At 70.6% G+C, this 57,093-nt stretch carries 50 protein-coding genes and 1 tRNA gene (1 of these 51 only partly in view); 27 read left to right on the top strand and 24 right to left on the bottom strand.

Features of this window, described 5'->3' with window-relative positions:
- Positions 1-182 precede the first annotated feature (182 nt).
- Both ACFWV8_RS20670 and ACFWV8_RS20675 read right to left on the bottom strand, forming a co-directional pair.
- A complete protein-coding gene (locus tag ACFWV8_RS20670) occupies positions 183-2,723 on the bottom strand; it encodes an MFS transporter (RefSeq protein WP_384204007.1) in 2,541 nt (846 codons plus the stop codon).
- Between the two features lie 16 nt (positions 2,724-2,739).
- Positions 2,740-3,294 (bottom strand): MarR family winged helix-turn-helix transcriptional regulator, encoded by a 555-nt coding sequence (locus ACFWV8_RS20675; protein WP_384204010.1) that lies wholly within the window; start codon positions 3,292-3,294, stop codon positions 2,740-2,742.
- A gap of 254 nt (positions 3,295-3,548) precedes the next feature.
- On the opposite strand from ACFWV8_RS20675, the gene ACFWV8_RS20680 reads away from it, so the two are divergent.
- Positions 3,549-3,755, top strand: a complete 207-nt coding sequence (locus ACFWV8_RS20680) for a hypothetical protein (RefSeq protein WP_329385359.1) — start codon at positions 3,549-3,551, stop codon at positions 3,753-3,755.
- A gap of 221 nt (positions 3,756-3,976) precedes the next feature.
- Here the strand turns inward: ACFWV8_RS20680 and ACFWV8_RS20685 are convergent, their stop codons facing one another.
- The 4 genes from ACFWV8_RS20685 to ACFWV8_RS20700 form a co-directional block, all read right to left on the bottom strand.
- Entirely contained in the window at positions 3,977-4,855 is an 879-nt protein-coding gene (locus ACFWV8_RS20685; RefSeq protein ID WP_384204014.1) for an RNA polymerase sigma factor SigF, read from the bottom strand.
- Between the two features lie 221 nt (positions 4,856-5,076).
- Entirely contained in the window at positions 5,077-6,027 is a 951-nt protein-coding gene (locus ACFWV8_RS20690; protein ID WP_384204017.1) for an RNA polymerase sigma factor SigF, read from the bottom strand.
- Between the two features lie 223 nt (positions 6,028-6,250).
- Positions 6,251-6,544 (bottom strand): Dabb family protein, encoded by a 294-nt coding sequence (locus tag ACFWV8_RS20695; RefSeq protein ID WP_384204020.1) that lies wholly within the window; start codon positions 6,542-6,544, stop codon positions 6,251-6,253.
- A 103-nt stretch (positions 6,545-6,647) separates the two neighbouring features.
- A complete protein-coding gene (locus tag ACFWV8_RS20700) occupies positions 6,648-6,812 on the bottom strand; it encodes a hypothetical protein (RefSeq protein ID WP_384204022.1) in 165 nt (54 codons plus the stop codon).
- A 520-nt stretch (positions 6,813-7,332) separates the two neighbouring features.
- Between ACFWV8_RS20700 and ACFWV8_RS20705 the strand changes: the two genes are divergently transcribed.
- Together ACFWV8_RS20705 and ACFWV8_RS20710 are read left to right on the top strand one after the other, a co-directional pair.
- On the top strand, positions 7,333-9,417 hold the full coding sequence (locus tag ACFWV8_RS20705) for a discoidin domain-containing protein (RefSeq protein WP_384204194.1): 2,085 nt from the start codon (positions 7,333-7,335) through the stop codon (positions 9,415-9,417).
- Positions 9,418-9,539: 122 nt separating this feature from the next.
- On the top strand, positions 9,540-10,424 hold the full coding sequence (locus ACFWV8_RS20710) for a TIGR03621 family F420-dependent LLM class oxidoreductase (protein WP_384204025.1): 885 nt from the start codon (positions 9,540-9,542) through the stop codon (positions 10,422-10,424).
- Between the two features lie 89 nt (positions 10,425-10,513).
- On the opposite strand, the gene ACFWV8_RS20715 is transcribed toward ACFWV8_RS20710, so the two are convergent.
- The 4 genes from ACFWV8_RS20715 to ACFWV8_RS20730 form a co-directional block, all read right to left on the bottom strand.
- Positions 10,514-10,598, bottom strand: a tRNA-Ser gene (locus tag ACFWV8_RS20715).
- Between the two features lie 31 nt (positions 10,599-10,629).
- Entirely contained in the window at positions 10,630-11,133 is a 504-nt protein-coding gene (tadA, locus tag ACFWV8_RS20720; protein ID WP_384204197.1) for a tRNA adenosine(34) deaminase TadA, read from the bottom strand.
- A 41-nt stretch (positions 11,134-11,174) separates the two neighbouring features.
- Positions 11,175-11,729, bottom strand: a complete 555-nt coding sequence (locus ACFWV8_RS20725) for a hypothetical protein (RefSeq protein WP_329385375.1) — start codon at positions 11,727-11,729, stop codon at positions 11,175-11,177.
- Between the two features lie 252 nt (positions 11,730-11,981).
- Positions 11,982-12,161: a hypothetical protein gene (locus ACFWV8_RS20730; RefSeq protein WP_329392354.1), complete on the bottom strand. Its 180-nt coding sequence runs from the start codon at positions 12,159-12,161 to the stop codon at positions 11,982-11,984.
- 309 nt (positions 12,162-12,470) lie between these two features.
- Here ACFWV8_RS20730 and upp point away from each other — a divergent pair, with 309 nt between their 5' ends.
- Positions 12,471-13,106 carry a uracil phosphoribosyltransferase gene (gene upp / locus ACFWV8_RS20735; protein ID WP_329385376.1) on the top strand — a complete coding sequence of 212 codons (636 nt, stop codon included), beginning with the start codon at positions 12,471-12,473 and terminating at the stop codon, positions 13,104-13,106.
- Positions 13,107-13,209: 103 nt separating this feature from the next.
- On the opposite strand, the gene ACFWV8_RS20740 is transcribed toward upp, so the two are convergent.
- From ACFWV8_RS20740 to ACFWV8_RS20755, 4 genes are all read right to left on the bottom strand, one after another.
- On the bottom strand, positions 13,210-13,845 hold the full coding sequence (locus ACFWV8_RS20740) for a LytR C-terminal domain-containing protein (protein ID WP_384204028.1): 636 nt from the start codon (positions 13,843-13,845) through the stop codon (positions 13,210-13,212).
- A gap of 161 nt (positions 13,846-14,006) precedes the next feature.
- Entirely contained in the window at positions 14,007-14,309 is a 303-nt protein-coding gene (locus tag ACFWV8_RS20745; RefSeq protein WP_023540426.1) for a type II toxin-antitoxin system VapB family antitoxin, read from the bottom strand.
- 291 nt (positions 14,310-14,600) lie between these two features.
- Positions 14,601-16,196 carry a M28 family metallopeptidase gene (locus tag ACFWV8_RS20750; RefSeq protein ID WP_384204030.1) on the bottom strand — a complete coding sequence of 532 codons (1,596 nt, stop codon included), beginning with the start codon at positions 16,194-16,196 and terminating at the stop codon, positions 14,601-14,603.
- 128 nt (positions 16,197-16,324) lie between these two features.
- The gene (locus ACFWV8_RS20755) at positions 16,325-16,927 is read right to left on the bottom strand and encodes an HhH-GPD-type base excision DNA repair protein (RefSeq protein ID WP_384204033.1); all 603 of its coding nucleotides are present in this window, start codon (positions 16,925-16,927) and stop codon (positions 16,325-16,327) included.
- Between the two features lie 165 nt (positions 16,928-17,092).
- Here ACFWV8_RS20755 and ACFWV8_RS20760 point away from each other — a divergent pair, with 165 nt between their 5' ends.
- The 4 genes from ACFWV8_RS20760 to ACFWV8_RS20775 all read left to right on the top strand — a co-directional run bounded on the left by ACFWV8_RS20760 (position 17,093) and on the right by ACFWV8_RS20775 (position 23,393).
- Complete coding sequence (locus tag ACFWV8_RS20760; RefSeq protein ID WP_384204035.1) at positions 17,093-19,390, top strand: germacradienol/geosmin synthase; 2,298 nt, start codon at positions 17,093-17,095, stop codon at positions 19,388-19,390.
- Between the two features lie 33 nt (positions 19,391-19,423).
- Positions 19,424-21,709, top strand: coding sequence for a protein kinase (locus ACFWV8_RS20765; RefSeq protein WP_384204037.1), 2,286 nt, complete (start codon positions 19,424-19,426; stop codon positions 21,707-21,709).
- 90 nt (positions 21,710-21,799) lie between these two features.
- Positions 21,800-22,441 carry a TetR/AcrR family transcriptional regulator gene (locus ACFWV8_RS20770; protein WP_384204040.1) on the top strand — a complete coding sequence of 214 codons (642 nt, stop codon included), beginning with the start codon at positions 21,800-21,802 and terminating at the stop codon, positions 22,439-22,441.
- 13 nt (positions 22,442-22,454) lie between these two features.
- Complete coding sequence (locus ACFWV8_RS20775) at positions 22,455-23,393, top strand: SDR family oxidoreductase (RefSeq protein ID WP_384204043.1); 939 nt, start codon at positions 22,455-22,457, stop codon at positions 23,391-23,393.
- A 16-nt stretch (positions 23,394-23,409) separates the two neighbouring features.
- On the opposite strand, the gene ACFWV8_RS20780 is transcribed toward ACFWV8_RS20775, so the two are convergent.
- Together ACFWV8_RS20780 and ACFWV8_RS20785 are read right to left on the bottom strand one after the other, a co-directional pair.
- Entirely contained in the window at positions 23,410-24,630 is a 1,221-nt protein-coding gene (locus ACFWV8_RS20780; RefSeq protein WP_384204200.1) for an RNA polymerase sigma factor, read from the bottom strand.
- A gap of 148 nt (positions 24,631-24,778) precedes the next feature.
- Positions 24,779-25,195: a YciI family protein gene (locus ACFWV8_RS20785; RefSeq protein WP_329385395.1), complete on the bottom strand. Its 417-nt coding sequence runs from the start codon at positions 25,193-25,195 to the stop codon at positions 24,779-24,781.
- Positions 25,196-25,546: 351 nt separating this feature from the next.
- Between ACFWV8_RS20785 and ACFWV8_RS20790 the strand changes: the two genes are divergently transcribed.
- A complete protein-coding gene (locus tag ACFWV8_RS20790; RefSeq protein ID WP_384204047.1) occupies positions 25,547-26,293 on the top strand; it encodes an SDR family oxidoreductase in 747 nt (248 codons plus the stop codon).
- 111 nt (positions 26,294-26,404) lie between these two features.
- Positions 26,405-27,178 carry a TetR/AcrR family transcriptional regulator gene (locus ACFWV8_RS20795; protein ID WP_384204050.1) on the top strand — a complete coding sequence of 258 codons (774 nt, stop codon included), beginning with the start codon at positions 26,405-26,407 and terminating at the stop codon, positions 27,176-27,178.
- A gap of 51 nt (positions 27,179-27,229) precedes the next feature.
- Here ACFWV8_RS20795 and ACFWV8_RS20800 read toward each other — a convergent pair whose 3' ends face one another.
- Positions 27,230-27,949 (bottom strand): hypothetical protein, encoded by a 720-nt coding sequence (locus tag ACFWV8_RS20800; protein WP_384204053.1) that lies wholly within the window; start codon positions 27,947-27,949, stop codon positions 27,230-27,232.
- A 71-nt stretch (positions 27,950-28,020) separates the two neighbouring features.
- Here ACFWV8_RS20800 and ACFWV8_RS20805 point away from each other — a divergent pair, with 71 nt between their 5' ends.
- From ACFWV8_RS20805 to ACFWV8_RS20840, 8 genes are all read left to right on the top strand, one after another.
- On the top strand, positions 28,021-29,127 hold the full coding sequence (locus ACFWV8_RS20805) for a hypothetical protein (protein ID WP_384204055.1): 1,107 nt from the start codon (positions 28,021-28,023) through the stop codon (positions 29,125-29,127).
- Positions 29,124-30,113: a hypothetical protein gene (locus ACFWV8_RS20810; RefSeq protein ID WP_384204058.1), complete on the top strand. Its 990-nt coding sequence runs from the start codon at positions 29,124-29,126 to the stop codon at positions 30,111-30,113. The genes ACFWV8_RS20805 and ACFWV8_RS20810 overlap by 4 nt, the downstream gene beginning before the upstream one ends.
- An 11-nt stretch (positions 30,114-30,124) precedes the next feature.
- Positions 30,125-30,634: a hypothetical protein gene (locus tag ACFWV8_RS20815; protein ID WP_384204061.1), complete on the top strand. Its 510-nt coding sequence runs from the start codon at positions 30,125-30,127 to the stop codon at positions 30,632-30,634.
- Positions 30,635-30,699: 65 nt separating this feature from the next.
- The gene (locus ACFWV8_RS20820) at positions 30,700-32,448 is read left to right on the top strand and encodes an asparagine synthetase B family protein (protein WP_384204064.1); all 1,749 of its coding nucleotides are present in this window, start codon (positions 30,700-30,702) and stop codon (positions 32,446-32,448) included.
- Between the two features lie 114 nt (positions 32,449-32,562).
- Positions 32,563-33,393, top strand: a complete 831-nt coding sequence (locus ACFWV8_RS20825) for a hypothetical protein (protein WP_384204066.1) — start codon at positions 32,563-32,565, stop codon at positions 33,391-33,393.
- On the top strand, positions 33,390-35,696 hold the full coding sequence (locus ACFWV8_RS20830; RefSeq protein ID WP_384204069.1) for a bifunctional serine/threonine-protein kinase/ABC transporter substrate-binding protein: 2,307 nt from the start codon (positions 33,390-33,392) through the stop codon (positions 35,694-35,696). Before ACFWV8_RS20825 ends, ACFWV8_RS20830 begins: the two co-directional genes overlap by 4 nt.
- A 3-nt stretch (positions 35,697-35,699) precedes the next feature.
- Complete coding sequence (locus ACFWV8_RS20835; RefSeq protein WP_384204072.1) at positions 35,700-37,931, top strand: bifunctional serine/threonine-protein kinase/ABC transporter substrate-binding protein; 2,232 nt, start codon at positions 35,700-35,702, stop codon at positions 37,929-37,931.
- Positions 37,932-38,004: 73 nt separating this feature from the next.
- Entirely contained in the window at positions 38,005-39,834 is a 1,830-nt protein-coding gene (locus ACFWV8_RS20840) for a leucine-rich repeat domain-containing protein (protein WP_384204074.1), read from the top strand.
- Between the two features lie 62 nt (positions 39,835-39,896).
- Here ACFWV8_RS20840 and ACFWV8_RS20845 read toward each other — a convergent pair whose 3' ends face one another.
- Positions 39,897-41,060 (bottom strand): NAD-dependent formate dehydrogenase, encoded by a 1,164-nt coding sequence (locus ACFWV8_RS20845; RefSeq protein WP_384204076.1) that lies wholly within the window; start codon positions 41,058-41,060, stop codon positions 39,897-39,899.
- Positions 41,061-41,174: 114 nt separating this feature from the next.
- Positions 41,175-42,167 (bottom strand): LysR substrate-binding domain-containing protein, encoded by a 993-nt coding sequence (locus tag ACFWV8_RS20850; RefSeq protein WP_384204078.1) that lies wholly within the window; start codon positions 42,165-42,167, stop codon positions 41,175-41,177.
- Positions 42,168-42,337: 170 nt separating this feature from the next.
- Here ACFWV8_RS20850 and ACFWV8_RS20855 point away from each other — a divergent pair, with 170 nt between their 5' ends.
- On the top strand, positions 42,338-45,061 hold the full coding sequence (locus ACFWV8_RS20855) for an NACHT domain-containing protein (RefSeq protein ID WP_384204081.1): 2,724 nt from the start codon (positions 42,338-42,340) through the stop codon (positions 45,059-45,061).
- A gap of 21 nt (positions 45,062-45,082) precedes the next feature.
- On the opposite strand, the gene ACFWV8_RS20860 is transcribed toward ACFWV8_RS20855, so the two are convergent.
- Positions 45,083-45,988 (bottom strand): LysR family transcriptional regulator, encoded by a 906-nt coding sequence (locus tag ACFWV8_RS20860; protein WP_384204084.1) that lies wholly within the window; start codon positions 45,986-45,988, stop codon positions 45,083-45,085.
- Between the two features lie 218 nt (positions 45,989-46,206).
- Between ACFWV8_RS20860 and ACFWV8_RS20865 the strand changes: the two genes are divergently transcribed.
- A complete protein-coding gene (locus tag ACFWV8_RS20865) occupies positions 46,207-47,619 on the top strand; it encodes an MFS transporter (RefSeq protein ID WP_384204203.1) in 1,413 nt (470 codons plus the stop codon).
- A 74-nt stretch (positions 47,620-47,693) separates the two neighbouring features.
- Here ACFWV8_RS20865 and ACFWV8_RS20870 read toward each other — a convergent pair whose 3' ends face one another.
- The 3 genes from ACFWV8_RS20870 to ACFWV8_RS20880 all read right to left on the bottom strand — a co-directional run bounded on the left by ACFWV8_RS20870 (position 47,694) and on the right by ACFWV8_RS20880 (position 49,195).
- Positions 47,694-48,116: a PIN domain nuclease gene (locus tag ACFWV8_RS20870; RefSeq protein ID WP_384204087.1), complete on the bottom strand. Its 423-nt coding sequence runs from the start codon at positions 48,114-48,116 to the stop codon at positions 47,694-47,696.
- Positions 48,113-48,328 carry a type II toxin-antitoxin system VapB family antitoxin gene (locus ACFWV8_RS20875; protein ID WP_384204090.1) on the bottom strand — a complete coding sequence of 72 codons (216 nt, stop codon included), beginning with the start codon at positions 48,326-48,328 and terminating at the stop codon, positions 48,113-48,115. Before ACFWV8_RS20875 ends, ACFWV8_RS20870 begins: the two co-directional genes overlap by 4 nt.
- An 81-nt stretch (positions 48,329-48,409) precedes the next feature.
- Complete coding sequence (locus ACFWV8_RS20880) at positions 48,410-49,195, bottom strand: class I SAM-dependent methyltransferase (protein ID WP_384204093.1); 786 nt, start codon at positions 49,193-49,195, stop codon at positions 48,410-48,412.
- 245 nt (positions 49,196-49,440) lie between these two features.
- Here ACFWV8_RS20880 and ACFWV8_RS20885 point away from each other — a divergent pair, with 245 nt between their 5' ends.
- The 3 genes from ACFWV8_RS20885 to ACFWV8_RS20895 all read left to right on the top strand — a co-directional run bounded on the left by ACFWV8_RS20885 (position 49,441) and on the right by ACFWV8_RS20895 (position 51,784).
- Complete coding sequence (locus ACFWV8_RS20885; protein WP_384204206.1) at positions 49,441-50,625, top strand: sensor histidine kinase; 1,185 nt, start codon at positions 49,441-49,443, stop codon at positions 50,623-50,625.
- Positions 50,622-51,269 carry a response regulator gene (locus tag ACFWV8_RS20890; RefSeq protein WP_384204096.1) on the top strand — a complete coding sequence of 216 codons (648 nt, stop codon included), beginning with the start codon at positions 50,622-50,624 and terminating at the stop codon, positions 51,267-51,269. The genes ACFWV8_RS20885 and ACFWV8_RS20890 overlap by 4 nt, the downstream gene beginning before the upstream one ends.
- 95 nt (positions 51,270-51,364) lie before the next feature.
- Positions 51,365-51,784, top strand: a complete 420-nt coding sequence (locus tag ACFWV8_RS20895; protein WP_384204098.1) for a CoA-binding protein — start codon at positions 51,365-51,367, stop codon at positions 51,782-51,784.
- 159 nt (positions 51,785-51,943) lie between these two features.
- On the opposite strand, the gene ACFWV8_RS20900 is transcribed toward ACFWV8_RS20895, so the two are convergent.
- Positions 51,944-52,378, bottom strand: coding sequence for a hypothetical protein (locus ACFWV8_RS20900; protein ID WP_384204100.1), 435 nt, complete (start codon positions 52,376-52,378; stop codon positions 51,944-51,946).
- 177 nt (positions 52,379-52,555) lie between these two features.
- Between ACFWV8_RS20900 and ACFWV8_RS20905 the strand changes: the two genes are divergently transcribed.
- The 4 genes in view from ACFWV8_RS20905 to ACFWV8_RS20920 are tightly spaced (at most 60 nt apart) and all read left to right on the top strand, a layout consistent with a single transcriptional unit that may run on beyond the window.
- Complete coding sequence (locus ACFWV8_RS20905) at positions 52,556-53,533, top strand: alpha/beta hydrolase (RefSeq protein ID WP_384204103.1); 978 nt, start codon at positions 52,556-52,558, stop codon at positions 53,531-53,533.
- Positions 53,530-54,741 (top strand): acyltransferase, encoded by a 1,212-nt coding sequence (locus tag ACFWV8_RS20910; protein ID WP_384204106.1) that lies wholly within the window; start codon positions 53,530-53,532, stop codon positions 54,739-54,741. The genes ACFWV8_RS20905 and ACFWV8_RS20910 overlap by 4 nt, the downstream gene beginning before the upstream one ends.
- Before the next feature lie 60 nt (positions 54,742-54,801).
- On the top strand, positions 54,802-55,851 hold the full coding sequence (locus ACFWV8_RS20915; RefSeq protein WP_384204109.1) for a fatty acid desaturase family protein: 1,050 nt from the start codon (positions 54,802-54,804) through the stop codon (positions 55,849-55,851).
- 10 nt (positions 55,852-55,861) lie between these two features.
- Positions 55,862-57,093: the 5' portion of a sensor histidine kinase gene (locus tag ACFWV8_RS20920; protein ID WP_384204112.1), read on the top strand. 55 nt of this gene lie beyond the right edge of the window; only the first 1,232 of its 1,287 coding nucleotides appear in the window; the start codon lies at positions 55,862-55,864; the stop codon falls past the right edge of the window.

Genomic DNA, 57,093 nt, shown 5'->3' on the forward strand with positions numbered 1-57,093 from the left:
GGCTCGCGGTCCCTGGCACGCACGCTCTCCCCCGTAGCCCCCGAGGGGGGCACGGGAGGTGCCCCCTCCGTTGTCGTCGGTCGCCGACGCTCCGCGTCGTCTCCCTCCTCCGCCTTGCGACCGCACGCACCAGACCCCGCTCCCTGATCCGGCCTGATCCAAAAGACACGCCCTAGCCCCGCTTATTCTCCGGGGTGCGCGAGCTCGATGTCATGGCCGTCGATTCCGCTTCCGGCCACGGTCAGGGTCCCGGCGGCCGGCGGGTAACCGGTCGCTATGACCGTGTACTCACCCGCGTCCAGGTCCGCGAAACCGTATGCACCGTCGTCACCGGTCGTCGCCGTGGCGACCACGTTCCCCGCCGCGTCGATCAGGGTGACGCGCGCGTCGGGCAGCGGACGCCGGTCGGCGCCGGCCCGGACGGTGCCCTGCACGAGCGCACCCGCCCGCAGGACGGCCTCGACACGAGTCACACCCTGGGCGCCGATCTCCACCGGGAGGGCCAGCGGCCGGAAACCGGTCGCGTTCACGGCCACGGTCACGGAGCCGGGCAGCAGCTCACCGAAGGCGAACTCGCCCTGGTCGGTGGACTTTCCGGTCGCCAGTACGTCGCCGCGTACGTCGGTCACGATGACCATCGCGCCTTCGACGGGCGTATCGCTCTCCTCGCTCCGTACGGAGCCGGTGAGCCCGCTCGTACCGGCGAGCAGGATGTCGTACGCCAGCGGCTCCGCGCCGACGGTCACCGTGACGGCCTGCGGCTGGAAACCGTCGGCCGAGGCGATCAGGACGTACGAGCCGGCCTCGGGCGCGTCCACGGTGTACCCGCCGTCGTCCCCGGCGACCGCGCGGCCCAACTGCCGCCCGCCCGGGGTGATGAGGGTGATCGCGGCCCGCGCCACGGCGCCGCCCTCGCTGCCGCGTACGAGGCCATGGACGGTGATGCCGCCGGAGCCCTGCGCGCCGCCCTGCGCGCCGTCTGGGGCGCTCCCCGGGGCCTCACCGGCGGTCGCCACGCCCGGCACGGGAGCCGGAGCCGTCGCTTCCACGGTGACGAGCGCCTCCACGCCCACGTCCATCGGCACCGCCGACCCGTCCGGCGCCTCCTCCGGGCTCTCCGCCGCGTCGTTCCCGGCACGCGTCTTCAGCGCGACCTCCTTGATGAACAGGGTGACGAAGAAGGCGAGCAGCGCGGCCGGAGCCGAGAAGAGGAAGACGTCGGCGACGCCGTGTCCGTACGCGGCCTCCACGACGGTCCGCATCGGACCGGGCAGCGTGTCCAGATTCGGGATGCCCCCGCCGCCCGTACCGGCGTGACCGGCCGCAGCCGCGTCTGGACCGAGGTCGGCGAGACCGTCCTTGACGTACGAGGTGACCCGGTGGCCCAGCACCGCGCCCAGCGCCGAGACGCCGATCGCACCGCCGAGCGAGCGGAAGAAGGTGACGACGGAACTCGCGGCGCCCAAGTCCTGGGGGGAGACCTGGTTCTGGGTGCACAGGACCAGGTTCTGCATCATCATGCCGATGCCGAGGCCCATGATCGCCATGAAGGCCGCGATGTGCCAGTACTCGGTGTCGTACCGGATGGTGCCCAGGAGTCCGAGGCCGGCCGTCACCAGCACACCACCGCTGACGAGCCACGCCTTCCAGCGTCCCGTCTTGGTGATGACGAGGCCTGAGACGGTCGAGGAGAGGAAGAGCCCGCCGATCATCGGGATGGTCATCACCCCGGACATCGTGGGTGACTTGTCGCGCGCCAGCTGGAAGTACTGGCTGAAGAAGACCGTGCCGGCGAACATCGCGATACCGACGAAGAGCGAGGCCAGCGACGCGAGGGTGATCGTGCGGTTGCGGAAGAGGCGCAGTGGGATGATCGGCTCGCTCGCCCGCGACTCGGTGTAGAGGAAGAGCGCGCCGAGCACGACCGTGCCGGCGAGCATCGCGTACGTCTGCCCGGAGATCCAGTCGTACTTGTCACCGGCGAAGGTGACCCAGAGCAGCAGCAGCGAGACGGCCGCGCTGATCAGGAACGCGCCGGTCCAGTCGATCTTGACCTTGCGCTTGACCACCGGGAGCTTGAGGGTCTTCTGCAGCACGATCAGCGCGATGACGGCGAAGGGGACGCCGACGTAGAAGCACCAGCGCCAGCCGAGCCAGGACGTGTCGGTGATGACACCGCCGATGAGCGGGCCGCCGACGGTGGCGACGGCGAAGGTCGCGCCGAGGTAGCCGCTGTAGCGTCCGCGCTCACGCGGGGCGATCATCGCGGCCATGATGATCTGCGCCAGGGCGGTGAGACCGCCGACGCCGATGCCCTGGATGACGCGGAAGACGATCAGCGTTCCCGCGCTCTGGGAGAGTCCGGCCGCCGCCGATGCGACCACATAGAGGGTCAGTGCTATCTGGACCAGCAGCTTCTTGCTGAAAAGGTCGGCGAGCTTGCCCCACAGGGGAGTGGTGGCCGTCATCGCCAGCAGCGAGGCGGTCACCACCCAGGTGTACGCGCTCTGTCCGCCGCCGAGGTCGGAGATGATCTCGGGCAGGGCGTTGGTGACGACCGTCGAGGAGAGGATCGCCACGAACATGCCGAGCAGCAGCCCGGAGAGCGCCTCCATGATCTGACGGTGAGTCATCGGTGTGCCGGGCGCGACGGGGGCGGGGGAGCCTCCGCCGTGCTTGGGGTGGCCGCCCCGTACACCCGTGGATGTGGTGGTCGTAGCCATTGAATTCCTTTGTCGTTCACGTCTGTTGTTGCCGCGCGGGCGAATCACGCTGTGCGGGTGCGGGTGCGGGTGCGGGTGCGGGGCCGGAGGCGGGTGTGGGGGCACGGGCAGAGGAGCCGGGGCTGTCGTCGTAACGGCCGGGCCGGCAATCACCGAAGTTCTCACGCAGGCGCGCCAGCATAGTGTTGAGCTGCCCCACCTCGTCGTCGGTCCAGTCGGAAAGAGCGCGGGCGAACATCTCGGTCGTGCGCCGTGAAAGTTCGTCGAGCAGTTCGCGGCCCGCCGGCGTGAGCCGCAGGATGCGGGACCGCCGGTCGGCGAGGTCGGGGGCGCGCTCGATCCAGCCGCGCTCGGCCGCGTGGGCCACATGCCTGCTGGTCACGGACATGTCCACGGCCAGCAATTCGGCGAGGCGGCTCATCCGCATCTCGCCGTGCTGCTCCAGCAGGGCCAGTACCGCGGCGGAGCCGCCCGGACAGTCGGGGGGCAGGACACGGGAGAGTCCCCGTTTCACGGCGCCGATGGCGCTGAGTTGGTGGGCCAGTTCCGCGTACTGACTCTTGGCGGCCATGACCCCTCCGTAGACCCCTCGCCCATGTTGTTGCTTAGGGCAACCATAGAAGCGTTTGGTTGCTGAAGGCAAACTAAAAATGGGCATCAGGAGTAAAGGAACCCAAAAGGCTCGGCATGGCAGGGGTCAATGAGGTAAAGGGGGCCGGGAGGGACGCGGGAGACGGGCGCGGGGGATGGCCGGCGCGACCCGTACGGCCTGGAAACGGCCCCGGGGGTTGGGCGCGGGTGCGGTGTTCGCTAGGGTCCTGGCTCATGGCACACAACCCCCATGCCCCGCAGGGCCCCGAGGGAAATCCCGACCCCGCGGGCAGCACCCAGATGTTCCGCGCCTTTGTCGACGACGGTGAGCCGCAGCGCCGGCAGGCGCCACAGCAGAGCGGATCGAAGACCGGACTGATCGTCGGCGTCGTGGCCGCGATCGTGATCCTGGGCGCGGTCGCCTGGCTTGCGCTCGGCTGACCGCAAGCCCGCCGACTTCGAGCCCTACTGATCGCCGGCCCACCGGGCGTAAGCCCCAGGTCTCACACCTGAGCCCAGGTCTCACTCCTGACGGTGGCGCTCCGCTCCCTGCGGGGCGCCACCGCGGTGACCGCACCCGGACCCGCTGCCGGCTCCGAGCGGTGGCTCGCGGGCCGTGTCGTGGCCCGGCGCGCCCGTCGTCCTCGCGGTGACGTCCCTCCTCAGTCCGAGATCAGCCCTTCCCGCAGCTGCGCCAGCGTGCGGGTCAGCAGGCGTGAGACATGCATCTGCGAGATGCCGACCTCCTCGCCGATCTGGGACTGCGTCATGTTCGCGAAGAAGCGCAGCATGATGATCTGCCGCTCGCGGGGCGGGAGTTTGGCCAGCAGCGGCTTCAGCGACTCGCGGTACTCCACGCCTTCCAGGGCCGTGTCCTCGTACCCCAGACGGTCCGCGAGCGATCCCTCGCCGCCGTCGTCCTCGGGGGACGGCGAGTCCAGCGAGGAGGCCGTGTACGCGTTCCCGACCGCGAGGCCGTCGACAACGTCCTCCTCCGACACGCCCAGTACCACGGCGAGTTCGGGAACGGTCGGCGAGCGGTCGAGCTTCTGGGCCAGCTCGTCGCTGGCCTTCGTCAGTGCCAGCCGCAGCTCCTGGAGCCGGCGGGGCACGCGCACGGACCACGACGTGTCGCGGAAGAAGCGCTTGATCTCGCCGACGACGGTCGGCATCGCGAACGTGGGGAATTCCACGCCCCGTTCGCAGTCGAACCGGTCGATCGCCTTGATGAGGCCGATCGTGCCGACCTGGACGATGTCCTCCATCGGCTCGTTGCGGCTGCGGAACCGGGCCGCCGCGTAACGCACCAGCGGCAGATTCAGCTCGATGAGGGTGTCACGTACGTAGGTCCGCTCCGGGCTGTCCTGGGCGAGCACGGCGAGCCGCAGGAACAGGGAGCGGGACAGAGTGCGGGTGTCGATGACTTCCGGCTGGGACGCGCGCGGTTCGGCCGCGCGGTCGAGAGCATCCGGCGCGTCGTTCGGTGCCTGGTCGCTCTTGTTGAGCGTGAGCACCTTCGAGCTGCCCTGTTCTACGGACATGCCACCCCCTTGAGGTCGCTGACGGTCGCGGTGGCCGCTCCCGTCGAAGGAACGCAGCCTCCACCTGAATACCGGCGGTGGGACTGCGGCAAACGCGGTTCCAGCAGAATGTCACATGTCGTCAACACGCTGTAGCGCCAAGTCGACATATCTGCACCGGAATGTGGGGGTATGCGAATTTGCAGCAGGTGGGGACGCTCCGGGGTTACTACCCGGAAGAGCTATGCCTCGATCCTGTTTGCGGATCGCAAACGCGCGAAGCTTCGCGCCAGGAGCCTTGACACATGCATCTGGGAGACGCCGAGTTCCTGACTGATCTGCGACTGCGTCAGGTTGTTGTAGTAGCGCAGCATCAGGATCCGCTGCTCCCGCTCGGGCAGCTGCACCAGCAGATGCCGGACCAGATCGCGGTGCTCGACGCCGGCGAGCGCGGGGTCCTCGTAGCCGAGCCGGTCGAGCAGTCCCGGCAGCCCGTCGCCCTCCTGGGCCGCCTCCAGGGACGTCGCGTGGTACGAGCGGCCCGCCTCGATGCACGCGAGGACCTCCTCCTCGGAGATCTTCAGCCGCGCGGCGATCTCGGTGGTGGTGGGCGAGCGGCCGTGAGCCGTCGTCAGGTCCTCCGTGGCGCCGGTGACCTGGACCCACAGCTCGTGCAGCCTGCGCGGTACGTGGACGGTCCGCACGTTGTCGCGGAAGTAGCGTTTGATCTCGCCGACGACGGTCGGCATCGCGAAGGTCGGGAACTGCACGCCGCGGTCCGGGTCGAACCGGTCGATCGCGTTGATCAGACCGATCGTGCCGACCTGGACGACGTCTTCCATCGGTTCGTTACGGCTCCGGAAGCGGGCGGCGGCGTAGCGCACGAGGGGCAGATTCGCCTCGATCAGCGCGCTGCGTACGCGGGTGTGCTCGGGGCTGCCGCGCTCCAGGTCCTTGATCTGCGAGAAGAGCAGCTGGGTGAGGGCCCTGGTGTCGGCGCCGCGGGTGCCCGGCGTGGAGGGCCGTGGCTCGTTCTCGCTCGGGGTCTCGACGAGGGGGGCGTCGGTCTGATCGTTGCTCTGGGCGTCGGTCCGAGTGCCGGTCCGAGTGCCGGCCTGGGCGTCCGACCGGTCGTCGTCGTCCCGGGTGTCCGACCGGTCGTCGTTCGACCGGGACTCGATCTGGGGCGGCATTTGAGGCGTTGTACTGGCCGGCACGGTCACGCCACCCCTTCACGGTCAACTACGGTCAACTCATCCGTCAAAAGCGGTCATAGCATCACAAGACTTGCCCACTGTGTGCAAGCACCAGAAAACTCCGTGTTGACGGAGAATCCCCTGTTCAAACTCGAAAAGCCCCACGCCGGTGAGGTGTGGGGCCAGGAGGGTCAAGGGCCGGAAAACCGGTCGGAACCGGTCAGAACTCGTAGTCGGCGATCACCCAGGTGGCGAATTCCCGCCACTGGGTGACGCCCGCCTGATGGTCGGGGTGCTCCAGATACCGGGTCAGGGCGCCCGCGTCGGCGACAGCCGCGTTGATGGCGAAGTCCTGGGCGACCGGCCGGTCGCTGGTGTTCCAGCCGCACTCCCAGAACTCAAGCTCCGGGATCTTGCCGCCGAGCTCCGCGAAGGCGCGTGCGCCCGCGATCACCCGGGGTTCGTCGCGCGAGACGCCCTCGTTGAGTTTGAAGAGGACCAGGTGCCGGATCAAGGGGATCTCCTAAGAAGGGCGCGGCGCGGGCCGGGGCGGAACACGGCGTCCGGGCGGGACCCGTCGTCAGGAGCTGCCGTCCTGGGCCGCCGTCCGGCCGTGGCTACTCTACGAGCTCGGTCATGAACTCACCGACGCCCTGGGCCGCGTCCGATATGCCTTCGAAGCCCACCTGGACCAGATCGGCCGCCCGCTCGGGCGAGGTGATGATCGTATACAGCACGAAGACAACGACCAGATAGAGCGCGATCTTCTTCGTTTGCACCATCAGCGCTGCCTCCCCTGCTGTCTCCGGTGCGATCGCGTGAGTCTAACCGTACGAATGGGCCGGTTCGGAGGCCGATTTCGATCACCCGCGTGACCGCTTCCGGCCGCACCGCGTCGACGCGTGGTCGCCGCGCCTCCGGTCGGGACGCCGTACGCGAGGTGCCCCGGGCCCGCGCCGTCAGGATCTGAACGGACACTCCGCACGACAGCTGGCGAACATGAGCAAATGCCTCGCCAGGTCGGTTAGTTGTTGTTCGGAGACCAACGGATGACGGCTGGTCTGTGCACAACTCTTGACGTGTACGAAACACGGGAGAACCATCTGCGATACGAGAGAGCGCTCTCTGGGTATCCCCCGGATCTCTCCGCGCATCCCGAACTCCCCCACGTCGTCCGAGACTTCAGGAGACCTGCCCATGCACGCTCCGCTGTCCGTTGTTCCGGTGTTCAGGAGACCCGCGTCGGTACGCCGCCGCGGCATAGCCGCGTCCATCGCCGCCACCCTGGTCGCCTCCCTGCTGATGCTCATCCCCACCGCCACCCCCGCGAGCGCCGCACCGACCCTGCTCTCCCAGGGCAAGCCGGTGACGGTCTCCAGCACCGAGAACGGCGGCACGCCCGCCGCCGCGGCCGTCGACGGGGACACCGGCACCCGCTGGTCGAGCGCCGCCGCCGACCCCCAGTGGATCCAGATCGACCTCGGCTCCCCGGTCGCGCTCAGCCAGGTCGTGCTGCGCTGGGAGGCCGCGTACGCCACGGCGTACAAGATCGAGCTCTCCACGAACGGCACCAGCTGGACCAGCGCGTACTCCACCACCACGGGCCCCGGCGGCAACGAGACGCTGAACGTCTCCGGCAGCGCCCGCTACGTGAAGCTGACCGGCACCACCCGCGCCACCCCGTACGGCTACTCCCTCTGGGAGTTCCAGGTGTACGGCGAGAGCGGCGGCCCCGGCGGACCGATCCAGGGCGGCGGTGACCTCGGCCCCAACGTCAAGGTCTTCGACCCATCGACGCCCGGCATCCAAGGCACGCTCGACCAGATCTTCCGGCAGCAGGAGTCGGCCCAGTTCGGCACCGGGCGCTACCAACTGCTGTTCAAACCGGGCACGTACAACAACATCAACGCCCAACTCGGCTTCTACACCTCGATCTCCGGTCTGGGCCTCAAGCCGGACGACACGAACATCAACGGCGATGTGACCGTGGACGCCGGCTGGTTCAACGGCAACGCCACGCAAAACTTCTGGCGCTCCGCCGAGAACCTCGCGCTCAACCCGGTCAGCGGCAGCAACCGCTGGGCCGTCGCGCAGGCCGCCCCCTTCCGCCGTATGCACGTCAAGGGCGGACTCAACCTCGCACCGAACGGATACGGCTGGGCCAGCGGCGGCTACATCGCCGACAGCAAGGTCGACGGCACCATCACGCCGTACTCCCAGCAGCAGTGGTACACCCGTGACAGCGCCATCGGCGGCTGGGGCAACGGGGTCTGGAACATGGCGTTCTCCGGCGTCGAGGGCGCGCCCGCGCAGTCCTTCCCGAACCCGCCGTACACCACCCTGAACAACACCCCGACCTCCCGCGAGAAGCCGTTCCTCTATCTGGACGGCAACACGTACAACGTCTTCGTGCCGGCCAAGCGCACCAGCGCGCGCGGCGTCTCCTGGAACGGCACCCCGCAGGGCGAGTCCCTGCCGCTCGACCAGTTCTACGTGGTCAAGCCCGGCGCCACGGCGGCCACGATCAACGCGGCGCTCGCGCAGGGCCTGCACCTGCTCTTCACCCCGGGCATCTACCACGTCGACCAGTCCATCAACGTCAACCGGGCGAACACCGTGGTCCTCGGCCTCGGGTACGCCACGATCATCCCGGACAACGGTGTGACGGCGATGAAGGTCGCCGACGTCGACGGCGTGAAGCTGGCCGGCTTCCTGATCGACGCCGGACCCGTGAACTCCCCGACGCTGCTTGAGGTCGGCCCGCAGAACTCGTCGGCCGGTCACTCCGCCAACCCGACGACCGTCCAGGACGTCTTCATCCGCATCGGCGGCGCCGGCCCCGGCAAGGCGACCACCAGCATGGTCGTCAACAGCAACGACACGATCATCGACCATACCTGGATCTGGCGGGCGGACCACGGGGACGGTGTCGGCTGGGAGACCAACCGTGCCGACTACGGCCTCCAGGTGAACGGCGACAACGTGCTCGCGACCGGGCTGTTCGTCGAACACTTCAACAAGTACGACGTGCGATGGAGCGGTGAGAACGGCCGGACGATCTTCTTCCAGAACGAGAAGGCGTACGACGCACCGAACCAGGCCGCCATCCAGAACGGGAGCATCCAGGGCTTCGCCGCGTACAAGGTGGATGATTCCGTCGTCAACCACCAGGGCTGGGCGATGGGCAGCTACTGCAACTACACGTCCGATCCGAACATCCGTCAGGAACACGGATTCCAGGCGCCGGTGAAGCCAGGGGTGAGGTTTCAGAACATTCTGGTTGTCTCCCTCGGCGGCATGGGCCAGTACAACCACGTGATCAACAGCATCGGATCACCGACGTCGGGCACGTCGACGGTCCCGTCGAACGTGATCAACTTCCCGTAGAAGCCGTATCTCAGGGCCCGGTCTCCCGGCGGAGAGACCGGGCCCTGAGCGCGCAATGACTATTATGAATAAAAGAGGAGAAATCTACCCTCTTGGGACATCGATCCCGTCGAGAGGAAGCCATGTCCACCCGCCCCTTCCGTTTCGGCGTCAGCATGACGTCCACCGGATCGCACGAGGTCTGGCAGGCCAAGGCCCGGCAGGCCGAGGAGCTTGGTTACGACGTGCTCCACATCCCCGACCATCTGGGTGTGTCGGCGCCCTTCCCCGCCCTGGTGTCCGCCGCTGACGCGACCACCACCCTGCGGGTCGGCACCCTCGTCCTCAACTCCGGCTTCTACCGGCCCGCCCTGCTGGCCAGGGACATCGCGGACACCGACCAGCTCACCGACGGCCGGCTGGAGGTCGGGCTCGGCGCGGGCTGCGTAGGGGCGGAGTTCCACGCGGCGGAGCTGGCGTATCCCAGCCCCGAGGAGCGGGTCGACAACCTGGCGCACACGGTCGCCGAGCTGCACCGGATGTTCGCCACCCCGGAGCAGCGGCCCGCGGTCCGCCAGCGCCCGGGGCCACCGCTCCTCCTGGCCGGCCTCAGCGACCGTATTCTGCGGCTGGCCGCCCGCGAGGCGGACATCATCGGCTTCCCGGTCATGACGCACCGGACCCCACCGGGGCTGGACCCGCGGCAGGTCCTCGCGGACCGGGTCGATCATGTCCGCGCCGAGGCGGGCGCGCGCTTCGGCCGTCTGGAACTGAACCTGTTCGTATCGTCGGTGGTCCTCGGCGACGCCAACTCCACCCCGGAATCCCTGGACCTGACGGCCGTCCACCGTACGGCCCCGAATCTGACCAGGGACCAGATCCTGCGACTGCCCAACGTACTGGCGGGCACGGTCGAGCAGATCGCCGAGACGCTGGACCGCTACCGGGACACGTACCGCCTGACGTACTTCTCCGTACTCGAACCGCACATGACCGACTTCGCGAAGGTCATCGACCGACTGCGCTGACCGCCCCGGCGTGCCTGGCGGCGGGCCTCGTACGGCCACGCAAAACACCCTCCCGATCCACGTTTCCGCAGATCAGGAGGGTGTGAGAGCGGTAGCGGAGGGATTTGAACCCTCGGTGAGTTTCCCCACACTCGCTTTCGAGGCGAGCTCCTTCGGCCGCTCGGACACGCTACCGAGAGAGAGCTTAGCCCAAGGTGGCCCCTGCTCAGAAATCGGTATTCCGGCGGTCCCGGAAGAAGGCTCTGAGCAGCTCCGAGCACTCCTCGGCGAGCACTCCGTGGATCACTTCCGGGCGGTGGTTGAGACGGCGGTCGCGTACGACGTCCCAGAGCGAGCCCGCCGCTCCCGCCTTCTCGTCGAGCGCCCCGTACACGACGCGGGCGACCCGCGACTGCACGAGCGCGCCCGCGCACATCGTGCACGGCTCCAGGGTCACCACGAGCGTGCAGTCCGTCAGCCGCCAGGTGCCGAGTTCCGCCGCCGCGCGGCGGATCGCCAGGACCTCCGCGTGCGCGGTGGGGTCGCCGGTCAGCTCGCGTTCGTTGTGGCCGCCGGAGAGCGGGGTGCCGTCGGGTGACAGCACGACGGCACCGACCGGCACATCGCCGGCCGGCGTCGCACGCGCGGCCTGCTCCAGGGCGAGTCGCATCGCCGCCCGCCACGGGTCACGCACCGGATCGGTCTCCGGCCCGTTCACCTGGTTGTTCACCGGGTCGGGCGACGGTCCGGCGCCCGGGTCGCGCTCTGTCACTACCGGGCGGTCTCCAGGACCTCGGATGCGCCCAGCGCGTCCGCGATCTCGGCCATGGCGTCGGTGTCCAGCGCCAGCAACTCCGCCTCCGAGAGGCCCAGGTCGGCGAGGATCGTGCGGTCGCCCACCGGTCCCGCGGGTACCGATCCGGGGCCGGCCGCGTCGGCGGCGGCGGTGCCGTCGTCCGGGTCCTCCGTGTCCTCCTGCTCTTCAGTCTCGCCGTCCTCGGTACCGTCGAGGTCCAGCGTGTCCAGGGCGTCGGCGAGGTCGTCATCGTCCCCGCCGAGCAATTCGTCCGTCAGGATCTCCCCGTACGAGGAGCGTGCGGCCATGGCCGCGTCGGAGACGTAGATGCGAGGATCTTCCTCGCCCTCCACGCGGAGCACGCCGAACCAGGCGTCCTCCTGCTCGATGAAGACGAGCACCGTGTCCTCGTCCACCGAGGCTTCCCGGGCCAGGTCGGTCAGATCCGACAAGGTCTCCACGTCGTCGAGCTCTGTGTCGCTCGCTTCCCACCCGTCTTCGGTGCGCGCGAGCAGTGCGGCGAAGTACACCGTGACTCTCCCACTGGTCAGAGGTGACGATTCGGCGGTGCGCTGCGCTCTGCCCCGCCCACTACTCGGAATCGTGGCAGAAAGCGGGCGATTGCGAGAGGTCTTCCGTCGTTGCGTCGTGGAGGCATTTTATTGGACGCCACCGGATGCGCTGTGCGCGGAGGGGGTCCGGAGCCCCGGGAGCGGAGGCCGGCCGATGCCCAAGTGGCCGTCCCGCGAAGGCCGGAGGGCTGCTGGGTGACCTGTCGGTGACTACCAGCGGAACGTCCGCATCCGCATCTGCTGGCGCATCCGGGCCGCGCGGGCCTGCCGAGGTTTCACCCGCTCGCGCAGGGCCTTGGCCTCGTTCAACTCCCGCAGGAACTGCGCACGCCGTCGCCGGCGGGCCGCGCCGCTGTCGTCGGAGACAAGATCCGCGGCGGGGTCGGGCAGGGGGTCGGGCGTGGTGTCGGGCGTTATGTCGGACACAGGTTCGGGTGTGAGTCCGGGGCCCGTGACGGGTCCGGCGGGCTCCCGGGCCTGGAGGCCGAGGGGATCCCCGGCCTCCACCTCGGCCGCCCCGCCGCCGCCTCGCCCCTGAGGATTTCGCCGCTGCCGGTCCGGCATCGCCGCCTCACCACCCCACGACTCGGTTGACTGTGGCCCCCGCGTCCCCGTGTACGCGTGCCCAGTCACCTTCCCTTCGGGCAGGGGATTGATGCCCGCGGGAGCCATGGGCCGGGCCACGGTTACTGTGGAGGCATGCGGATTCATGTCGTCGACCACCCGCTGGTCGCGCACAAACTCACCACGTTGCGCGACAAGCGCACCGACTCCCCTACCTTCCGACGCCTCGCCGACGAGCTGGTCACGCTCCTCGCGTACGAGGCCACCAGGGACGTGCGCACCGAGCAGGTCGACATCGAGACTCCGGTGACGCCGACCACGGGTGTGAAGCTGTCCCACCCGCGCCCTCTCGTGGTGCCGATCCTCCGGGCCGGTCTCGGCATGCTCGACGGCATGGTGCGGCTGCTCCCGACCGCCGAGGTCGGTTTCCTCGGGATGATCCGTAACGAGGAGACGCTTGAGGCGTCGACGTACGCGACCCGGATGCCCGAGGACCTGTCGGGCCGGCAGGTGTACGTCCTGGACCCGATGCTGGCCACCGGCGGCACGCTGGTCACGGCGCTGCGTGAGCTCATCAAGCGCGGCGCCGACGACGTGACGGCCGTGGTGCTGCTCGCGGCGCCTGAGGGCGTCGAGGTGATGGAGCGCGAGCTGGCGGGCACGCCGGTCACGGTGGTCACGGCGGCGGTCGACGAGCGGCTGAACGACCGCGGGTACATCGTTCCTGGGCTGGGCGACGCGGGTGACCGTATGTACGGGACGGTCGACTAGACCGACAGGCACGCGTACGGCGAACTTTGGGCCCTGTCCGACTCCTGCGGACAGGGCCCTTGGCCTTCGGTGTGGGTCAAGAGGCTCGCGTGGCTCAAGCTGCTCAGCAAGGGCCGCCGGGCGCGGGCCTGGTGAGGGTGGCCAGGGCCTGGTCGGCGTCCTTCTTGACGCTCAGGCTCTTGAAGGCCGTACCGAGCAGCAGATCGACGTCCTTGGTCGTCCGGGCGTCGTGCTCGGACTTCGCGCCCTTCAACTGGGCGCCGAGCACCGTGAGGGGCCCCTCCGCGGTGCCCGGGGCGCCGAGCAGTATGCCGGTGCCGGGGATCTTCTTGTCGTACTCCGCCGGCGCGTTGCCCACCTTGCCGATGACGAAGCCGCGCTTCTTGAGCTCGTCCGCGGTGGCCTTGGCGAGTCCCGCGCGCGGAGTCGCGTTGTAGACGTTGACCTTGATCTGGGCCGGCTTGGGCAGCGGCTTGGCGACCGCCGCCGACGCGGACGGCGACGGCTTGCAGTCGCGCCCGCCGGCCGACGCGGTCGTGGTCTTGTCCTTCGTTCCGTCGTCCGCCGTGAACACGTCGATGAGCTGTACGGTCCCCCAGCCGACCAGACCGAGGGCGACGAACGCGGCGACGGCCGCGAGCACGATCCTGCGGCGGTGCCGGGGGCGGCGCATGCGCGGGTACTTGGACCCCGTAATACGGTACTTGCCGCCCATGCCAGGGGGGGTGAGCATGCTCATGGCCGCAGCGTAGTGCGCGCCGGTAGTGATTCCTACTAAATGATCAACAGGTTGGGCCTGAAGCGGCCGGAAAGACCCCGAAAGGCTCAGTGGCCGTCCGCTTGAGGGGGCGTCGGCGGTCCGTCGGGCCTCGGTCTGTCAGACCTGGGACCCCCGGTCGCTCAGCCCAGGTCCAGTTCGAGAACGCGCGCGTGCAGCACCTGTCGCTGCTGGAGTGCGGCGCGGACGGCGCGGTGCAGTCCGTCCTCCAGATACAGGTCGCCCTGCCACTTCACGACGTGCGCGAAGAGGTCTCCGTAGAAGGTCGAGTCCTCGGCGAGCAGCGTCTCCAGATCCAGTTGGCCCTTCGTGGTGACGAGCTGATCGAGGCGGACCGGGCGCGGCGCTACGTCCGCCCACTGCCGGGTGCTTTCCCGGCCGTGGTCGGGATACGGCCGCCCGTTACCGATGCGCTTGAAGATCACACGGAAAGCCTACCGGGCGACCGCCTCCAGGCGCAGCCATGGCGCGGTGGTGCAAACAGATCCATACGGGTCAAAGTAGGAGCGGCGTATGAGTGGAACCGTCCCGTCCGGTGACGTCGTCGCCCATATCGCCTCCTTAGGAGGCCCTCGCGACCGCTGCCAGCGCGGTGGGCGGACGCACGGCGGGCGCCGGGGGAGTCAGCTTCCCCGGCGCCCGCGGTGTGTGGCTTTCCGTCAGCCCGACTGTCGGTCAGAACATCAGGCAGCTGGGCCCTCAGACTTCTCGGGCTGTCAGGCCCGGGACTCGTGCTCGTGGGCGTTCGACGCGCCGACACCCGTGTCGCCGCCGGTGGTGTGCTCCACCTTGGCGGAGGGGGCCGCGCCCGCCGCGCCTGCCGCTCCCGCGCCTGCCGCGCCCGCCTTCGCGGTGAGCGGACTCAGGTCGTGGGCGTAGTGGCCGACAGCGTTGGCGATGACGTCGATGTTGACGTCGAACGCCTCCTTGTTGATGTTGTCGAGGTCGTCGCAGGCCGCGTGGTAGCAGGCGTCGTACGCGACCCCGGCCTCGCCGCCGAACTTCGCCGCCTGCTCGGCCGTCTTGATGCCCTCGGCGCCGGTGAAGGTCCCCCCGGAGGGGATGCCGACCTCTATGAAGGGCCCGTAGTCGGAGCGGCCGGTGAAGTCGGTGCCCTCGTGCGGATAGTCGACGCTGTCGAGGAAGTCGGTGATGCCCTTCTCCAACTGCGCGGATCCCTCCGGCCCCGGACCCTCGCCCACGCCGTCCGAGTTGTCGCCGTCGTAGACGAACTGGCCGAAGTTCGGCGAGCCGATCATGTCGAAGTTCAGGTAGAGCTTGATCTGTTCGGCCTGCTCGGGGCTGAGGCCCTTCACGTAGTCCTCGGCGCCCAGCAGCCCGAGCTCCTCGGCCGACCACCACGCGAAGCGCACCTTGTTGGCGGGCTTCTCGTGCGACTTGGCGAGATCCAGGGCGACTTCGAGGAGACCGGCGGAGCCCGACGCGTTGTCGTTGATGCCCGGTCCCGCGGTGACGGAGTCCAGGTGCGAGCCGAGCATCACCGTGTTGGCGGCCTTGCCGCCCTTGGTCTCGGCGATGACGTTGCGCGTGACGCGCTTCTCCTGGAGCTGACGGATGTCCAGCGAGACCTTCACGGGGCCGGCCGCGGCCTCGGCGGCGAGCCTGGCGCCCTCGGCCTGGGTGACACCGCCCGTGGGGATCCTGGCCGCCGCCGGGTCGCCCAGGGTGCCGCTGAGGGCGCCCTCGGTGTTGTTCGAGACGATCGCGGCGACCGCTCCCGCGCCGGCCGCCGTCTGCTGCTTCACGGCGAAGTCGCAGCCGCCGCGCTGGATGAGCGCGATCTTGCCGGTGAAGGCGCCCGCCGCGTAGTCGCCGGGCTCGCAGCCGGTGGTCGCGTCGACCGGTACGACGGCGAGTTCGGCCTCGATCCCGCCCTTGGGCGTGGACTTCGTGTACGACATGGCCGTGATCTCGGAGTCGCGCGGCGTCGGCGCGGTGACCTTCAGCGTCTGGGCCTGCGTCTCGATGTACGTGAACTCGAAGCTGTCGTAACTGACGTCGTAACCGGCCTTCTTGAGAAGGCTGTAGACGTACGCGGCGGAGGCGTCGTGGCCGAGCGAGCCCGCGGCGCGGTGGCCGTCGGCGGAGTCGGCGATGTCCTGGAACTTCTTCAGGTGCTTGTACGCGTCCTTGCCGGACGCCTCCTTGACGAGCTTCCTGGCGAGCTTCGCCGCGTCCTTCGCCGGGTCGGGCCTGTTGTGCGCGGAGGCGGCGGATGCGGACAGCAGAAGCGGGGCGGTGAGCGCGGTGGCGGCTGCGACTGCCAGGAGTCTGCGGGACGTTGCGTTCACAGGGGTCCTTCCGATGCGAACGAGCGAGATTGAACGAGAAAGCTAGCGACCCGGGAGCTCGTAGGGGAACAGATGTGCCACAAGTCATGCGCTCACCTGGGTGGTCTCTGCCGCCGCCTGAGGTGCGCTCAGCTCCTGGTGCTCTCCGCCGCCTTCGCCGCCTTGGCGGCGCGCTTCGTCTCCTGCTTGTGCTCGCGGACCTTGGCCAGGGTTTCGGGCCCCGTGATGTCCGCCGCCGAGCGGTACGAGCCCTCCTCCCCGTACGCGCCGGCCGACGCGCGCCAGCCCTCGGGCCGTACGCCGTACTGCTTGCCGAGCAGCGCGAGGAAGATCTGGGACTTCTGCTTGCCGTAGCCGGGGAGTTCGCTCAGCCGCTTGAGCAGCTCCGGGCCGGTGGCGACATCTCGCCACAGCGCGGCGGCGTCCCCGTCGTAGTGCGCGACCAGGAACTGGCAGAGCTGCTGGACACGCTTGGCCATGGACCCCGGGTACCGGTGCACGGCGGGCTTCTCGGTGAGCAGCGCGGCGAAGGCCTCGGGGGCGTACGTCGCGATCGTGTGCGCGTCCAGATCGTCACCCCCCATGCGGACGGCGATGGTGTACGGCCCCGCGAAGGCCCATTCCATGGGCACCTGCTGGTCCAGCAGCATGCCCACCAGCGCGGCCAGCGGGCTGCGGCCGAGTAGCTCGTCGGCCTCGGGTTGCTGTGCGATGCGAATCGTCGTGCTCATGGGCAGATGGTGGACCGGGAGGCGGAAAATTTGAGGGAGGCCACGCCCTGAAGGTGTGTTCATACGACTGTTTTGTGGCGCGGATGGCGGTACGTGGCGGGGGGTAGAGCTGAACACGGACAGTTACCGGAATGTTCCGGAATCCTCGGGAAAGGCCGCACAGCAGTGACACAGCCCTTTGAACTGCCGGATTTCTACATGCCTTATCCGGCGCGCATCAACCCGCGTCTGGAGGAGGCCAGGGAGCACTCCCGGACGTGGGCGCGGGACATGGGGATGCTGGAAGGCTCCGGGATCTGGGAGCAGAGCGATCTCGACGCCCACGACTACGCCCTCCTGTGCTCGTACACCCATCCCGACTGCTCGGGGCCGCAGTTGTCGCTGGTCACGGACTGGTATGTGTGGGTCTTCTTCTTCGACGACCACTTCCTGGAGATCTTCAAGAGAACGCAGGATCGGGAGGGCGGCAAGGCGTATCTCGACCGGCTCGCCGCGTTCATGCCGATGGATCTCGCCGACGGATTCCCGGTGCCGACGAATCCGGTGGAGGCGGGTCTTGCCGACCTCTGGAAGCGGACAGTCCCGTCGATGTCCCTGGACTGGCGGGCGCGATTCGCCGAGAGCACGGAGAATCTGCTCAACGAATCCCTCTGGGAGCTCGCCAACATCAACGCCGAGCGGATCGCGAATCCCGTCGAGTACATCGAGATGCGCCGCAAGGTGGGCGGGGCGCCGTGGTCGGCCGGGCTCATCGAGTACGCGGCGGGGGCGGAGGTCCCGGCCGCGATCGCCGATTCCCGTCCGCTGCGGGTCCTGCGGGACAGCTTTTCCGACGGGGTCCATCTGCGGAACGACCTCTTCTCGTACCAGCGGGAGATCGAGGAGGAGGGCGAGCTGAGCAACGGGGTGCTCGTCCTGGAGACGTTCCTGGGCTGTACGACACAGGAGGCGGCCGACGCGGTGAACGACCTGCTGACCTCCCGGCTCCACCAGTTCGAGAACACGGCCCTGACGGAGCTGGGCCCGCTCTTCGTGGAGAAGGGGATCGACCCGGTCGCGGCGGCCGGGACCCTCGCGTACGTGAAGGGCCTCCAGGACTGGCAGTCCGGCGGCCACGAGTGGCACATGCGCTCCAGCCGGTACATGAACGGCGCGGGCGCGGACGGCGGGCCCGGGGCGGGCGAGACGGCGGGGCCGCTGTTCTCGCAGACCCCCGTCGGGCGCTGGACGGCGGCGTCGGACTGTCTCAAGAGCCTCACCAGCGGCTCCTCCGTCCGGGCGCGCGCCCACAGCCATCTGCCGTACCAGCGGGTGGGGCCGTCGATCATCCCCGAGTTCGAGATGCCGTTCGACGCGTCGCTCAGTCCGCATCTGGAGGCGTCGCGGGAGCACGTCGTGGAGTGGGCGGGCCGGATGGGCATCCTGGAGGGGCAGCCGGGCATCCCGGGCTCGGACATCTGGGACGAGGACCGGATCCGGCGCATCGACCTCCCGCTCTGCGCCGCCGGCATCCACCCGGACGCCACGCGCGAGGGGCTCGACCTGACCTCGGACTGGCTGGCCTGGGGGACGTACGGCGACGACTACTTCCCCGCCGTGTACGGCCACGCCCGCAATCTGGCGGGGGCCAAGGCCTGCGACGAACGGCTGTCGCTGTTCATGCCGCTCGACACACTCGCCACCCCGCCACCGCTCACGGCCCTGGAGCGCGGCCTGGCCGACCTGTGGACTCGTACGGCGGGCCCGATGGACATGGACGCCCGCCGGGACTTCCGCGCGGCGGTCGAGGAGATGACGGCCAGCTGGGTCTGGGAGCTGGCCAACCAGATCCAGAACCGCGTCCCGGACCCCGTCGACTACATCGAGATGCGCCGCCACACCTTCGGCTCCAACCTGACGATGAGCCTGTCCCGCATCGGCCACGGCCGGACGGTGCCGCCCGCGATCTACCGCAGCGGCCCGATGAAGTCCCTGGAGAACGCCGCCCAGGACTACGCCTCGCTGATGAACGACCTCTTCTCGTACCAGAAGGAGATCGAGTTCGAGGGCGAGATCCACAACGGCGTCCTGGTCGTGCAGTCCTTCTTCAACTGCGATTACCCGACGGGTGTCGCGATTATCCACGACCTGATGAAGGGCCGCATGCGCCAGTTCCAGCATGTGGCGGCCAACGAACTCCCCGTCCTGTACGACGACTTCGCCCTCACCCCCGAGGCACGCGCGGTCCTCGCCGGCTACGTGAAGGAACTGGAGAACTGGCTCTCCGGAATCCTGGTCTGGCACCGGGGCTGCCACCGCTACAAGGAGGAGGACCTGCTCCCCACCCCCGCCCCCCTCACCCACCGCCTCCCCCCACCCCCGAAGGGCCCAGGCACCTCAGCCATCCGCATCCACCTTCCGTCACCGGCACTTGGGGCAGCCCTGGGGGGCCTGCGGGAGGACGCGGCTCAGGCCGGGAGATAGCCTCGCAGCGTCGTCTGGGGAGGGGAGCGCGTCGTGCGGGGGCGGTTGCTGAGCGGGCGGTACGAGTTGGGGGAGTTGCTCGGGGCCGGGGGGATGGGGGAGGTCTGGCGGGCGCGGGACCGGGAGTTGGGGCGGGACGTGGCCGTAAAGCTGCTTCTCGCGCCCGGGGGTGAGGGGGAGCGGAAGGAGCAGCTGGCGCGGTTCCGGCGGGAGGCGCGGGCCGTGGCCTCGTTGGACAGTCCGCACATCGTGGCCGTGCACGACCACGGGACGGACGGCGACAGCCCGTACCTGGTGATGGCCCTGGTGGAGGGCCGTACGCTGCACGACGTTCTCGCCGAGAGCGGGCGGGCGAGTGTGGCCGACGCGCTCGGGTGGGCCGTGGATGTGTGCCGGGGGCTGGAGGTCGCGCACGCGGCGGGCATCGTGCACCGCGACATCAAGCCGGCGAACATCATGGTCACCGGTGAGGGCGTCGCCAAGGTCGTGGACTTCGGCATCGCCAAGTACACCGAGGAGCGGTCCAGCGATCCGCGGCTGACCCGGACCGGGGAGGCGCCGTTCGGCAGTGTGCTGTACATGGCGCCCGAGCGGTTTCAGCAGCGGAACGGCGACGGGCGTACGGATCTCTACGCGTTGGGCTGTGTGCTGTACGAACTCCTGGTCGGGCGACCGCCGTTCGTCGGTCATGCGGCCGGGATCATGTACAACCACCTGAACGACGAGCCCCTGCGGCCGAGCCGTGCCCGTGCCGAACTCGGCCCCGATGTCGACCGGTTGATCCTGTCCCTGATGGCCAAGGACCCCGACGACCGGCCGTCGGACGCGCGTGCGGCGCGCGTGGAGCTGGAGCGGGTGCTGCGGGGCGGGGGCAAGGCCGAGGCCGCGGCGGCTGTCGTCGTACCTGAGCCGGCGTCCGCAGTCGTTCGCCCGCCCGAGCCCGAGCCTGACGACGTACATCCGCCCGAGCCCGACCCCGATCCCGAGGATGTACGTCCGAGCCCCCGGCCTCATGTCGTCGCCAAGGTCCCCTCCCCGCCTCCCCCGCCGTCTCCCCCGCGCCGTGGTCGGCGCAACGCCCTCGTCGGGGCCGCCGTCGCGCTCGTTGTGCTCGGCATACCGGCCGCGGTCGTGCTCTCGTCCTCGGCGACGTCCTCCTCCTCGTCCTCGTCGTCCGGTCGGGCACCGGTCGGCGGGCCCAGCGCGGCGATGGCGGACCAGTACGTCGTGGGGGTCGCGTACGACTGGTCCCTCGACGAGTCGTACGGCGAGGAGCGCGCCGCGATCGTCGAGGCGGCGTTCAAGGACGCCGAGCGCACCACGCACAAGAGGCTGCCCGTGCGCGTCGTCCCGGTGAAGGACGACCAGCGGACCCCGGCGACCGAACTGCTGGACACGTACCCGGGCATGATCGCGTTGATCGGTGACACCAGCAGCGTCGACGGCGTCGAGACCGACTTCGACCAGGGCATGGCCGCGATCGACACCTGCAAGGGAGGCTCGGGCCCGGACTTCGCCTTCGGCATGATGCCGTCGGAGTTCGAGGTGGGCGAGCAGGAAGGGCGCTATCTGCGCGGCGCGTACGACGCGGACAAGCTGATCGTCGGCTCCGACTACCACTGGGACGACAAGCTCGCCGAGGACGATCCGAACCACCTCAAGCTCGGGCACGGCCTGCGCGAGGCGGGTGTCGACGCCGTCGAGTCCGCGGCGTATCCGGAGGAGATGAACGAGGCGGACGTCGCCCGGGACGTCCAGGACAACCGGCCCGACACCGTCACCCTGCCCAACTCCCGGCAGCGCGACGGGTGGGTCGACGCCCTGAAGAAGTCCGGGCAGTTGATGGTCGTGCAGGACAACTACGAAGCGTCGTGCGACTCCGAGGACGACCACGAATACACCGACGCCCGCGACAAGTTGGTGCCTGACGGCACGCTGCGCTTCCGTTCCTTCCACGACGAGCGGCAGCCGAAGGCGGACTGCGAGCTGTTCCCGCGGGTCTGCGCCGCCCCGGCCGCGCAGCGGAAGATGTTCGAGGCGCGGGGCGGGGTCGAGCTGTACGACGGCACGCTCGTGCTCGCCGCCGGCATCCGGCAGGTCATGGACGACGGGGCCCTGCCGGAGCGGGGTGGTGAGGACGAGGACCCCGGGAGCGCGCGGGTCGCGCTGCGGAAGGCCATGGACGCCGTCGACGTGAAGGGGCTGCTGGGCCGGTACCGCTTCAAGGACCACCAGGCGCTCGACCGGCCGGTGTGGATTGATGTGCGCGAGAAGGGCACGTGGAAACAGCTCGGGACGGTCGGCAGCCTGACCGGCTGACGGGGCCGCGGGCTGTTGCCGCGTCTCTCCGTGTCCTGTTTAATGAATGAACATGCATTTATTAATCGAGCGAGTGAGGGAGCAGTGGCCGTGGCCGGACGTCCCCGTGGTGTCGACGACTCGGTGATCCTGCGGGCGACCGCCGACATCGTCGGACGTGTCGGGCCCGCCGGGCTCACGCTCGCGGCGGTGGCCCGCGAGGTGGGCCTCGTGCCGGGCACGCTCATGCAGCGCTTCGGTTCCAAGCGGGGCCTGCTGCTGGCGCTGGCGGAGCGGGCCGCCGAGAGCGCGCGGGACCAGGCGCGTACGTCGCCGGAGCGGCTGCGGCGCGCGAACGGGTCGGCGCTCGCCGCGCTGACCGCGCTGCTCGTGGAGTCGATGGAGCCGATGACGACTCCGCAGACGTACGCCAACCATCTGGCGTTCCTCTGTCTGGACCTTGGCGAACCGGAGTTCCACGCGCACGCCCTCACCGTTCACCGGGCCGAGCGGCGCGCCGTCGAGGAGTTGCTGACCGCCGCCGTCGCGGCGGGGGAGTTGAGGGCCGGGACGGATGTCGGGGCGCTGGCCCTTTCCGTGCAGGCGATGTCAGCCGGTGCCGGGCTGGTCTGGGCGCTCGACCGCGAAGGGACGCTGGAGCAGCGGATACGTCAGGAGATCGATGTGGTGCTGGCGCACCACGTGTCGTCGCCCGTACACCGGCCCGGCCACTGCGAGTTGGAGGAAGCATGAGAGACGAGGAAGCATGAGAGACGTGGAGAAGGCGGCCGGGGCGGCGGGCGAGTCTCGCCCGCTGGCGGGCAAGGTCGCGCTCGTCGCGGGCGGTACCCGGGGCGGCGGGCGCGGTATCGCGGTCGAACTCGGCGCGGCCGGGGCGACGGTGTACGTCACCGGCCGCAGCAGCTCCGCCGGGCGTTCCGACCTGGACCGCCCCGAGACCATCGAGGGGACGGCCGGTCTGGTCACCGCCGCCGGTGGGCGCGGCATCGCCGTCCGTACCGACCACAGCAGTCCCGAAGAGGTGCGGGCCCTCGTCGGCCGGATCGCCGACGAGCAGGACGGGCGGCTGGACATTCTCGTCAACTCCGTATGGGGCGGCGACCCGTTGACCGACTGGGAGCATCCGCTCTGGGAGCAGGACCTGGACGCCGGGTTCCGGCTGCTGCGGCAGGCGGTCGACACGCATGTGATCACCAGCCGTTACACGCTGCCGCTGCTGGTCGCCCGCCGCGGCGGGCTGGTCGTGGAGGTGACGGACGGGAACACCGCCCGCTATCGGGGGTCCTTCTTCTACGACCTGGTGAAGTCCTCGGTGATCCGCCTCGCCGTCGCGCAGGCGGCCGAGTTGAAGCCGTACGGCGTCGCAGCCGTCGCGATCACGCCCGGCTTTCTGCGCTCCGAGGCGATGCTGGACGGGCTCGGCGTCACCGAGGAGACCTGGCGGGACGCGGTGGCCGATGACCCGAACTTCGCCTACTCCGAGAGCCCGGCGTATCTGGGGCGCGCGGTCGCCGCGCTGGCCGCGGATCCGGACATCATGACCAAGTCGGGCCGGGCGCTGGCGACATGGGGGCTGTACGAGGAGTACGGCTTCACGGACGCGGACGGTACGCGGCCGGACTTCGCCGCCCACTGGGCCAGGTCGCTGGTCGCGGAGTACGGGCCGCTCGGCGAACCGCTGTAGGACCGCGGGGCGGAGGTCAGTCGCGCAGCCGGGCCGCGCGCATCAGCAGGTAGCGCGTCTCCGGGAGGCTGAGCGTGCGTTCGGCCGCCAACTGATAGGCGGCCACGGCGCCTTCCTTGTCACCCGCCTTCTCCAGCAGATGCGCCCGCACCGCGTCGAGCCGGTGGTGCCCCGCCAACTCCTCGTCCAGATCCTTGAGTTCGGCGAGTCCGGCCTCCGGACCGTGCGCCATCGAAATCGCGACGGCCCTGCTCAGCGCGGCCATCGGCTCGGGCCCGGGAGCACGGCGCAGCAACTCGTCGTACAGAGCCACGATCTGGGGCCAGTCGGTCCCATCGGCGCTCGGCGCCTCGTCGTGCAGCGCGGCGATGGCTGCCTGCAACTGATAGGCACCGGCGGGCCCTTGGGACAGGGCCTCCTCGACCAGCGCCGTACCTTCGTCGATCGCGGCACGGTCCCAGCGGGTGCGGTCCTGCTCGTCCAGGGGGATCAGTTCACCGTGCGGTCCGGTGCGGGCCGCGCTCCGCGCCTCGGTCAGCAGCATCAGCGCGAGCAGGCCCGTCACCGCGCCCTCCGTCGGCAGCAGCCGCCGTATGGCTCGCGTGAGCCGGATCGCCTCGTACGCGAGGTCCGCGCGGTGCAACGTGCTGCCGGAGGTGGCCGTATGGCCCTCGTTGAAGATCAGGTAGAGCACCTGGAGGACGGTCGCGAGCCGGCGGTCGCGGTCCTCCGGCCCCGGCTGCCGGAAGGGCACCCCCTTGATCTTCTGCTTCGCCCTGCTGATGCGCTGCGCCATCGTCGCCTCGGGCACCAGATGGGCGCGGGCGATCTCGGCGGTGGTGAGACCGCCGACGGCGCGCAGGGTGAGCGCGGTGCGGCCGGCGGCGGGCAGTTCGGGATGGCAGCAGAGGAAGAGCAGGGTGAGGGTGTCGTCCTCCGAGGGGGCGCGGCTCTCCCCGGGCGGCGGTGCGGTGAAGGAGTCCCTGGGGGTGAGCGCGGCGGCGCTCTCCTCGCGCCTGCGCCGCGCCTCTTCGCTGCGGAGCTGGTCCACGAGTCGGCGGGAGGCGGTCTTGATCAGCCAGCCGCGCGGGTTGTCGGGGCGGCCGGCGGCCGGCCACTGCTGGGCGGCGGCGATGAGCGCTTCCTGTACGGCGTCCTCGGCGAGGTCGAAGTGGCCGTAGCGGCGGACGAGCGCGCCGAGGACCTGCGGCGCGTTTCGGCGCAGCAGGTCCTCGATCGGGGTGGGGCCGGCCGATGGGGCCGCACGGTTCGTGCGGCGCGCACCGACATGGTTCTCGTCGCTCGCGCCGTTGTCCGCGGTGTCGTCCGTGCCGTGGTTCACACCGCGTATTACACCCCGGGTGGACCCAGGTGCGCGCGGTGTCTCAGCCATCCACCCCCGGACCGTCCGGGATGGGCCGGATGACGACGGGGTAGACCGGGGCGCCCTCGGGCTGGGGGCAGGCGGCGACGCGCGCCGCGATCTCGGTGACCCGCTCCAGGCTCGCGCAGTCGAGTACCCAGTAGCCGGCGAGCAGTTCCTTCGTCTCGCCGTACGGCCCGTCCGTGATCACGGGCTTGCCGTCCTTGTCCGCGCTGACGAAGCGGGTCTCCGAGGGCGCGGCCAGGCCGTTCGCGTCGACCAGTTCACCGGACTCGGCGAGGTCGTTGTTGACCTCCCCCATGAAGGCGAACATCGCCTGCATGTCCTTCTCGCTCCAGGCCGGGCTCTGCGCGGACCCCTTGCCGGTCATGGCGTCGTAGTCGACCTGGGAGCCCTGGACCATCACCAGATACTTCATGACTTCACTCCTTGTTTCTGTGTTGTCGCCTCTTCCGGGCAACTCTCACAGGGGACGTCGGAGCCGATGACGGGTTCTCGACAGCTCGGGAGGATTTTTTTCGAATCACTCCGTCGGGCCATGTAGGCGCAGGTCGGCAGGGGGTGGGTAGCGGGCCGGCCGGCGATGGCGTAGCGATGTTACAGAAAAGGGTAGCGACGCTACGTCGGACGTGTTAGCGTCGTTGTTGTCGCGAGGCGGAGATCGCTTTCCCGGTCGATGCCTCGCTTGTCACGTCGATCTACGTCGGTACATCGGACGTCGGCACGTCGGATATCGGTACGTCCTTACGTCGATACAGGGAGCAACGTCATGAGTGAGCAGCCGAGCGCGGCGCGTCGGGTAGTGATCGTCACCGGAGGGTCTCGGGGCATCGGCCGGGAGAGCGCGCGGCGCCTGGCGGCGGACGGACACGCGGTCGTCGTCAACTACGCGGGGAATCAGACGGCGGCGGAGTCGGCGGTTGCCGCCATCACGGAGGCGGGCGGGACGGCCATCGCCTTCCGCGCCGACGTGGCGGACGAGGTCGCGGTGTCGGCGCTGTTCGACGCGGCGGAGGAAGCCTTCGGAGGCGTCGACGTCGTTGTGCACGCGGCGGGTGTCATGGCGGTCACGCCGCTGGTCGACACCGAGCTGGACGCGCTGGACCGGATGCACCGCACCAACATCCGCGGCACGTTCGTGGTCGACCAGCAGGCCGCGCGCCGACTGCGGAACGGCGGGGCGATCATCAACGTCTCCAGCTCGGTGCTGGGCCTGGCCTTCCCGGGATACACGGCGTACGCGGCCAGCAAGGGCGCGGTCGAGGCGATGACGCTGATCCTGGCCAGGGAGCTGCGAGGGCGCGACATCACCGTCAACGCGGTGGCGCCGGGGCCTACGGTCACGGAGCTGTTCCTGGAGGGCAAGGACGAGGAGACCATAACGAGGATGGCCGCTCAGGCGCCGCTGGAGCGGCTCGGCCGGCCGGAGGACATATCCGAGGTCGTCTCCTTCCTCGCCGGACCCGCGCGTTGGGTCAACGGCCAGGTCCTGCGCGCCAACGGCGGCATCATCTGAGGGCCGCTCGTGTCAGGCACCCCGTGGATTCCCCCGGCCGATCCTTCCCGGCGATCGAGGAGATCCGTCATGAGTAACAGCGCTACGGAGCCCTTGATACGGTCGTCCGCCATGAGCACACGAGCGCGGATCCTCGAAGTCGCGGCACGACTGGTCGCCGAGTCGCCCAACGGGGACGTCTCCACCCGGGCCGTGTGCGACGCCGCGCAGGTGGGTGCCCCGGCGCTCTACCGGCACTTCGGGGACAAGGAAGGGCTGCTCTCCGCGGTCGTGGACCACGGCTTCGACAAGTATCTGGAGACCAAGCGGGAGCGGACCCCGCAGGACGATCCGATAGAGGATCTGCGCAAGGGCTGGGACAACCACGTGGAGTTCGCGCTGGACAACCCGAATCTGTACCGGCTGATGTACTCCCCCGCGATGCGTACGCCCCCGGCGGCGGCCCTGGAGTCGCACGAGATGCTCACCAGGGATCTGCGGCGGGCGGCGGCGGACGGCAAGTTGAGTCTGGCGCCCGAGGTCGCTGCCCAGGTCGTCATGTCGGCCAACGTCGGGGTGGCCCTGATGCTCGTCGCCCGTCCTTCGACCTTCACCGACAGGGACACCTCCCGGCGGGTCCGCGACGCCGTGCACGCCACCGTCTTCACCCCCGAGGCGCTGGAGGAGCGCGCCGACAGGCCCACGAAGAGGACTCGACTGCCAGCGGCGGCGGCCCAGTTGAACGTTCTGCTGGGGCGGTCGGGGGAGTCGGGGCTCAGCACCGCCGAAATGGCCCTGATGACGGAGTGGCTGCGCCGGCTCTCCACCTCCACCTCCACCACCTCCGCGACGTCCGCCGGCTCTACGACCTCCACGACCTCGGCGGTCGCGGAAGGCGACGAGTAGCGGCTCCGGACGCCGTCGGGACCCCGGGGGCGCATGTCCCGCGCCCGCGGGTCATGTGGGCAGATCGGCGCAGGTGTCCGACGCGGGGAGTTCGTCCGCCAGAAATACGGTCTGGGCCATCATCCGGTATCCGTTCATCTTTTCGCGGAATGTCTCCACGGACTCCTCGGGGTGCACGGAATCGATCACGGCGTGCTCGCCGACGGCGTTGAACTGATGGCTCACCCCGCGCGGGATCTGCATGTCCACGAAGGAGCAGGGCGGCACCACCAGGTTGTAGCGGGTCCGCACCACCCCCGGCGGGGTGTCGGGCAACGTGTCCTCGAAGGAGCGCAATGTGAAGGGAGTTACCCCGGAGACGCCGGTGATCTCGAACGGGGAGAGGCTGCTCACCCGGATCCGCGTATCCGGGCCGGTCATCATCCGTACGAATCGCAGACCGGTGTGCAGATGCATACGGGAGCAGACGCCGCGCTCCTCCACATTGTAGAAATCCATCAGATAGCGGTCGGCGAAGAAGTCGTCGAAGGGCGCTTCGAGCATATAGACGTCGCCCTCCTCGAAAGTCTGGAAACGGGTTATCCCGTCGTTGTCCGTCGTTGTCGCCGATTCGCTTCTCTTCGCGTCTCTCACGACTTTCGTGAACGCGTCCACCACGGCGAGAGCGATGTCCGGGGGAAGCTGAAGGACCGGTGTGACCACGTTCCTTGCCGCGTCACGGAATTCGGCGATGTCGTGGACCTCGTTCTCCGCGTTCGCCTCACGTTTCATTCGCGTACCTGAATTGGACATCTCAATCAAGCTCCATCGTCTAGGATCTGTCCGTTCGACACAACGAAACCATGCGCTTCTCAGGGCAGTTGGAGGGGGCCGCCGTGATCTGCCCGCACTGTGGCAAAGACGCTCGCTACCGGGAACGAGGGAACGGGCTCTGCCCGGTCTGCAAGCGCGCGTTCGCCCTCGAACCCAAAGAGAACAAGCTCCGCCTGCACGATGTCCGGATGCGCAAGCTCATCCACAAGCTCAGCAACGGCGGGGGCCTGCGCTACACGCCCACCCAGCTCTACTACGCGGCGGCTCGCGGGCGGACTCCCACTGACAGCGGTGTGTACGGATGTGTCGCCCTCGGCCTGCTGGTGCTCGGGGCGATCGCCTCGTGGGTGATCATCAGCGTCTCCGGATTCGACCGGGACGTGATCCTGGGCACTCTCACGGTCGGCGGCGTCTACGTCGTCCTGGTTGTCGTGCTGTCGGTCCGCGGCGCGATGCGCGCCCAGCGGACGGGCAGGGTTGAAGTGCCGATGCCCTTCAGCGACTTCAAGACCTCGGTGATAGACCGCTGGGCCACCGTCTACGGCAAGCCGCCGATCGGGATGGCGCCCGAGGGACACAGGCTGTACCCGGTGCTCCCGGCCGGCGAGGCGCCGAAGCTGGTGCTCCTGTGTCCGGACTCCACCGTGCTGGCCTGCCTCGAACTGAACGGCGCGCCCGAGAAGCACTCCCTCGCTCTGGTGCAGTCCGTGCACCAGCTCGCGCGGATACCCGGCGCCCCGGGCGCGGGCGGTGGAGCGGGGCCGGTGGGGATAGTCCTGCACGACGCCAGCCCCGCGGGGCTCGCCTTCGCGTCCGAGGCCAGAGCCGCGCTCGGCGGGCGGGTGGTGGTCGCCGGAATGCTGCCGCGCACCGTGAAGGACAACCCCAACGCCGTACGGCTGAGAAGTCCGCTCGGCCCCGCGGATCTGGAAGCCATCCGTGTTTCGTCGTCGCGGCTCACCGCGGCGGAGGCCGACTGGCTGACCCGTGGCTGGTGGTCGCCCATCGCCGCCGTGACTCCGGTGAAGCTGCTCTCCGTGGTCGAGCGGGCGGTGGACCGGGCGGAGGGGATAGCCGACCCCGACCGGGGGCGTGCGCAGCAGGTCGGGTTCCTCACCTGGCCGACGGCGTCATGAGCGGCACGGGCCACCTCACGGGCGCGGGCCGTGTGGCGGACAGCGGGCAGACGGGAACGGGACTCGCGGCGGACCCCGGGCACACGGGGCACACGGGCCAGGCGGGGCACATGCGGCAGGCGATCCTCGACCGCGTGCTCCGTACGGCGGCCGAGAAGGCCGCCGCACCCGGTCAACTGCACTTCACCGAGCGGCAGTTGTACTACCAGGTGTGCCGGGTGCTGCTGCCGTGGCACCGGGCGCCCCGGCGTACGCACTTCACATCGGCCCCCGCGATGACGTACGGCGCCTTCCGGGCCGCGCTGCACCGCATCGGTCCCGACACGGTGGACGGCCTCCTGCCGCCCGTCGCCCCCAGGCCCCCGCGGGCGGCCGGGCGGCACACCCCGGAGCCTGACCTGTTCGACTACGGCCTGCCGAGGCTGCTGGTCTGCGAGTCCGACGACATCGCCGCCATGCTGCGGGCCAACGGGGTGCCGATGGAGTCGGCGTGCCCGGTCTACGGCGCCTCCGAACTGCCCCTGGACACAGGGGTGCTGAGGATGCTCGCGCTGGCCGAGCGGGCGACGGTCTACCTTCTGCACGACGCGAGCGCGCACGGGCTCACCTTCCCCGCGCGGTTCGCCAGGTCCGTCGACGTACCGGACGGGGTGCGGGTCGTCCCGCTGGGGCTGCGGCCCCGGCAGGCGGGCGCGCTCCATCTGGTCCATGGGCGTGGTCCGGCGTACGCGGCGATACCCGGCCACTGGCCGGGCCCCGCGACCGCCGCCGCATCGGGTGCCGCTCCGGGGCTCGCGTCCGCACTCAGTCGCTGGGAGCGCGACTGGCTGCGGCGCGGCAGATTCGTGGAGCTGGCCGCCGTGAACCCGGCGTCACTGATCCGTACGGTGCACCGTCTCGTACGGGAAGTGCGCACGCCCCGCTCGCAGTTGACCGACCTTCGCCAGGTACGCCAGGCGGGTTTCCTGAGCTGGCCCACCGCATGAGAGGAACCGCAGTGCCGCAGCCGCATAGGCGGGAGATCACCTACAGCGACGAGCTGCTCGCCGACCGCACGGTCCACCGGCGTTACTCGGACGGCCGCCAGGAGTGGCGCAGCGCCGACAGCGCGAGCCGGCGCACCGTGCGGTGGCGGGACGACCGGGGTGCGACGGGCAGTGACGAGCTGCTGGGCCGGCGGATCGTCAAGCGGGTGTACGCGGACGGGCGCCCGGTGATCTACGGCAGGGAGGCCGGTTACGGCCGCACGCTGTGGAGCGATGGGGTGCTGACGGTGAACCGGACGTCGTTCGGCGGCCGACTGGGTACCGTCCTGGCCGCGGTGACCGCGGGGGCCGTTCTCGGCACGCTGGCCATGCCGCCCACCTCCCTCAGTCCGGAGGAAGAGGAGGAGATGCGCCGCCAGGCCGAGGCGAGCGCGTCGGGCGGTGACGGTGGTGGCGCGGGGGACGCCGGTTACGGGGACTGGGACGACGGTTCCGCCGACAGCGACGACGACTTCGGCTGACCCGGGGGGCCGCGAGCCGGGAATCGGGAGCCGGGAATCGGGAAGACGGAAGGAAAGAGGACGTGATGTCCCGCTGGTGTGCGTGTCTGACCGCCGACGACCCGGCCGGGCAGGTGGCGGCCATGGGCGGCCGGCCCGTGCCGACGCGGGCGGGGCACCATGCGCTGGGCCTGCTCGACGGACCCGGCGCGGCCGAAGGGTCGTACCGGGTGGGCGACGTCCACGCGATCGGTGAGGTCACGCTCCACAACGCGCCCGAACTCCGGGCCCGGCTCGGTTCGGCCGGCGCCGACGGCATCCCCGGCGACTGCTCCGACGGTGAGCTGCTCCTGCGTGCCTACGTCAGGTTCGGCGCCGCCGGACTGGCCGCCGCCGACGGCATGTTCGCCCTCGCCATCGCCGAAGGCGACGAACTCGTCCTCGTCCGCGACCACATGGGCGCCCGCACCCTCTTCCATGCCCGTGCCGGCATCGGCGAACGGGCGGCCTGGGCGGCCTCCACCTCCCTGCGGGCGCTCCAGCGCTGGCCCGCGCTCGACACCGGACTGCATCTGCCGGCGGTCAGATCGTTCCTCACCTTCGCGTATCTCCCGGGCAGGGAGACCCTGTTGCGCGGGATTCACGAGGTGCTGCCGGGCCGGTGCGTGCGGCTGAAGGCGGACGGTTCCACGGTGGAGGAGACGTACTGGGAGCCGGCCGAGGTGGCCGACGAGCGCCCGTCGGCCGAACACGCCCGGGAACTGCGCGAGTTGCTGGAGTCCGCCACCGCGCGGCGGCTGCCGGTCGCCGAGCCGGTGGGTGTGCTGCTCTCCGGCGGTGTGGACAGCAGCCTGGTCACCGCGCTCGCCGCCAAACTGCACGACCAGGCCGTCCGGTCGTACTCGATCAGCTTCGGCGGCGACGCCCCGAACGAACTCGCCTACTCCGGACTGGTCGCCGCCCACTGCCACACCGAGCACCAGGTACTGACCGTGCCCGGCGAGGCGGTCGCGGCACGCCTCCCGGAGACCGTCGCGCTGCTGGACAGCCCGGTCGGCGACCCGCTCACCGTGCCCAACCTGATGCTCGCCGAGGCGGTGGCGGCGGACGGAATGAGCGTGGTGCTCAACGGGGAGGGCGGCGACCCGGTCTTCGGCGGCCCCAAGAACCTGCCGATGCTCATCCACGAACTGCTCCGCGACGAGGCGGGTGTGGACTCCCGGGCGCGGGCGTACGTGGACTCGTACCGCAAGTGCCACGCCGACCTGCCGGTGCTGCTGACGCCCGGTGTGCTGGCCGAGCTGGCGGACGCGCCGCCGGTGACGGACCTGCTGGCGCCCTATCTGACACAGGGGCGGATGAAGAGCCTGCTCAACCAGTTGCTGCACACCAATCTGCGGACCAAGGGCGCCCATCACATCCTCACCAAGGTGGAGCGCATCACCGCGTCGCAGGGGCTGGAGGGCCGCGCCCCGCTGTTCGACCGCGCGGTCGTCGACCACGCGTTCCGCGTGCCGCCCCGGCTGAAGCTCGCGGGGACGAGCGAGAAGTGGATCCTCAAGGAGGCGGTACGGGACCTGCTGCCGCCGACGATCGTGGACCGCCCCAAGAGCGGGATGCGCGTCCCGGTCCAGCAGTGGCTGGAAGGACCCCTGCGCGAGCTGGGCCACGACCTGCTCCTCGGCAGGTCGGCGCGCGCCCGCGGGCTGTTCCGTGAGGACACGATCCGGTCCTGGCTGCGGCGGGAGGGGACGCTGCTGCCGCGCCAGGGAGGCAAGTTGTGGCTGGTCCTCACACTGGAGCTGTGGCTGCGCTCGTTCGAGGTCGGGACCTGAGGTGAGGGCGTGCGCCCGAGGGCCTGGTTCGAGAACTGAGCCCCCTTCTTACGCGTCCCACAGGATACGTTCAGGATGGGGGAACAAGTGCACGGCCTTTCAGAGGGGTTCATGGTGAGTGGAAGACCTGGCCGGCTGCGATCGGGCACCGTCGCACTCGCGGTCGCCTTACTGCTGGCAGGGTGTTCGGGCGACGGCGACACCTCCGCCAGGACGAAGCCCAGCCCGGCGAAGTCCGGTGCCGGGGAGACGACCGACGGGGAGGCGAAGGGCGCCGCGCCGAGCCCCTCGGCCACCACCGGGCTGGACTTCTCGCCCGACGAGAGCCGCAAACCCCGGACGCGCGCCCAGGCCCTGCGACTGGCCCGCGCCGTCACCGCCGAGCCCAGCCGGTACGGGGCGGACTACGTCAGGCGGAGCCCGTACGAGAGCGACCCCGGCTCGCTCGCCGTGCTCGACGAGGACTGCGTCTGGCAGCGCGAACCGCTCCCGCCCTCCGTACTGACCAGCTTCACCCGCTACAGCGAACTGCCCGCGCAGGGCGGCAAGGGCCCGATCCGGATAGCCGCCACCGTCCTCGTGCACCGCGACGAGGCGGACGCGAACTGGGACATGGCGCGCACCCTCGAAGAGGCGCTGCGCTGCCCCGAGCAGCAACTCAGCGACGACGAGCGGATCACCGGATTGCTGTCGACGGGTCTGGCGTTCGGGGCCGGTCAGTTCGCCAGCGAGGACTCGATCTCCGAGAGCGGTGAGTACCACAGCGACGAACTCGGCGGCCCGCACTACTACACCTGGGGCCAGAGCCGCTTGGGCCAGGTGACCGTCTCGGCGGTCGGCAAGGGTTCCAAGGGCCGGACCTCGAAAGAGATCGACAAGGCCGTCATCGAGGGAACGGCCGCCATGCTCGTCGATGTCCAGAGCGCACTGGAGGCGTCTGCATGAGCGAGCCGCTGCTGCCCACCGATCCCGCCTCGATCGGCGGCCACCGGCTGCTGGCCCGCCTCGGCGTGGGTGGCATGGGCGTGGTCTATCTCGGCCGTACGGAGGCGGGGGCGCTGGCCGCCGTCAAGGTCATCCAGGCCGAGTACGCGGACGATCCCGGCTTCCGCGCCCGCTTCCGCCGCGAGGTCGACCTGGCCCGCCGGGTGTCCAGCCCCTGGGCGGTGCCCGTCACGGGCGCGGAGCCGGACGCGGCGGAGCCCTGGTTGGCCACCGAATTCGTACCGGGCCCGTCGCTCGGTGAGGCTGTCACCCGGCACGGACCGCTGCCGGTGCACAGTGTGCGGGCCCTGGCCAGGATGCTCGCGGGGGCGCTGGGAGCCGTGCACGACGCGGGGCTTGTGCACCGCGACATCAAGCCGGGCAATGTCCTGCTCGCCGTGGACGGTCCACGGCTGATCGACTTCGGGATCGCCCGCGCGACCGACGAGACCGCGCTCACCTCCCCCGACATGGTCGTCGGCACGCCCGGCTATCTCTCGCCCGAACAGGCCGAGGCGCGTGGCGCCGAGGTGGGGCCGGCGAGTGACGTGTTCTCCCTGGGGTGCCTGCTGGCGTACGCGCTGACGGGACGGCCCCCGTTCGGCGCGGGTTCGGCCGACGCGCTGCTCTACCGGACGGTGCACGACGAGCCCGACATCGGCGGCTCGGGCGGTTCGGAGGGTTCGGGCGGCTCATGGGACGAGGAGGACGCGGAACTGCGCCAACTCCTGCTCTCCTGCCTGGCGAAGGACCCGGCCGACCGGCCCACGGCCGAGCGGATCGCCGCGGAGCTTGCCGACGACCCCACGTCCGACGACGGCGGAGCGGCCGACTGGCTGCCGGAAGACGTCGTACGGGGCATCGCCGACCGCGCGGCCGAGATGCTGGCGCTGCCGGACATCGAGCCGACGGTCGCCGACGCGCCCGGCGCCGACGCTCCCGGCGCGGGCAACGACGGCGCCGACGACAACGGCGCGGGCAACGACGGCGCCGGCGGTCAGGGCAGCCAACAGCCGTCCCGCCGACGGCTGTTCGTCCTTTCCGGAGCCGCGCTGCTCGCCGTCGCGGCCGGTGGCGGAGCCTGGGCCGCCCTGCGGGACGACGACCCTCCCGCGTCCGGGGACTCCGGCCCGCGCTGGGCCATCGGCGTCCAGGCGGACCTCTCCGGTACGGACAAGGTGGCAGGCCGGGCGCAGGAACAGGGCGCGCGGCTGGCGATCGAGCAGTACAACGCCCGTAAGCCCGGCAAGGACAGGCCCTTCGAACTCGCGCTGAGGACCGCCGACGACGGCGGCACCGCCCAACGCGCCCCGGCCGCCGCCAAGAAGCTGATCGAGGACGCGGACGTACTCGCCGTACTGGGCGCGACCAGCGATGTGACGACGGAAGCGGTCGTCGGCGCGTACGACGAGGCCCTGGTGCCCCTGCTGACCGTCTCGGCCGGCGGGATGCTGATGTCGTCAGGGCAGCCCCGGTCCCTCGTGCACTGCCGCCCCGGCAACGCCGCACTGTCCATCCCGATCGCCGTCTACCTCACCCAACAGGCCGCGAAGGACAAGGAGATGGGACGGCCGGGACTGCTCCAGGACCGTACGGCCCAGACGTACGCCTGGGAGTCCGCCACCATCACCTCGCTCGTGCTGCGCCAGTCCGGAATGCCGGCCTACCCCCGGGTGATCCCGGCGGACATCGAGGACATGAAGCCCGTGGTCACCGACATCCTGCGGGCGGGTACGGGCTCCTTCGTCTACGCCGGATACGCGCCGGGAGCGGCGAAGGTGGCGCGCGAGCTGGCGGCGGCCGGGTTCGACGGACCCCGGCTCGCGTCACAGGCCGTGCTCGCCCCGGAGTTCCTGGAGCTGGCCGGGGACGCGGCCGAGGGCTGGCTGCTGACCGCCTCGTTCGTCTCCGCCGCCGACAAGCCGGAGGCAGCGGACTTCACCGCCGCGTTCCGTAAGCGCTTCGGCAGCGAGCCGCCGTACTTCGCCGCGGAGGCGTACGACACGGTGAATCTGGTCATCCAGGAACTGGTGAAGGGCGCGAAGCCGGCGGCCCCGGCGAAGGGTTCGCCCTCTCCTGCGGGGCAACAGCCGCCGAAGCGGGCGGAGTTGGTGGGGCTGCTGCGCAAGAGCACGTACCAGGGGATCACGAAGCGGTTCGCGTTCGACCCGGAGCAGGGCAGCTTCGCCGGGGAGGGCGTGTTCCTGTACGAGGTCAAGGACGGCGGCTTCCGCTTCCTGGGGCCCGCGCCCACCGGCGCGTAAGGGATGGCCGGGATCCAGCCTCTCAAGGCGGCCGATCCGCCCGCCGTCGGCGGTTACCGGCTGCTCGGGCGGCTCGGCGCGGGCGGGATGGGCGTGGTGTATCTGGCCCGTTCGCCGGGCGGCGCGCTGATCGCGCTGAAGGTCATCCGTGCCGAGTACGCGGCCGACCACGGCTTCCGGGTCCGCTTCCGCCGCGAGGCGGAGGCGGCGGCACGGCTCACCGGGCGGTGGGTGGTACCGGTCGTGGCCGCGGCGGCGGAGGAACGCGAGCCGTGGCTGGCGACCGGCTTCGTTCCCGGGCCCTCGCTGGCGGAGGCCGTCACGCTGCACGGTCCGCTGCCGCCCGGGGCCATGCGCACCCTCGGTGCCCGGCTGGCCGACGCGCTCACCGAGGTGCACGCGGCGGGTCTTGTGCACCGCGACGTCAAGCCCGGCAACGTGCTGCTCGCCCTGGACGGCCCCCGGCTCATCGACTTCGGCATCGCGCGGGCCACCGGCGCCACCGCGCTGACCGAGAGCGACGTGGTGATCGGCTCGCCCGGCTATCTCTCGCCCGAGCAGGCACAGGCCCGCGCCGGTGAACTCGGGCCGCCGAGCGACGTGTTCTCGCTCGGGTGCGTGCTGGTGTACGCGGCGACGGGGCGGCGGCCGTTCGGTACGGGCTCGGCGGCGGCCATTTTGTTCCGTACGGTCCACGAGGAGCCGGACCTCGACGGCGTACCGGCGGAACTGCTCGATCTGCTGACGGCCTGCCTCGCCAAGAACCCCCGGGACAGGCCGGGTTCGGGGGATGTGCGGGAGGCGCTGGGGGGTGCCGGCGGCGAGTCGGGGGGCTGGCTGCCGGGGCCGCTGACCCGGCTGGTCGCTGAGCGGTCGGCGGCGGTGCTGGCGCTGCCCGACCCGCCGCCGGGACGCACGGCCGGCTCCGACTCGGCCTCCGGCTCCGGCTCCCCGGCGGACCCGGTCACGGTCACGGCGGCACCGGCGGCACCGGCCGCCGCCCCCGGGCCGTCACGGCGCCGCGTGCTCACGCTCGCCTCCGCGGCCGGAGTCGTCGCGGTCGGCGGGGGGCTTGCGGCCTGGGCGGCATCCCGGCAGACCGGCGACGGCGGCTCCGGCACGGGCGCCGGCGGGTCCCGGCCGCGCTACGTCGTCGGGCTGCACGCCGATCTGTCCGGCCGGGACAAGGCGGCCGGCCGCGCCCAGGAACGGGGCGCGCGGCTGGCCGTCGCCGACCACAACGCCCGTGCGGACCGCCCCTTCGACCTGGCGCTGCGCGTACGGGACGACGGAGGAGACGCGAAGCGGGCCGAGGCGACGGCGGCGAGGTTCGTCGCGGAGGACGAGGTGTTCGCGGTGATCGGGCCGACCGGGGTCGCGGGAGTCGAGGCCATCGCCGCCCGGTACCAGGAGGCGCTGCTTCCTCTCGTGACCGTCTCGTGCGACAGCGACGCGGTCTCGTCGGTCAGCACGAAGGCCTTCTTCCAACTCAGACCGGACGGCAACAGTCTCAGCACGGGCTTCGTCGACTATCTCGTCCGGGCCCGGGGGGACCGCAGGACCGTCCTCGTCGACGACCAGGCGGCAGGGCGCACCAGCCAGCGGCTGGTGGTGAACCTGGCCGACGCGCTGCCCCAGGGCGTCGGCACCACCACGACCAGCACCGTGCCCGCCGACAGCGACGACTTCGGTCCGGTGGCCGCCGCCGTGACATCGAGCGACGCCGACTCGGTGGTGTACGTCGGCACGTCGCCCGAGCGCGCGGCCCGCTGCGCCCGCGCGCTCTCGGAAACGGGCTTCCGCGGCACACGCATGGCACGCGAACCGGTGCTCCGGCCCGCGTTCCTCGGCCAGGCCGGCGCCGCCGCCGACGGCTGGGTGATCGTGACGACGTACGTCGATCCGACCGAACTGCCCGCCGCGAAGGGCTTCGTGACGTCGTACGAGAAGCGCTACGGCCCCCGGAAGGGCGAGTTGTTCGCGGTCGAACCGTACGCCGTGGAGGCGTACGACGCGCTGAACTTCATCGCGCGGGGGATGCGGGAGCTGGGCGGCATCGGCGTCGAACGGGGCGCGATGGTGAGCCGGCTGCGGTCCCTCACCTACCACGGCCTCGGCAGAATCATCGACTTCGACGACTCGACGAAGGCCTTCGTCTTCACCAACGGCCTGTTCCTGCACCGGGTGGAGGCGGGCACGCCCCGCTTCCTGGGCCGCTACGGTGAGGCGAAGTAGTCCGAGCGTCCCCTCCCGGGAGCCCCGCCCCGGCGGCGCCCGTTGTCGGACCCGGCGCATATCCTGCGGTGCCATGAGCACCTCTCGGACCGACGGCCCCTCCGACGGGGCGGGCGAACTCGAAGCCCTGCGCGCCCTGTTGGCCACGGTCAAGGCCCCACGAGCCCGTAAGGCCGTCCGTGAACTTCTCGTCCGGGCCGCCGACGCACCACCCGTCGACCCCGCTGAGGCCGTCGCGCTCGCCGCGCGCTTCGCGGTCGTCGGGGAGCCGACCACCGACACGCTCCTGAAGCTGTGGCCCAAGGTCGCCGACCCCGACGGCTTCGCCCAACTGCTCCTTCTCCCCGCCTACGTACGGGAGAACCGCACCGATCTCAAGGTGAGCAGGACCGTCCCCGAGGGCCTGCGCCATCTCGCCCCCGTCCTGCGCACGCTCCGTCTTGACCGCTGCGCCGGACTCGGTGACCTCGCGCCGCTCGCCGAGTTCACCCGTCTCACCAGCCTTGATCTGGGCGGCTGTTCGGGCGTTGACGACCTCGGGCCGCTCACCGGCCTCACCGCCCTGGAGAGCCTGAGCCTGCACCGCTGCCGCAAGGTCAAGGACATCGCCCCGCTGCTCGGACTGAGCGCGCTGCGACGGCTCGATCTCAGCATGACGGGCGTCGCGTCGGTCTCCGGACTCGGCGCCGCGCTGCCCCACCTGGAATCCCTCAGCCTCCAGGGCTGCCGTGGCCTGCGTGACGTCGGTCCGCTGAGCGGTCTGCGCCGGCTCGCCACGCTCGACCTGGGCTGGACCGGCATCAAGGATCTGTCGGCCCTGACAGACGTCGGCGCGGTGACCGAGCTGGACCTCACGAGTTGCGCGCACCTCACCACGCTCAAGGGCATCGACGCCATGCCCGGCTTGCGGGTGCTCCGTATGGACAAGCTCCGCCGCCTCAGGTCCCTGGACGGGCTCGGCCACCACCCGGACGTCACCGAACTGGTCCTCACCGAATGCGTCCAACTCCAGGACCTCCGGGCGATCTCGGGCCTGCCCGGCCTGAAGACCGTCGAACTCGCCGACTGCGAACGGCTCACCTCCCTCGCCGGTGTCGAGGCGCTGACCAGCCTCGACCTGCTCAGGGTGCGGGACTGTGTGACCCTGTCCGACTTCTCGTCCCTGGCCGGTGCCCCCGCCCCGCACCGGCTGTTCCTGACGAATGTCGACGGCGGACCCGACCTCGGGTTCCTGCCCGAACTGCCCGGTCTGCGCGTGCTGTTGATCGACCGGTTCCGGACCCTGCGCACGCTGGACGGCGCGCCCGAGCTCCGGGACCTGCGGATTCTCGACGTACGGCGCTGTCCTTCGCTGGCCGATTTCGGCCGGGTCGGTGATCTGCCGGAGCTGCGGCGCGTTCAGATATTCGGCTGCGACGTCCTGCACGACGCGGACGGTCTGGCGGGCCGGGCGCCGCTGGCCGACTTGCGGCTGGAGGGCGTACGCCAACTGGAGTCCCTGGACGCCCTGGCGGACTCGCCCACTCTCCAGAAGATCAGGATCGAGTCGTGCGACCGGCTCAAGGCGCCGCCGATGGGCGGGATGAAGGCACTTCGCGAACTGGAGTACCGGTATCAGCCGTGGCCGGACTTCGGCTTCCTGATCGGCAGCACGTCGATCGAGTCGGTCAAGGCCTACTCACTCGGGCTGCGCGACGTGTCCGGACTGGCCGGGCTGCCCGCCCTGACCAAGGTGGACTTCCGTCTCTCCTCGACCACCGAACTGGCCACGTTCGCCCCGCTGCTGGAGATCGGCGGACTCACGAACGCGCTCCTCAACGACTACGTCACCCGGCATGTGCCCGACGGGGCACGGGTGGCCGCCGAGTTGAAGGCGCGCGGGGTGAGCACCTACGCGTTCTGAGCGGCGCCGGAAGCGCCTCCGGCGCCGCTCATCCGCCCGAGGCCCGGGGTCGGCCGCCCCGGTCAGCCCTCCTTCGTCGAGTACGAGTGCGCCCCCGTGCCCGCGAGCGCCCCGCCCTCCACGATCAGGTACTCGTCGCGGATGGGGTTCCCCGCGAAGTACGACTCCAGGATCTCCCGCGTACCGGCCGCGTACCGCGTCTGCGCGGAGAGCGACGAGCCCGAGATGTGCGGCGTCATCGCGTGGTGCGGCATGGTGCGCCACGGGTGGTCGGCCGGCGCGGGCTGCGGGTACCAGACGTCGCCGCCGTAACCCGCGAGCTGACCGCCGCGCAGCGCCCGGTCGACGGCGTCGCGGTCGACGATCTTCGCGCGCGCGGTGTTGATGAGGTACGCGCCGCGCTTCATGGTGCCGATGAGCTTGTCGTCGAACAGGCCCTCGGTCTCCGGGTGCAGGGGCGCGTTGATGGTGACGACGTCGCAGTGCGGCACCATGGCGGCGGTCGACTCGTGCCAGGTGAGGTTCAGCTCCCGCTCGACGGCCGCCGGCAGCCGGTGCCGGTCGGTGTAGTGGAGCCCCACGTCGAAGGGGGCGAGTCGGCGCAGGACGGCGAGCCCGATGCGGCCGGCCGCGACCGTACCGACCTGCATGCCCTCCAGGTCGTACGAGCGCTTGACGGCGTCCGCGATGTTCCAGCCGCCGTCGAGCACGATCCGGTGCGAGGGGATGAAGTCGCGTACGAGGCCGAGCACCGTCATCACCACGTGCTCGGCGACGCTGATGCTGTTGCAGTACGTCACCTCGGCGACGGTGACGCCGTGGGTGATGGCGGCGTCGAGGTCGACGTGGTCGGAGCCGATGCCTGCGGTGACCGCGAGTTTCAGGTTCTTGGCGGCTGCGATCCGCTCGGCGGTCAGATACGCCGGCCAGAACGGCTGCGAGATCACGATGTCCGCGTCGACCAGCTCGCGGTCGAAGACCGAGCCCGCGCCCTCCTTGTCGGAGGTGACGACGAGGGTGTGGCCGCGGCTCTCCAGGAAGGAGCGGAGGCCGAGTTCACCGGAGACGCTGCCCAGCAGATGGCCGGGGGTGAAGTCGGTGCCCTCGGGGGTGGGGGTGGTCTGGCCGCCGGGGTAGTGGTCGATGACCGGGAGGTCGTCGCGGGCGTAGGTGGTGGGCTGCCCGTCGGTCGGGTCGTCGTACAGCACACACAGGATCTTGGCCATGGCGTTGCGGCTCCTCGTCCGTTGCTGCGGAGTGCTTCGGAAGGTGCCTCTTACGGTCGGCCCTGGCGTCCGCCCTGGTCAAAGCGACTGTTTCTATGCCGGGATAGACGCCGGCTATCGCTCGGGGTCGGGTCCGCGTTCGGGGTCGGGTCCGGGGGCGGGTCCTGGCGTCGCGGCGTCGGCCGGCGCGAGATACGTCCCCAGCAGGCTGTCCAGGACCTCGCGCAGGCTCACCCGCCGCGCCGTCTCCAACAGCGCCTTCGCGAGCACCGGTTCGGGGCTGCGGTCGGCGATGACCAGGCCCACGCGCGGCCCGTGCGCGGGGTGCGCCAGCGGGACCACGCGCATCGTCTCCGGGACGCCGAACATATGCAGCCAGGCGTGCGAGATCACGCTCGACCACCGGCCCGCCGCCATGTGTGTGTAGAGGCCGGCGACGGTGTCGGTCTCGATGGCCGGGGTGACGCTCGCGCCTTCGGCGGCGAAGTACTCGTCCATGATGCGGCGGTTGCGCATCTGCGGTGACAGCAGGCACAGCGGCAGCCCGGCGACCTCGGCCCAGCGCACCGAGCGCTGTTCGGCGAGCGCGCTGTCGCGGGGCGTGAGCAGCAGATACCGCTCCTCGTACAGCGGTGTCCTGCGTACCTGGCGCAGGCTTTCGTCGTCCAGATACGTGAGCGCGATGTCCAGCTCGAAGGAAGTCAGCCGCCGCGTGATGTCTCGCGACGACAGCGACTCCAACGAGACGCGCACGAGCGGGTGTTGCTCGCAGAAGGGGGTGGTCAGGAGGGACGCGGCCGTCAGCGCGGTGGGGATGGCGCCCAGCCGCAGCGTGCCGGTGAGGCCGCCGCGCATGACCGACAACTCGTGCTGGAGCGCGTCGCGTTCGGCGAGTATCCGGTGCGCCCAGAGCAGTACCCGCTCGCCCTCGGGCGTGAGCCCTTCGAAGCGCCGGCCACGGCGCACGATCGGCACTCCGAGTTCGTGTTCCAGCTTGCGTATCGCGGCGGAGAGCGAGGGCTGGGAGACGAAGCAGGCGTCGGCGGCCCGCGCGAAGTGGCGCTCGCGGGCGAGGGCGACGAGGTACTCCAGTTGCCGCAGCAGCACGACGGATCGCTCCCTTTCCCTCCCGGGCCCACCCCTTCAACGGGCCGGTCCCGGCCATCCTCACGTACGGGAAGCGGCCGTGGTACGGACCGGGCCCGACGAGGTTGCGGCAAACCCGGCGCGGGGGCGATATCGGTGGATACGCTGATCAGCCAGCGGAGGGAGCGATCATGGATCCGGCAGTCACCACCGCACGGCTCGCGTCGGGCATCGTCATACCGTTGATCAAGAAACTGTTCGTACGGGACGGGCCCGGCGCCGGGCTGGTCGACCGGCCGGTACGGATATCCGGCCTGGTCAGCTTCCGTGGCGAGAAGCGCACCCTGTCCGACAAGGACCTGCACAAGATCGCCGCCGAACTCGTCCGGCGCGCCGTCGACCCGGTCGGGCCCGGCGAGCGGCCGGTGCCGCCCGACGAGGACGAGACCGTCGTGCGGGCCCTGGCCCGTACGCTGCACTGCCTGGGCGACCTCGACATGGAGGACGTACAGGCCGTCCAGCTCGGCCCGCAGGCGCTCGCCCGCGCGTTACAGGCGGTCGAACCGAACGCCACCCGCGATCTGTCGGCCAACGCCACCGGCCTGTACGACGCGCTCCTTGAGACCGCCTGCCTGTACATCCTGCACTTCTTCACGCAGCGCTCGACCTTTGTCGCACGCACCCTCGTACGGCACACCGCGACACTGGCCGAAACCGTCGCCAAGACCGACGAGTTGCTGAAGAGGGTGCCCTCCCGTTTCACCCAGGACGCGCTCTTCGAGGCGCGGTACGCGGCGCACATCACGCACAAGTACGGCATGTTGATGATCTACGGCATCGACCTCACCAACTCGCCCGAGCAATGGCCCCTGGACGCGGCCTACTTGAGCCTGGAGGCGGGCTTCTCACGGGAGACGCGGCACGCCACGATCCGGGCCGAACCCGCGTCGATCAGGGCCGAACACGCCTTCCACGGGCGGGACCGGGTGCTCCTGCGCGGTGAGGCCGGTTCGGGGAAGACCACGCTGGTGCAGTGGATGGCCGTCACGGCGGCGCGGCAGGACAGGGGCGTCCTCAGCGACGGCGGCGCGCCGCTCGCGCCGTTCGTCGGCCGGATCCCGTTCGTGCTGCCCATCCGTTCGCTGACCAGACAGGACGGCGAACTGCCCACGCCGGAGCACTTCCTCAGCCGGATCCGCAGCCCGCTCGCCGGCGCGCAGCCGCAGGGCTGGACCGACCGGGTGCTGGCCGCCGGCCGTGGCCTGATCCTCATCGACGGGATCGACGAGACACCCGAGAAGGTCCGGGAGCGCACCCGCCGCTGGCTCCAGGACCTGCTCGGCGCGTATCCGGGCAATCTCTGGCTGGTCACCTCGCGTCCGTCGGCGGTACGGGGGCGCTGGCTGGCGGCCGAGAAGTTCGCCGAGCTGTCACTGGCGCCGATGAGCCGCAGTGATGTGCACTCCTTCATCCACCGCTGGCACAACGCGGCGCGCAGCGTGACCGACGACGAGGAGCAGCGCGAGCTGCTCGACGCGTACGAGGCGTCGCTCGGCGCCGCGGTCCGTATCAAGCAGGACCTCGCCAGGCTCGCCACGAACCCGCTGATGTGCGGGCTGATCTGCGCGCTGCACTGCGACCGGCGCGGCTATCTGCCGCACGCGCGCAAGGAGTTGTACGAGGCGGCGCTGTCCATGCTGCTCTCACGCCGTGACCGGGAGCGCGACATGGCGTCGCCGGACGGCGTCGAGCTGACGGAGGGGCCGAAGATCCGGCTGCTCCAGCGTCTCGCGTACAAGTTCATCCTCAACGGCAAGGCGGAGCTGGACCGTAGCCACGCGGAGCGGATCATCGCCGACACGCTGCCCGGGGTGCCGGTCGCGGCCGCACAGGGCGACGCGTCCACGATCTTCCGTCATCTGCTGCTGCGCAGCGGGCTGTTGAGGGAGCCCGCGGTCGGTTCGATCGACTTCATCCACCGGACGTTCCAGGACTACCTCGGTGCGAAGGCGGCGGTGGAGGAGGGGGACATCGCGCTGCTTGTCATGCGGGCGGCCGAGACGCAGTGGGAGGACGTCATCCGCATGGCGGCGGCGCACGCCCGGCCGCAGGAGTGCGCGCAGTTCCTCCTCGACATCGCGCGCCGCGGGGACATGGCGCTCTCGCCGTACCGCCGCAACCAGTTCCATCTGGTGGCCGCCGCCGCGCTGGAGCACGCGACCGAACTCGAACCGCGCGTCCGCGAGGAGATCAGCGCCCGTACGGCGGCGCTCATCCCGCCGAAGACCTTCGCGGAAGCCTCTGACCTGGCGGCGATCGGCGCGATCGCGCTCGAACTGCTGCCTGGGCCGGCCGGACTCACCGACTCCCAGTGCGTGTTGACGGTCCAGACAGCCGTCCTGATCGGCGGGGACGCGGCGATCCCGCTGCTGAGCGAGTACGGCGACCACGACTACGCGCCCGTGCGCCAGCTTCTGGCCACGGCCTGGCACCGGTTCGACACGAGCTCCTACGCGGAGGGTGTACTGGCCGGACTGACCGAGGACGACGTCTACTTCGAGGTGACCACCCACGAGGAGCTGAGCGTCCTGCGCACCCTGCCGAGCCGTCGGCGCCTGCGGGTGTCCGACGGCTTCACCTCGGCCGATCTGTCCCGCGAGGTACGCCCGGACAGCCTGACCCATCTGTGGCTGCCGGGCACGCTGTCGCCCAACTGGTTCTGGCTCTCCGGCTTTCCGCACCTGAACACCCTGACGCTGGCGCCCTGCCAGGACCCGATCGACCTCTCGTCCCTGGCGGCGCACCCGGCGCTGCGTACGGTGCGGCTGATGGTGGACCAGAAGACGACGGGCGGCGAGCACGTGACGGGGCGGGTGGAGGTCGTCGAGGTCCCGGAGAGAGACCTGACGTGGTGAGGGGGGCCGGTGGGCGGGAGGTCACGCGAGGGCGGCGGCCTCGGTCGCGGCGACGCGGGCCGCCGTCCGCGCGAACGTCTCGATCGCGGCCGTCGTGTGGCCCGCGCGCCACACCAGGCCGTAGCCGACGGGGGCCGCGTCCGAGAGCGGGACGTAGGTGACGCCGGGGCGCGCGTAGTACGTGCCGGTGTGCGCGGGCGCCACGAACGCGCCCTGGGCGCCGCCCACCAGGGTCAGGGCCTCCTGCATGTTGGTCACGGCGGGGCCACGGCCGATCGGCCGGCCGGCCGGGGTGCGGGACGGGACATGGTGTTCCAGCCAGGAGGCGGGGGCCGGTCCGGCGATCGTGAGGAGGGTGACGTCCGCCAGGTCCTCCAGCGAGAGCGCGGCACGGGCGGCGAGCGGATGCGAGGAGGGAAGCGCGAGGACGCGTTCCTCCGCGAGCAGCGCGGGACCACGGCCCAAGTCCTCCTCCAGCACCGGAAACTCGGTGAGCTGGAGATCGAACGCGCCCTCGCGCAGCTGCCCGTACGGGTCCGCGAGCGGGATCTCGCAGATCTCGACGGCGAGGGAGGGATGGGTCTCCCGTAGAGCCTCGGTGGCCTTCATGACGATCTCACCGGTCAGCGGGTTGGAGAAGCCGACGTTGAGGACGGTGTCGATGCCGCGCACGGTGGCGGCGGCGCGTTCGAGAGCCTCGGAGATGGCGCGGTGGTGCGGTTCGAGGTCGGCGCGGAGCCGGCGGCCGAGGGAGGTGGGCACGACGCGGCGGCTCGTACGGACGAACAGCGGGGCGCCGACGCGGCGTTCGAGGCGCTGGACGAGCTGGCTGACGCGGGCGCGGGAGAGCCGCATACGTTCGGCGGTGCGGCCGAAGTGCAGCTCCTCGGAGAGGATGAGGAAGCACTCCAGCTCGTCGCGTTCCATTCGACGTCCTCCCACGGGACTCGGATCGATGAGCGTGCCGGATCGGTAAGCCTGGCTGAATGAACGTTGCGATCTTCGCTGTTGTTCCGCCGTGAGCCCTGATCGAGGGTGGTTGAGCCGCCAACCACCCCTCGATACATCAGGGAATCGACATGCATGAGAAGAGATACGGGGCCGATGCCGGCCTGGCGGGACGCCGTACGGACCGACCGGACGCGCTGACAGGGCGCGACTGGGGCGTCCTGCTCGTCCTGTGCGGGGCGATCTTCCTCGAAGGCATCGACGTGGCCATGCTCAACGTCGCGCTGCCGTCCATCCGCGCCGATCTCGGTCTGTCCACCGGCTCCCTCCAGTGGGTCATGAGCGCGTACGTCCTCGGCTACGGCGGCTTCATGCTGCTCGGCGGCCGGGCGGCGGACCTCTTCGGGCGCCGCCGGATGTTCACGTTCTGGCTGCTGGTCTTCCTGCTCTTCTCGGGGCTCGGCGGCTTCGCCACGGACGGCTGGATGCTGATCGTCGCGCGCTTCGTCACCGGGGTCGCCGCCGCCTTCATGACCCCGGCGGGCCTGTCCATCATCACCGCAGGATTCGAGGAGGGGCCGCGGCGCAACAAGGCGCTGCTCTTCTACTCCGGTACGGCCGCGGGCGGATTCTCGATCGGTCTCGTCGTCGGCGGGCTGCTCACCTCCGTCGGGTGGCGCTGGGTCTTCTTCGTGCCCGTCCTGCTGGCCGCGCTGATCCTGCCCGCCGCGCTCGCCTTCGTACCGAAGTCGGCGCGTCCGGACCGTACGGGGCAGAGTTTCGACGTGCTGGGCGGCGTCACCGTCACCGCCGCGATCGTGCTGCTGGTGCTGGGAGTGGAACGCGCCTCGCACTCGGGCGCGGGCGCCACGATCGGCACGCTCGCCGCGGGGCTGGCACTGCTCGCCGCGTTCGTCGCCGTCGAACGGCGCGCGGCGGAGCCCCTCGTACGGCTCGGCATCTTCCGCAACGGCCCGCTTGTACGGGCCAACCTGGCCGGGCTGCTCTTCGCGGCGGGCTTCTTCGGATTCCAGTTCCTGGTGGTCCTCTACCTCCAGGAACTGCGCGGCTGGTCGACGCTCGAAACGAGCTTCGCGATGCTGGTCATCGGCATCGACGCGGTGCTCTCGCCGCTCCTCACCCCGAAACTGGTCGACCGCTTCGGCAACGCCAGGGTGATCTTCGGCGGCCTCTTCCTCGCCGCCGTCGCGTACGCCCTGTTCCTGCCGGTCGGCGCGGACTGGACGTATCCGGCGATGTTCCCGAGCCTGATCGTCCTCGGTCTCGCCTTCTCCCTCGCGTACGGTCCGCTCACCATCGTCGCGACGGAGGGCGTGAAGGAAGAGGAACAGGGCCTGGCGGGCGGGCTGCTCTACACGTTCTTCCAATTCGGCGCGGCACTGGGCCTGTCGGCGGTCACCGCCGTCAACGTCGCGGCCACGGAAGGGACTTCACCGACGGCGATGCTGGACGGCTACCGGTCGGCGCTGTGGGTACCGGTCGGAACGGCACTGGCCGCGGTACTGATCGGGGCACTCGGGCTGCGCCGGGTCCCAGGAAGCCCGGCAACTGCCGCCGTGACCCGCGCCGAAAACCCCGCACCACGCTGACTACGGCCGCCACGCCTGCGGAAGACCGCGACACCTGGGGCCGTGCGGGTGGGCGCCGGTACGGCCCCGGGCGCTCACTTGCCGGGCTCGGGGCCGTACCACTGGAGCGGCTGCCCGGTGACCGCCGCGACGCATTCGAAATCCCGGTCGCGGTGCAGCAGCGTCAGTCCTTGCAGCTCCGCAGTGGCGGCGGCGACGAGGTCGACGGGCCCGGCGCTGCGGTGCTGGCCTCGTGCGGTGAGGATCTCCTGCACCTGCCAGGCGCGGCTGTAGGCGCGGTCATCGACCGGTACCCAGCCGAAGATCACTCGCATGTCCTCGATGCCCCGGGCGCGGTCCTCGGCCGACCGGGCACTGTAGAAGAACTCGAGTTCGGTGATCGGGCAGGTGGCGATGAGTCCAGCCGCGGCGGCCTGGTCCCAGCCGTACTGGTCGGCGTCGGCACGCATGAATCTCGCCAGCGCGCTGGTGTCGATCAGGAGTTGGGCAGCGCTCACCGTCGGTAGTTCCTCTTGTCCTCAAGGGCGTCCAGGTCGAAGGCTCCTTCGTCGCCGGCTGCCCGCAGCCGCGCGAGCGCCAGAGCTCGTCGCCGATTCTCCAGAACCTCGCGCAGAGCTGTGTTCACCGTTTCCTTCTTCGTGCTCGTACCGAGCGCCTGGGCCACGTCGGCAAGCAGCTCGTCGTCCAAGTCGATCACGGTCCGGCTCACGATGGTACCTCCCTGGATATCAAGCCGCGCATCATTGATATCCACCATAGTGGATCTGTCGGCGGGTGCGGGAGGCGGATGTCAACGACGCCCCGCGCCGTGGGTGACGCGGATCTTCGACTGGCCGTGGGGGAGGTCCTCCCAGTCGGTCATGAAGCGGGCCGTCAGGCCGTGCCGCTCGGCCAGGGCGGTCAGGGTCTCGGTGCGGTAGTAGAAGTCCTCCCGCAGCACCTGGTGTTCCTCGCCCTCGGTGCGGTCGAAGGTGAAGTCGAACCAGCCGCCCGGCGCCAGTATCCGGCCCACATGGGCCAGGCACTCGTCGATCACCGGGAGCGGTGAGTGCGAGAAGACGCTGTGCGCGTGGACCACGTCGAAGTGCGCGTCCGGGAGGAAGCTCAGCTTCAGGTCGCGGACCGGGGTGAGGGTCGGGAGGCGGTCCTGGAGGCCGTGGCGTACGAGGGTGTCCTGGGCGGCGGCGAGTATGTCGGGGGAGATGTCGATGCCGTAGTAGTGCCCCGGCTCCAGGTGGCCGATGAACCGCCAGCCCGCGCGGAGGTTGCCGCAGCCGATCTCCAGCATCCGGTGTCCGGGGCGCAGCCCGTGGCCGATGAGGTAGTCGAACTGCATCGATCCGAGGGCCAGCCACCGTTCGTGGCTGCGGCTGCCGACGGCCGCGTTCGGGTCGGCGCGGGTGTCGGAGCGCATCACCGCGCGGTAGTACGAGATGTGGTCCGGCCAGCGGTGGCGCAGCCACGTGTCGCGGGCGGCGCGGGCCAGATAGCGCGGCGCGCGGTCGGGGTGGCGCAGCGCGTAGGCGACGCGGTGGGCGAGGGCGGCGCGGTTGACGGTGAGATTCTTGGCAGGCACGGGTGCGGTCCTCCGGGTGGCTGGGCGTTGACATCAGCCTCCGGCTGTTCGGGGCGCGGTGGTACGGCGAACCGGCCGCGGTTCGCGAGTCGTACGGGGGACGGGTGTGTCAACCGATCGGCTGATGCGGGAAGGTGGCGGACACGTTAGGACTGGGATGAGCGGGGCGCGCTCACCGCCGCGACGGAGAGGTGGACGTGACGACAACGACGGCAGATCCCGACCGCAGGTGGCTCTCCGCCGTCATGGACGCCGCGTTCGTCCTGCTCGTCGGCGCCTCGCTCGCGCGCTATCTGATCCGGCACGAGGGCGAGAGGCACACCCACTGGGTGGTGGGCCTGTTCGTGGTGTTCGGGCTGCTCTATCTGCTCGGCCGGTTCCTGGCGCCCGCGCCACGCTCCGGTACGCGCCCCGATGCCCGCTATCTCGCCTGGGTGGGCGCCGTGCTGGCCGTCTGGGTCGTGCTGCTCGCGCTCGCGCCGAGCGCCGCGTGGTGCGCGATGCCGCTCTTCTTCACCGGCCTGCACACCCTCTCGACGCGGACGGCGGTGTCGCTCGCCGCCGTACTGACCCTGCTGGTCGTGGCATCCAAACTGCGTTTCGCACAGGGGCAGTTCGACCCGAACGCGCTGCTCGCCCCGCCGGCCGTCGCGGCGGTCGGGACCGCCGTATTGATCCATCTCAAACGTCAGGCCGCCCGCCAGCGCGCCCTGATCGACGACCTCCTCCGTACGCGCCGGGACCTCGCCGCCACCGAGCGCCGGGCGGGGATCCTCGCGGAGCGGCAGCGGCTGTCGACGGAGATCCACGACACCCTCGCGCAGGGCCTGTCCAGCCAGCAGATGCTGCTCCAGGCCGCCGAACGCGTCTGGCACGCGGACCCGGATTCGGCGCGCGGGCACATGCGGGACGCGGCCGAGATCGCGTCCAGGAGCCTCGCTGAGGCGCGCAGGTTCGTGCACGACCTGGCCCCGGCCGACCTCGCCGAGCGCACACTCGCCCCGGCGCTCGCCGCGCTCGCCGACCGCGAGAGCGGTGAGGACCTGACGGTGGTCTTCCACCTCGACGGTGACCCGGGCCCGCTGCCGGAACGGGTCGAGGCGGCGCTGCTGCGCATCGCGCAGGGCGCGCTGGCGAACGTACGCGAGCACGCCGGGGCGACCCGGGCCGCGCTGACGCTGACCTGCCTGGACGACCAGATCTCGCTGGACGTCGCGGACGACGGCGGCGGGTTCGTCGTCGGCGCCCCGCCGGGCCGCGCGGGGCGCGGGCACGGGCTGCCCGCGATGCGCGCGCGGGCCCGGCAGTTGGGCGGCACGCTCACCGTGGAGTCGGAGCCGGGCGAGGGAACGGTCGTCTCGGTGGCGGTGCCGCTGGAGCCGGTACGCGTGCCGGTATCCGTACCCGTATCCGACGGGGTGGTGTCATGAGTCCCGTACGGCTGCTGCTCTGTGACGACCACGCGGTGGTACGCGCCGGCCTGCGTGCGCTGTTGTCCAGCACCGACGGCATCGAGGTGGTCGCCGAGGCGGGCAGCGGCGAGGAGGCACTGGCGATGGCGGCGCGCGTACGGCCCGACGTCGTCCTGATGGACCTCCAACTCGGCGACGGCATGGACGGCGTGGCGGCCACGAGACACCTGCTCACGGGTGAGGGGTACGGTCCTGCGGCCGGGGGCCGGCCGCGCGTACTGGTGCTGACGATGTTCGACACGGACGCCGACATCACGCGCGCCATCGAGGCGGGCGCGACGGGCTATCTGCTGAAGGCGGAGCAGCCGGAGGAACTCTTCGCGGCCATCCGCGACGCGGCCTCCGGCCACACGGCGCTCTCGCCCCCGATCGCCGACCGCGTCCTCGCCCAACTGCGCAGCCCGCGGCCCACCTTGTCCGTACGGGAGGTGGAAATACTGCGCCAACTGGCGCGCGGCCTGGGCAACCGCGACATCGCTCGCGCGCTGTTCATCAGCGAGGCTACGGTGAAGACCCATCTGGGCCGTATCTACGGCAAGTTGGGGGTCGATACGCGGGCGGGGGCGGTGGCACTGGCGAAGGAGCAGCGATTGCTTCCCTGAAACTGGGTCCGGCAGCTCGAAGAACATCTCGACGGCGGGCCGCGGATCCTCCGTTCTGCCGCGCACTGCTACGCCGTCACCTACGTTGGACCGTCATGACGGTCTACGGCGATGACGCGACGGCAAGCAACATCCTGACCAACACCGGAGACACCTGGGCAGTGGTCGGCCTGTCCAACAACCCCGAACGGGCCGCCTACCGCGTGGCCGGCAAACTGCGCCGCATCGGCAAGAAGGTGGTGCCGGTGCACCCCAAGGCCGAAGCGGTGGAAGGCGAACAGGGCTACGCCTCCCTGGCGGACATCCCCTTCCCGGTGGATGTGGTGAACGTGTTCGTCAACTCCGAGCTGGCCGGCGCCATCGCGGACCAGGCGGTGACGCTCGGCGCGAAGGCGGTCTGGTTCCAACTGGAGGTCATAGACGAGCCCGCGTACGCCCGCACACGGGCGGCGGGCCTCCAGATGGTGATGAACCGCTCGGCAGGACGGGAGATCACCCGCCTGGGCCTGCTCTGACAGACGGCACCAGCCCTCACCAAGGAAACGCGCACCCTCCAGCCCTCTGACCTGTGAGCCCCCGGCCGGGCACCCCCCGGGGTGCCCGGCCAAGAACTGCGGCCAGACCGCCGGGTTCCGGCGGCGCGACTGCGCGCGGTCGGGCTTTTGCTCCAGAACCTAGACCATGGTCAGGAGGTGATCCGTGGGTCCGTAGTCGATCTTCCAGTCGGAGTAGATCCCACAGAACCCGTCCTTGACGCACCGCAGGCCCACGGTCACCCAGCGGACCAAACCGTCATCGCCGAGCGAGAACGCGACCGCCGCCTCGAACTCCTCGCCCCCGCACGGGCAGCCGGCAGCGCCGGGCTCGTCGTCCTCCCAGGACTCTTCGTCCCAGAACTCCTCGCTGTCCGCGATGAACGCACGGCTGCCGCAGCCCGAACACTCCCGTTCCGCTCCGGACGCGTTGACCAGCACGATGAACACATGGCCGCCGCACCCCTCACAGACGGACGGAGCGATCTTCACCGGGTGCCGCCCGTCGACCGCACCCCGCAGGAACACCGCGAGCTCCGTGGGGACGCCCTCGCCAACCTGATCATCAGCATGCACGGACACATCGTTCCAGACGCCCCGAACCAACAGCCGACCAGGGTTTCCGGGTGCGTCCTAGCCCACCCCCTACCGGGGTATCACTTCCGACTTGGCTCCCCAGCGTGACGCCCCGCTGCCGAGCGGCTTCCTACCTTCCTCTCCGTCACCACCGACGAGACAGAGGGAGACGGACGGATGCGTCGCTTCAGGAAGATCCTCAGCACCGCCGTACTGACCGCGCTGCTGGTCGGCGGTACGGCGGGTGGGGCCTCGGCTAGCAGCGTTTCCGCGCCCGGCGGGCCGCTTCCCGGGACCGCCGCGTGGCTGGCGGACGACTCTCTGGGCAGGGAGCTGCCGGACCCGGGCACGGCCTCCCCGGCCGACGTCGCGGCCTTCTTCGGCGGGCTCACCGGTGCTCAGCGGCAGCGGCTCGTCGAGGAGCATCCCGCCGTGGTGGGCAACCTCGACGGCGCCCCCGTGGAGCTCAGGTACGAGGCCAACGCCCCCGCCGGCGATCAGGTTCTCGCGTACGACCCGCGTGGTCGCGGGCTGATCGCGCAGGTCGTGGGGGATCTGGAGAACGCCGCCCACGTCTCGGTGATCGTCCCCGGTTCGGACATCGACGTCTCGACGTTCGACCGTACGGCACAGCGGGCCGCCGACCTCCAGGAGGAGGCGGGCGACGACACGGCCGTCATCGCCTGGGCCGGCTACACGACCCCCTCCGGCATCGGCCTCGACCAGGCGACGGGCCGGCTCGCCGAGGCCGGTGCCGAGCGCCTCGGCCGGTTCACCGACGGTCTGGACGCGGCGGGCCTCCCGGACCCCACCCTCTTCTGCCACAGCTACGGCTCCGTGGTCTGCGGCCTCGCCGCCGCCGACACCGACGCGGGCGACATCGTCGTCATGGGGTCGCCCGGCATGCGCGCCGACAACGTCACCGCGCTGGACACCGATGCCCGCGTCTGGGCGGCGAAGTCCCCGGATGACTGGATCGGACGCGTCCCCCATGTCGATTTCCTGGGCCTGGGCCACGGCGCGGACCCCACATCGCCCGACTTCGGCGCGACCGTCCTGCCCGCCGACGACGTCCCGGAGCACGACGCGTACTTCACGCCCGGCACCTCCACCCTGACCGCGTTCGCGGCGATCGCCGAGGGAGACCTGCGATGAAGACCCCCACGAAGCTCGCCGCGCTCAGCACCAAGATCGACGAGCGGACACCCGCCCACCGCGACCGCGCCATCGACGGCCTGCGCGCCCTGGCGCTCCTGGCCGTCCCGGCCGGCCACTGGCTGGTCGGCGGCTTCACCCTCGACACCGGCGGCGGACTGCACAACGCCAGCCCGCTGGCCACGTTCGGCGCGCTGGCCCCGGCCAGCTGGATCCTCCAGCTGCTGGGCATCTTCTTCCTGGTCGGCGGCTACTCCTCGTACCTCTCCTACCAGCGCCGCAAGGGCTCCACCCGCCCGTGGATCACCGGCCGGCTCGCCCGTCTGGGGCGCCCCGTTCTCGGTGTCACCGCCGTATGGGCGCTGCTGCTTCCCACCCTCCATTACGGCTTCGGCGTCCCGACCGACACGCTGCACACCGCGTCGACGCTGGTCGTCCAGCCCTTGTGGTTCGTCGGCGTCTACGCGGTGATCACGGCCCTCACGCCGTACTGCGTGCGCGCCTCGCGGCGCCTGGGCTTCTGGTCCGCCGCCCCGCTGCTCGGCTCGGTCGCGGTGGTCGACTTCCTGCGCTACGGGCCGTACGCGGAGGCGATGCCGTCCTGGGTGAGTCTGCTCAATCTGCTGCCGGGCTGGATGTTCGCGTACCAACTGGGCGTGACCTGGGCGGACAAGCGGCTGGGCCGCCGCGAGGCATGGCTGCTGCTGGTGGGCGGCACGGTCCTGTTCGCCACCCTGCTGCTCGCCTTCCACTACCCGGCGTCGATGGTGGGCGTGCCCGGTGAGTCCCGTACCAACTCCCACCCGCCGTCCCTGCTGGTCCTGGCGCTCGCCGCCGCCCAGTCCGGCGCGGCGATCCTGCTGCGCGACCGGCTGGCCCGGCTGCTGCGGCGCCCCGCCGTATGGGCCCCGGTCGTGATCATCAACCTGTCGGCGATGACGATCCTGTGCTGGCACCAGACGGCGATGCTCGCCGCCGCCGTCCCCGCCTCGTACTCCGGCGAGATTCCCGGCCTGACCTCCGCGCCGGACACGGCCGGCTGGCTCCTGGCGCGGCTGGCCTGGATGCCGCTCTTCGCGGGGCTGCTCGTGGTAATCGCGAAGTTCGCCCGGCCCCTGGAGACCCCGTGGGACCGCACCGGTATGGCCCGTCGTGCGGCGGCGGGCGTGCTGGCGGCGGGGTTCGGCTACTTCGCGCTGGCGGTGTGAGCGATGGATCCGTACCGCTCACGTATCACTCCACCATCCACCGAACACAGGAGTACGACCATGTCCTCACCAGGGTCCGGGACGGACACGAGCAGCGAGTTCACATCCCTGCTGCGCGACGTCAGGGGACAGGACCTGCTCGCCCGGCGCACCGGCTGGTACGCACGTACGATCGCGGCCAACGCGCTCTGCCTGGCCGCCGTCGTCACCGGCATGGCGCTCATCGGCGGCTCGTGGTGGGTGCTCCTTCTCGCCCCCGTCCTCGCCGTCCTGTGCGCCCGGACGGCGTTCATCGGACACGACGCGGGTCACGCCCAGATCAGCGGCGACCGCGCCACGAACCGCCGTATCGGACTCATCCACGGCAACCTGCTGCTCGGCATGAGTTACGCCTGGTGGAGCGACAAGCACAACCGCCACCACGCCAACCCCAACCACATCGACAAGGACCCGGACGTCGCCGCTGACGTCCTCGTCTTCACCGGCGAGCAGGCCGCCACCCGCACCGGCTTCCGCGCCTGGCTCACCCGCCACCAGGCGTGGCTCTTCTTCCCCCTCACCCTTCTCGAAGGCATCGCCCTGAAGGTCTACGGCTTCCAGGACCTGCGCCGACAGACCGGCCACGAGCGCCTGGTGGAGGGCGCGCTCCTCGTCGCCCACGTCGCCGGGTACGTCACCCTGCTCCTGACGACCATGCCGCTCGCGCACGCACTCGTCTTCGCCGCGCTCCATCAGGCCCTGTTCGGGCTCCACCTCGGCATGGCCTTCGCGCCCAACCACAAGGGGATGGACATGCCCGACCCCGACGGCGAGAAGTGGGGACACCTGCGCCGCCAGGTCCTCACGTCGCGCAACATCAGGGGCAGCGTCCTCACGGACTGGTTCCTCGGCGGGCTCAACTACCAGATAGAGCACCATCTGTTCCCCAGCATGCCCCGCCCCCACCTGAAGCTCGCGCGACCCATGGTGGAGGCCCACTGCCGCGACCTCGGTATCCCCTACGCGGAGACCGGCCTCGTCGACTCGTACCGGCGGGCGCTGCGGCACATGCACGACGTGGGAGAACCGCTGCGCGCGGAGCCGGTCCTGACGCCGTCCGGCCGCGCATAGGCTGGCGCTCATGACCTCAGTCGAGGAGGAACGCTCGCGGAAGGGGAAACGCGCGCGGCAGGAGGAACGCCCGCGCGTGCTGCTCGCGGGGGCTTCACGCCGGTGGGTACGGCTGCTGCCGTGGGGCGTGGCGTTCCTGCTGTTCGTCGCCCTGCTGCCCACCACCATCCAGGTGCTCACCGCCGACTACGGCCTGAACGGCGGCATGGCGAGCGGGCTGGCCGTCGCGCAGACGGCGCCGCTGCTGCTGGCCATCGTCCGTCCTCTGCGGGCCTGGTACGTGATCTTCGTCGCCGACATGGGCGGGGCGCTCGTCCTGCTCACCGTCGACTTCGAGGAGCGGCTTCTATGGCCGTTCCCGCCCATGGAGATCGTCGGGTACGTCAGCCTCTGCCTCGCCCTCGGCCTGCGCGAGCCGCGCCGGACGCTGCTGGTGGTGTGGCTGGCGACGGCGGCGGCGGGCGTCGGCCTGGAGTTCGTCACGCCCCACGGCACGGGCGGCAACAGCCCACTGCTCATCATTCTCAGCGGCGTCGCACTCGTGCTCGGCGCGGCACTCCGCGAGCGTTCCGAGGTACAGCGCCGGCTGGTCGAGCAGGAGACGATCAGCGAGGCCGAGCGCGGCCGGCGGACGCTGCTGGAGGAACGCGCCCGTATCGCACGCGAGTTGCACGACGTGGTGGCGCACCACATGTCCGTCATCACGGTGCAGGCGGACACCGCGGCGTACCGCCTTCAGGGGCTGCCGCCGGATGTGCGGGAGGAGTTCGCGTCTGTCGCGGCGACCGCGCGCCAGTCGCTGGGTGAGATGCGGCGGCTCCTCGGCGTACTGCGGAACGAGGAGGCGCACGGCGAACTCGCACCCCAGCCGGGCCTGACGCAGATCGGGCAACTGGCGGAGGCCACGGCGAGGGCGGGCGTGCCGGTGGAGTTCACCCCCTGCGACGCCGACGTGCCGGAGGCGGAGGCCCTGGCCGCGTACCGCATCGTGCAGGAGGCCCTCGCGAACGTTGTGCGGCACGCGCCGGGTGCTCCGACGCGGGTGTCGGTGTCCGTGTCGGGGGTGGGATCGGGGGCGGGGCCGGAGGACGGGGAGCGGCTCACGGTCCTCGTCGTCAACGGGCCGCCGCCCGTGCCACCCGCCGCGCCGCTGGAGGTGGGCGGCACCGGTCACGGCCTCGTCGGCATGCGCGAGCGCGTGCGGATCCTCGGCGGCACGCTCGACGCGGGGCCGCTACCGGA

This window comes from Streptomyces sp. NPDC058665, assembly GCF_042714995.1.
Taxonomy (GTDB): domain Bacteria; phylum Actinomycetota; class Actinomycetes; order Streptomycetales; family Streptomycetaceae; genus Streptomyces.

What these genes read in the sequence shown, in the direction of transcription:
- ACFWV8_RS20835 (WP_384204072.1), top strand. Translation starts at nt 35,700, where the DNA reads ATGGCCGGGATCCAGCCTCTCAAGGCGGCCGATCCGCCCGCCGTCGGC.
- ACFWV8_RS20895 (WP_384204098.1), top strand. Translation starts at nt 51,365, where the DNA reads ATGACGGTCTACGGCGATGACGCGACGGCAAGCAACATCCTGACCAAC.
- ACFWV8_RS20795 (WP_384204050.1), top strand. Translation starts at nt 26,405, where the DNA reads ATGAGCACACGAGCGCGGATCCTCGAAGTCGCGGCACGACTGGTCGCC.
- ACFWV8_RS20805 (WP_384204055.1), top strand. Translation starts at nt 28,021, where the DNA reads ATGCGCTTCTCAGGGCAGTTGGAGGGGGCCGCCGTGATCTGCCCGCAC.
- ACFWV8_RS20740 (WP_384204028.1), bottom strand. Translation starts at nt 13,845, where the DNA reads ATGAGCATGCTCACCCCCCCTGGCATGGGCGGCAAGTACCGTATTACG.
- ACFWV8_RS20860 (WP_384204084.1), bottom strand. Translation starts at nt 45,988, where the DNA reads ATGGAACGCGACGAGCTGGAGTGCTTCCTCATCCTCTCCGAGGAGCTG.
- ACFWV8_RS20810 (WP_384204058.1), top strand. Translation starts at nt 29,124, where the DNA reads ATGAGCGGCACGGGCCACCTCACGGGCGCGGGCCGTGTGGCGGACAGC.
- ACFWV8_RS20905 (WP_384204103.1), top strand. Translation starts at nt 52,556, where the DNA reads ATGCGTCGCTTCAGGAAGATCCTCAGCACCGCCGTACTGACCGCGCTG.
- ACFWV8_RS20690 (WP_384204017.1), bottom strand. Translation starts at nt 6,027, where the DNA reads ATGCCGCCCCAGATCGAGTCCCGGTCGAACGACGACCGGTCGGACACC.
- ACFWV8_RS20845 (WP_384204076.1), bottom strand. Translation starts at nt 41,060, where the DNA reads ATGGCCAAGATCCTGTGTGTGCTGTACGACGACCCGACCGACGGGCAG.
- ACFWV8_RS20885 (WP_384204206.1), top strand. Translation starts at nt 49,441, where the DNA reads ATGGACGCCGCGTTCGTCCTGCTCGTCGGCGCCTCGCTCGCGCGCTAT.
- ACFWV8_RS20890 (WP_384204096.1), top strand. Translation starts at nt 50,622, where the DNA reads ATGAGTCCCGTACGGCTGCTGCTCTGTGACGACCACGCGGTGGTACGC.
- ACFWV8_RS20840 (WP_384204074.1), top strand. Translation starts at nt 38,005, where the DNA reads ATGAGCACCTCTCGGACCGACGGCCCCTCCGACGGGGCGGGCGAACTC.
- ACFWV8_RS20680 (WP_329385359.1), top strand. Translation starts at nt 3,549, where the DNA reads ATGGCACACAACCCCCATGCCCCGCAGGGCCCCGAGGGAAATCCCGAC.
- ACFWV8_RS20855 (WP_384204081.1), top strand. Translation starts at nt 42,338, where the DNA reads ATGGATCCGGCAGTCACCACCGCACGGCTCGCGTCGGGCATCGTCATA.
- ACFWV8_RS20710 (WP_384204025.1), top strand. Translation starts at nt 9,540, where the DNA reads ATGTCCACCCGCCCCTTCCGTTTCGGCGTCAGCATGACGTCCACCGGA.
- ACFWV8_RS20830 (WP_384204069.1), top strand. Translation starts at nt 33,390, where the DNA reads ATGAGCGAGCCGCTGCTGCCCACCGATCCCGCCTCGATCGGCGGCCAC.
- ACFWV8_RS20700 (WP_384204022.1), bottom strand. Translation starts at nt 6,812, where the DNA reads ATGGTGCAAACGAAGAAGATCGCGCTCTATCTGGTCGTTGTCTTCGTG.
- ACFWV8_RS20705 (WP_384204194.1), top strand. Translation starts at nt 7,333, where the DNA reads ATGCTCATCCCCACCGCCACCCCCGCGAGCGCCGCACCGACCCTGCTC.
- ACFWV8_RS20775 (WP_384204043.1), top strand. Translation starts at nt 22,455, where the DNA reads ATGAGAGACGTGGAGAAGGCGGCCGGGGCGGCGGGCGAGTCTCGCCCG.
- ACFWV8_RS20910 (WP_384204106.1), top strand. Translation starts at nt 53,530, where the DNA reads ATGAAGACCCCCACGAAGCTCGCCGCGCTCAGCACCAAGATCGACGAG.
- upp (WP_329385376.1), top strand. Translation starts at nt 12,471, where the DNA reads ATGCGGATTCATGTCGTCGACCACCCGCTGGTCGCGCACAAACTCACC.
- ACFWV8_RS20790 (WP_384204047.1), top strand. Translation starts at nt 25,547, where the DNA reads ATGAGTGAGCAGCCGAGCGCGGCGCGTCGGGTAGTGATCGTCACCGGA.
- ACFWV8_RS20785 (WP_329385395.1), bottom strand. Translation starts at nt 25,195, where the DNA reads ATGAAGTATCTGGTGATGGTCCAGGGCTCCCAGGTCGACTACGACGCC.
- ACFWV8_RS20685 (WP_384204014.1), bottom strand. Translation starts at nt 4,855, where the DNA reads ATGTCCGTAGAACAGGGCAGCTCGAAGGTGCTCACGCTCAACAAGAGC.
- ACFWV8_RS20915 (WP_384204109.1), top strand. Translation starts at nt 54,802, where the DNA reads ATGTCCTCACCAGGGTCCGGGACGGACACGAGCAGCGAGTTCACATCC.
- ACFWV8_RS20800 (WP_384204053.1), bottom strand. Translation starts at nt 27,949, where the DNA reads ATGAAACGTGAGGCGAACGCGGAGAACGAGGTCCACGACATCGCCGAA.
- ACFWV8_RS20670 (WP_384204007.1), bottom strand. Translation starts at nt 2,723, where the DNA reads ATGGCTACGACCACCACATCCACGGGTGTACGGGGCGGCCACCCCAAG.
- ACFWV8_RS20675 (WP_384204010.1), bottom strand. Translation starts at nt 3,294, where the DNA reads ATGGCCGCCAAGAGTCAGTACGCGGAACTGGCCCACCAACTCAGCGCC.
- ACFWV8_RS20755 (WP_384204033.1), bottom strand. Translation starts at nt 16,927, where the DNA reads ATGAGCACGACGATTCGCATCGCACAGCAACCCGAGGCCGACGAGCTA.
- ACFWV8_RS20820 (WP_384204064.1), top strand. Translation starts at nt 30,700, where the DNA reads ATGTCCCGCTGGTGTGCGTGTCTGACCGCCGACGACCCGGCCGGGCAG.